Annotated in this window: 55 protein-coding genes (1 of these 55 only partly in view); 26 read left to right on the top strand and 29 right to left on the bottom strand. The window is 68.4% G+C overall.

What is annotated here, in order from left to right; all coding sequences use genetic code 11:
- The 3 genes in view from B9G49_RS00270 to B9G49_RS00260 are tightly spaced (at most 16 nt apart) and all read right to left on the bottom strand, a layout consistent with a single transcriptional unit that may run on beyond the window.
- Positions 1-755, bottom strand: partial view of an FAD-dependent oxidoreductase gene (locus tag B9G49_RS00270; protein WP_086214934.1) — the 5' portion only. 559 nt of this gene lie to the left of the window's left edge; 755 of the gene's 1,314 nt are visible here — the first part of the coding sequence; the start codon lies at positions 753-755; the stop codon falls past the left edge of the window.
- Positions 752-1,750 carry an electron transfer flavoprotein subunit alpha/FixB family protein gene (locus B9G49_RS00265; protein ID WP_086214933.1) on the bottom strand — a complete coding sequence of 333 codons (999 nt, stop codon included), beginning with the start codon at positions 1,748-1,750 and terminating at the stop codon, positions 752-754. The genes B9G49_RS00270 and B9G49_RS00265 overlap by 4 nt, the downstream gene beginning before the upstream one ends.
- 16 nt (positions 1,751-1,766) lie before the next feature.
- Positions 1,767-3,695 carry an FAD-dependent oxidoreductase gene (locus B9G49_RS00260; RefSeq protein ID WP_255376737.1) on the bottom strand — a complete coding sequence of 643 codons (1,929 nt, stop codon included), beginning with the start codon at positions 3,693-3,695 and terminating at the stop codon, positions 1,767-1,769.
- 120 nt (positions 3,696-3,815) lie between these two features.
- Here B9G49_RS00260 and B9G49_RS00255 point away from each other — a divergent pair, with 120 nt between their 5' ends.
- The 7 genes from B9G49_RS00255 to B9G49_RS00225 all read left to right on the top strand — a co-directional run bounded on the left by B9G49_RS00255 (position 3,816) and on the right by B9G49_RS00225 (position 11,312).
- Positions 3,816-5,804, top strand: a complete 1,989-nt coding sequence (locus B9G49_RS00255) for a VWA domain-containing protein (protein ID WP_086214931.1) — start codon at positions 3,816-3,818, stop codon at positions 5,802-5,804.
- On the top strand, positions 5,801-6,940 hold the full coding sequence (locus B9G49_RS00250; RefSeq protein ID WP_198943774.1) for an ATP-binding protein: 1,140 nt from the start codon (positions 5,801-5,803) through the stop codon (positions 6,938-6,940). The genes B9G49_RS00255 and B9G49_RS00250 overlap by 4 nt, the downstream gene beginning before the upstream one ends.
- A 189-nt stretch (positions 6,941-7,129) precedes the next feature.
- Positions 7,130-7,951, top strand: coding sequence for a mycofactocin-coupled SDR family oxidoreductase (locus tag B9G49_RS00245; RefSeq protein ID WP_086214930.1), 822 nt, complete (start codon positions 7,130-7,132; stop codon positions 7,949-7,951).
- 33 nt (positions 7,952-7,984) lie between these two features.
- Entirely contained in the window at positions 7,985-8,806 is an 822-nt protein-coding gene (locus tag B9G49_RS00240) for a mycofactocin-coupled SDR family oxidoreductase (RefSeq protein WP_086214929.1), read from the top strand.
- 8 nt (positions 8,807-8,814) lie between these two features.
- Entirely contained in the window at positions 8,815-9,636 is an 822-nt protein-coding gene (locus B9G49_RS00235) for a mycofactocin-coupled SDR family oxidoreductase (RefSeq protein WP_086215189.1), read from the top strand.
- 2 nt (positions 9,637-9,638) lie between these two features.
- Entirely contained in the window at positions 9,639-10,460 is an 822-nt protein-coding gene (locus B9G49_RS00230) for a mycofactocin-coupled SDR family oxidoreductase (RefSeq protein WP_086214928.1), read from the top strand.
- Between the two features lie 30 nt (positions 10,461-10,490).
- Positions 10,491-11,312, top strand: a complete 822-nt coding sequence (locus B9G49_RS00225; protein ID WP_086214927.1) for a mycofactocin-coupled SDR family oxidoreductase — start codon at positions 10,491-10,493, stop codon at positions 11,310-11,312.
- Positions 11,313-11,354: 42 nt separating this feature from the next.
- Here B9G49_RS00225 and B9G49_RS00220 read toward each other — a convergent pair whose 3' ends face one another.
- On the bottom strand, positions 11,355-11,636 hold the full coding sequence (locus B9G49_RS00220) for a hypothetical protein (RefSeq protein WP_086214926.1): 282 nt from the start codon (positions 11,634-11,636) through the stop codon (positions 11,355-11,357).
- 85 nt (positions 11,637-11,721) lie between these two features.
- On the opposite strand from B9G49_RS00220, the gene B9G49_RS00215 reads away from it, so the two are divergent.
- Together B9G49_RS00215 and B9G49_RS00210 are read left to right on the top strand one after the other, a co-directional pair.
- Positions 11,722-12,540 (top strand): mycofactocin-coupled SDR family oxidoreductase, encoded by an 819-nt coding sequence (locus tag B9G49_RS00215; RefSeq protein ID WP_086214925.1) that lies wholly within the window; start codon positions 11,722-11,724, stop codon positions 12,538-12,540.
- 2 nt (positions 12,541-12,542) lie between these two features.
- The gene (locus B9G49_RS00210; protein ID WP_086214924.1) at positions 12,543-13,364 is read left to right on the top strand and encodes an SDR family oxidoreductase; all 822 of its coding nucleotides are present in this window, start codon (positions 12,543-12,545) and stop codon (positions 13,362-13,364) included.
- Positions 13,365-13,371: 7 nt separating this feature from the next.
- Here B9G49_RS00210 and B9G49_RS00205 read toward each other — a convergent pair whose 3' ends face one another.
- Positions 13,372-15,282, bottom strand: coding sequence for an FAD-dependent oxidoreductase (locus B9G49_RS00205; RefSeq protein ID WP_086214923.1), 1,911 nt, complete (start codon positions 15,280-15,282; stop codon positions 13,372-13,374).
- Between the two features lie 411 nt (positions 15,283-15,693).
- Here B9G49_RS00205 and B9G49_RS00200 point away from each other — a divergent pair, with 411 nt between their 5' ends.
- The gene (locus B9G49_RS00200) at positions 15,694-16,461 is read left to right on the top strand and encodes an IclR family transcriptional regulator (protein WP_158093583.1); all 768 of its coding nucleotides are present in this window, start codon (positions 15,694-15,696) and stop codon (positions 16,459-16,461) included.
- 707 nt (positions 16,462-17,168) lie between these two features.
- On the opposite strand, the gene B9G49_RS00195 is transcribed toward B9G49_RS00200, so the two are convergent.
- The gene (locus B9G49_RS00195; RefSeq protein ID WP_086214921.1) at positions 17,169-18,824 is read right to left on the bottom strand and encodes an acyl-CoA synthetase; all 1,656 of its coding nucleotides are present in this window, start codon (positions 18,822-18,824) and stop codon (positions 17,169-17,171) included.
- Positions 18,825-19,021: 197 nt separating this feature from the next.
- On the opposite strand from B9G49_RS00195, the gene B9G49_RS00190 reads away from it, so the two are divergent.
- Both B9G49_RS00190 and B9G49_RS00185 read left to right on the top strand, forming a co-directional pair.
- Positions 19,022-21,064 carry an SLC13 family permease gene (locus tag B9G49_RS00190; RefSeq protein WP_233125125.1) on the top strand — a complete coding sequence of 681 codons (2,043 nt, stop codon included), beginning with the start codon at positions 19,022-19,024 and terminating at the stop codon, positions 21,062-21,064.
- Between the two features lie 80 nt (positions 21,065-21,144).
- Positions 21,145-21,600: a DUF6653 family protein gene (locus B9G49_RS00185; protein WP_086214919.1), complete on the top strand. Its 456-nt coding sequence runs from the start codon at positions 21,145-21,147 to the stop codon at positions 21,598-21,600.
- 98 nt (positions 21,601-21,698) lie between these two features.
- Here the strand turns inward: B9G49_RS00185 and B9G49_RS00180 are convergent, their stop codons facing one another.
- The 11 genes from B9G49_RS00180 to B9G49_RS00130 form a co-directional block, all read right to left on the bottom strand.
- Positions 21,699-22,139 (bottom strand): hypothetical protein, encoded by a 441-nt coding sequence (locus tag B9G49_RS00180; RefSeq protein ID WP_086214918.1) that lies wholly within the window; start codon positions 22,137-22,139, stop codon positions 21,699-21,701.
- 49 nt (positions 22,140-22,188) lie between these two features.
- Entirely contained in the window at positions 22,189-23,067 is an 879-nt protein-coding gene (locus tag B9G49_RS00175; RefSeq protein ID WP_086214917.1) for an SDR family NAD(P)-dependent oxidoreductase, read from the bottom strand.
- Positions 23,068-23,287: 220 nt separating this feature from the next.
- The gene (locus tag B9G49_RS00170; RefSeq protein ID WP_086214916.1) at positions 23,288-24,679 is read right to left on the bottom strand and encodes a Cdc6/Cdc18 family protein; all 1,392 of its coding nucleotides are present in this window, start codon (positions 24,677-24,679) and stop codon (positions 23,288-23,290) included.
- Positions 24,680-25,316: 637 nt separating this feature from the next.
- Positions 25,317-26,729 carry a sodium-dependent transporter gene (locus tag B9G49_RS00165; RefSeq protein ID WP_086214915.1) on the bottom strand — a complete coding sequence of 471 codons (1,413 nt, stop codon included), beginning with the start codon at positions 26,727-26,729 and terminating at the stop codon, positions 25,317-25,319.
- A gap of 181 nt (positions 26,730-26,910) precedes the next feature.
- Positions 26,911-27,606: a hypothetical protein gene (locus B9G49_RS00160; RefSeq protein ID WP_086214914.1), complete on the bottom strand. Its 696-nt coding sequence runs from the start codon at positions 27,604-27,606 to the stop codon at positions 26,911-26,913.
- A complete protein-coding gene (locus B9G49_RS00155; protein ID WP_086214913.1) occupies positions 27,603-28,277 on the bottom strand; it encodes a helix-turn-helix domain-containing protein in 675 nt (224 codons plus the stop codon). The genes B9G49_RS00160 and B9G49_RS00155 overlap by 4 nt, the downstream gene beginning before the upstream one ends.
- A gap of 87 nt (positions 28,278-28,364) precedes the next feature.
- Positions 28,365-29,945, bottom strand: a complete 1,581-nt coding sequence (locus tag B9G49_RS00150) for a PH domain-containing protein (protein ID WP_086214912.1) — start codon at positions 29,943-29,945, stop codon at positions 28,365-28,367.
- The gene (locus B9G49_RS17275; RefSeq protein WP_086214911.1) at positions 29,942-30,589 is read right to left on the bottom strand and encodes a PH domain-containing protein; all 648 of its coding nucleotides are present in this window, start codon (positions 30,587-30,589) and stop codon (positions 29,942-29,944) included. Before B9G49_RS17275 ends, B9G49_RS00150 begins: the two co-directional genes overlap by 4 nt.
- A gap of 153 nt (positions 30,590-30,742) precedes the next feature.
- On the bottom strand, positions 30,743-31,381 hold the full coding sequence (locus B9G49_RS00140) for a helix-turn-helix domain-containing protein (RefSeq protein ID WP_158093582.1): 639 nt from the start codon (positions 31,379-31,381) through the stop codon (positions 30,743-30,745).
- 231 nt (positions 31,382-31,612) lie between these two features.
- The gene (locus B9G49_RS00135) at positions 31,613-31,942 is read right to left on the bottom strand and encodes a HalOD1 output domain-containing protein (protein WP_198943773.1); all 330 of its coding nucleotides are present in this window, start codon (positions 31,940-31,942) and stop codon (positions 31,613-31,615) included.
- Positions 31,942-32,334 (bottom strand): helix-turn-helix domain-containing protein, encoded by a 393-nt coding sequence (locus tag B9G49_RS00130; RefSeq protein ID WP_086214909.1) that lies wholly within the window; start codon positions 32,332-32,334, stop codon positions 31,942-31,944. The genes B9G49_RS00135 and B9G49_RS00130 overlap by 1 nt, the downstream gene beginning before the upstream one ends.
- A gap of 165 nt (positions 32,335-32,499) precedes the next feature.
- On the opposite strand from B9G49_RS00130, the gene B9G49_RS00125 reads away from it, so the two are divergent.
- A complete protein-coding gene (locus tag B9G49_RS00125) occupies positions 32,500-33,504 on the top strand; it encodes a Cdc6/Cdc18 family protein (protein WP_086214908.1) in 1,005 nt (334 codons plus the stop codon).
- On the opposite strand, the gene B9G49_RS16025 is transcribed toward B9G49_RS00125, so the two are convergent.
- The 6 genes from B9G49_RS16025 to B9G49_RS00095 all read right to left on the bottom strand — a co-directional run bounded on the left by B9G49_RS16025 (position 33,483) and on the right by B9G49_RS00095 (position 37,575).
- Entirely contained in the window at positions 33,483-33,815 is a 333-nt protein-coding gene (locus B9G49_RS16025; RefSeq protein ID WP_143414652.1) for a hypothetical protein, read from the bottom strand. The two genes, B9G49_RS00125 and B9G49_RS16025, sit on opposite strands and share 22 nt — an antisense overlap.
- Before the next feature lie 350 nt (positions 33,816-34,165).
- Positions 34,166-35,446 carry an MFS transporter gene (locus B9G49_RS00115; protein ID WP_198943772.1) on the bottom strand — a complete coding sequence of 427 codons (1,281 nt, stop codon included), beginning with the start codon at positions 35,444-35,446 and terminating at the stop codon, positions 34,166-34,168.
- 370 nt (positions 35,447-35,816) lie between these two features.
- The gene (locus tag B9G49_RS00110) at positions 35,817-36,242 is read right to left on the bottom strand and encodes a hypothetical protein (RefSeq protein WP_086214906.1); all 426 of its coding nucleotides are present in this window, start codon (positions 36,240-36,242) and stop codon (positions 35,817-35,819) included.
- Positions 36,239-36,808, bottom strand: a complete 570-nt coding sequence (locus B9G49_RS00105) for a hypothetical protein (protein ID WP_086214905.1) — start codon at positions 36,806-36,808, stop codon at positions 36,239-36,241. The genes B9G49_RS00110 and B9G49_RS00105 overlap by 4 nt, the downstream gene beginning before the upstream one ends.
- Before the next feature lie 150 nt (positions 36,809-36,958).
- Complete coding sequence (locus B9G49_RS00100; protein WP_086214904.1) at positions 36,959-37,282, bottom strand: rhodanese-like domain-containing protein; 324 nt, start codon at positions 37,280-37,282, stop codon at positions 36,959-36,961.
- Positions 37,282-37,575 carry a sulfurtransferase TusA family protein gene (locus tag B9G49_RS00095; protein WP_086214903.1) on the bottom strand — a complete coding sequence of 98 codons (294 nt, stop codon included), beginning with the start codon at positions 37,573-37,575 and terminating at the stop codon, positions 37,282-37,284. The genes B9G49_RS00100 and B9G49_RS00095 overlap by 1 nt, the downstream gene beginning before the upstream one ends.
- Positions 37,576-38,008: 433 nt before the next feature.
- On the opposite strand from B9G49_RS00095, the gene B9G49_RS00090 reads away from it, so the two are divergent.
- The 8 genes from B9G49_RS00090 (at position 38,009) to B9G49_RS00055 (ending at position 45,866) form a co-directional block, all read left to right on the top strand.
- Positions 38,009-39,028, top strand: a complete 1,020-nt coding sequence (locus B9G49_RS00090; RefSeq protein ID WP_086214902.1) for a PLP-dependent cysteine synthase family protein — start codon at positions 38,009-38,011, stop codon at positions 39,026-39,028.
- Positions 39,029-39,103: 75 nt separating this feature from the next.
- The gene (locus B9G49_RS00085; RefSeq protein WP_086214901.1) at positions 39,104-39,523 is read left to right on the top strand and encodes a desampylase; all 420 of its coding nucleotides are present in this window, start codon (positions 39,104-39,106) and stop codon (positions 39,521-39,523) included.
- 187 nt (positions 39,524-39,710) lie between these two features.
- Positions 39,711-41,096 carry a nucleotide sugar dehydrogenase gene (locus B9G49_RS00080; protein ID WP_086214900.1) on the top strand — a complete coding sequence of 462 codons (1,386 nt, stop codon included), beginning with the start codon at positions 39,711-39,713 and terminating at the stop codon, positions 41,094-41,096.
- Entirely contained in the window at positions 41,096-41,950 is an 855-nt protein-coding gene (locus tag B9G49_RS00075) for a glycosyltransferase family 2 protein (protein WP_086214899.1), read from the top strand. Before B9G49_RS00080 ends, B9G49_RS00075 begins: the two co-directional genes overlap by 1 nt.
- Entirely contained in the window at positions 41,947-43,059 is a 1,113-nt protein-coding gene (locus tag B9G49_RS00070; RefSeq protein WP_143414651.1) for a DUF354 domain-containing protein, read from the top strand. Before B9G49_RS00075 ends, B9G49_RS00070 begins: the two co-directional genes overlap by 4 nt.
- Positions 43,056-44,126: a non-hydrolyzing UDP-N-acetylglucosamine 2-epimerase gene (gene wecB / locus B9G49_RS00065; protein WP_086214898.1), complete on the top strand. Its 1,071-nt coding sequence runs from the start codon at positions 43,056-43,058 to the stop codon at positions 44,124-44,126. Before B9G49_RS00070 ends, wecB begins: the two co-directional genes overlap by 4 nt.
- Positions 44,126-45,046: a glycosyltransferase gene (locus B9G49_RS00060; RefSeq protein ID WP_086214897.1), complete on the top strand. Its 921-nt coding sequence runs from the start codon at positions 44,126-44,128 to the stop codon at positions 45,044-45,046. Before wecB ends, B9G49_RS00060 begins: the two co-directional genes overlap by 1 nt.
- Positions 45,039-45,866: an AAC(3) family N-acetyltransferase gene (locus B9G49_RS00055; protein ID WP_086214896.1), complete on the top strand. Its 828-nt coding sequence runs from the start codon at positions 45,039-45,041 to the stop codon at positions 45,864-45,866. Before B9G49_RS00060 ends, B9G49_RS00055 begins: the two co-directional genes overlap by 8 nt.
- 30 nt (positions 45,867-45,896) lie before the next feature.
- On the opposite strand, the gene B9G49_RS00050 is transcribed toward B9G49_RS00055, so the two are convergent.
- The 3 genes from B9G49_RS00050 to B9G49_RS16020 form a co-directional block, all read right to left on the bottom strand.
- Complete coding sequence (locus B9G49_RS00050; protein WP_086214895.1) at positions 45,897-46,091, bottom strand: hypothetical protein; 195 nt, start codon at positions 46,089-46,091, stop codon at positions 45,897-45,899.
- 79 nt (positions 46,092-46,170) lie between these two features.
- Positions 46,171-46,395: an SIMPL domain-containing protein gene (locus B9G49_RS00045; protein ID WP_233125142.1), complete on the bottom strand. Its 225-nt coding sequence runs from the start codon at positions 46,393-46,395 to the stop codon at positions 46,171-46,173.
- A gap of 26 nt (positions 46,396-46,421) precedes the next feature.
- Positions 46,422-47,675, bottom strand: a complete 1,254-nt coding sequence (locus tag B9G49_RS16020; protein ID WP_143414650.1) for an RNA-guided endonuclease TnpB family protein — start codon at positions 47,673-47,675, stop codon at positions 46,422-46,424.
- 274 nt (positions 47,676-47,949) lie between these two features.
- On the opposite strand from B9G49_RS16020, the gene B9G49_RS16420 reads away from it, so the two are divergent.
- Together B9G49_RS16420 and B9G49_RS00035 are read left to right on the top strand one after the other, a co-directional pair.
- On the top strand, positions 47,950-48,117 hold the full coding sequence (locus tag B9G49_RS16420; RefSeq protein ID WP_158081116.1) for a hypothetical protein: 168 nt from the start codon (positions 47,950-47,952) through the stop codon (positions 48,115-48,117).
- A gap of 13 nt (positions 48,118-48,130) precedes the next feature.
- On the top strand, positions 48,131-48,529 hold the full coding sequence (locus B9G49_RS00035; RefSeq protein ID WP_086214893.1) for a hypothetical protein: 399 nt from the start codon (positions 48,131-48,133) through the stop codon (positions 48,527-48,529).
- Here B9G49_RS00035 and B9G49_RS00030 read toward each other — a convergent pair whose 3' ends face one another.
- On the bottom strand, positions 48,530-49,531 hold the full coding sequence (locus B9G49_RS00030) for a GNAT family N-acetyltransferase (protein WP_086214892.1): 1,002 nt from the start codon (positions 49,529-49,531) through the stop codon (positions 48,530-48,532). It abuts the gene before it with no gap.
- Complete coding sequence (locus B9G49_RS00025) at positions 49,521-51,110, bottom strand: alkaline phosphatase family protein (protein ID WP_086214891.1); 1,590 nt, start codon at positions 51,108-51,110, stop codon at positions 49,521-49,523. Before B9G49_RS00025 ends, B9G49_RS00030 begins: the two co-directional genes overlap by 11 nt.
- 390 nt (positions 51,111-51,500) lie before the next feature.
- Between B9G49_RS00025 and B9G49_RS00020 the strand changes: the two genes are divergently transcribed.
- Together B9G49_RS00020 and B9G49_RS00015 are read left to right on the top strand one after the other, a co-directional pair.
- Positions 51,501-53,801, top strand: a complete 2,301-nt coding sequence (locus B9G49_RS00020; protein ID WP_086214890.1) for a right-handed parallel beta-helix repeat-containing protein — start codon at positions 51,501-51,503, stop codon at positions 53,799-53,801.
- Positions 53,798-54,013: a hypothetical protein gene (locus B9G49_RS00015; RefSeq protein WP_079232323.1), complete on the top strand. Its 216-nt coding sequence runs from the start codon at positions 53,798-53,800 to the stop codon at positions 54,011-54,013. The genes B9G49_RS00020 and B9G49_RS00015 overlap by 4 nt, the downstream gene beginning before the upstream one ends.
- On the opposite strand, the gene B9G49_RS00010 is transcribed toward B9G49_RS00015, so the two are convergent.
- Positions 54,010-54,849 carry a TrmB family transcriptional regulator gene (locus B9G49_RS00010; protein WP_198943771.1) on the bottom strand — a complete coding sequence of 280 codons (840 nt, stop codon included), beginning with the start codon at positions 54,847-54,849 and terminating at the stop codon, positions 54,010-54,012. The genes B9G49_RS00015 and B9G49_RS00010 overlap by 4 nt on opposite strands.
- Positions 54,850-55,361: 512 nt before the next feature.
- On the opposite strand from B9G49_RS00010, the gene B9G49_RS00005 reads away from it, so the two are divergent.
- Positions 55,362-55,658 (top strand): HalOD1 output domain-containing protein, encoded by a 297-nt coding sequence (locus B9G49_RS00005; RefSeq protein WP_158093581.1) that lies wholly within the window; start codon positions 55,362-55,364, stop codon positions 55,656-55,658.
- Positions 55,659-55,800 lie beyond the last annotated feature (142 nt).

Here is a 55,800-nt window from a genome sequence, read left to right as displayed (position 1 = left end):
CCGTACCCCTCGTCACCCAGCCACCGGAGCGTCTCGAGGCCGCCGACCGCGCCGACGGAGATGTACTCCTCGAACGTGTAGATGAAGTAGCCGATCGTCGGCGCGCCCTCGGGGAACCCCGTGTAGATGTACGCGGCGCCCTCGTCGCTGTCGAGGTTGAACCGCTGGTCGATCGTCTCCCGGCCCACGTCGATCACTTTCTTGACCGACAGCGCCATGTCCTCGTTGCGCATCGTGCGCTGGATCCCCGTCTTCCGACCGACGGTCGTGTTCACGCCGTCGGCGCCGATCACGGCGTCGCAGGCGATGTCGCCGTTCTCGCGGTCGGTGTGGACCACCGCGCGGTCGGCCTCCTGTGTCACGTCCTGGACCGTCGTCTCGGAGACGAACGTCACGCCCTGTTCGACCGCGCGGTCGACGAACCACCGGTCGAACTTCCCGAGCATCAGCGTGTAGTTTGGCTCCTCCCGGAGTTCGAGGTCGCGGTAGCCGATGGAGACCTCCGCGTCGCCGTGGAGCAGTTTGATGTTGTGCTCGACGACGTGGCGTTCCAGCGGCGCCTCCTCGGGGAACTCCGGCACGAGGTCGTCCAGGATGCTGCCGTAGAGCACGCCGCCGGTGACGTTTTTCATCCCGGGCTGTTTGGCGCGCTCGACCAGCGCCACCTCGAACCCCTCGTCGGCGAGCTTGAAGGCGGCGGCGACGCCGGCCCGCCCGGCGCCGACGACCACCACGTCGACGGAGACGTCGGTCATTCGGCCACCTCCTCGGCCGCCGCGGACTCGTCGTCCGCTCTCGCCCGCCTGACCGCCTCGGCCAGCACGGGCCCGTACTCGTAGGCGTCGCCGACGATCCCGATGTCGGCGAAGTTGAAGATCCGCGCTTCGGGATCGGAGTTGATCGGGATCAGGTGGTCCGCGTTCACCGAGCGCATGTGGTAGGAGTCGCCCGAGATCGCACAGGGGACGTAGAGCTCCACGTCGATCTCCTTCCCCGTCACGCCGATCTGGCGGTCGTAGGCCACCCAGCCCTCGTCGGAGGGCGGGCGCGACGCCCCCACCGCGGCGCCGAACGCGTCCGCGAGCTCCTCGATCAGGTCGAACCCGTCCGCGCCGCCCAGCCCGAACCCGCCGGCGACGATGCGCCGCGCCTTCGCGAGGTCGGCCTCGGGCACCTCGAACGTCTCGACGTGCCGGATGCGGTCGTCGTCGGGGGCGTCGACCGCGACAGTGCGTTCGGTCGGCTCGCCCTCTGGGGGCTGGTCGGGCGTCCCGAGCGCTTCGGTGTTGAGCGTCACGACGGGGGGCTCCCGCTCGAAATCGAACTCGGCGTACGCGCGACCGCCGTAGGCGGGCCGGCCGGCGCGCAGTTCGCCGTTTCTGACACGCAGCAGGCAGTCGGTGACGCAGGCGCCCCGCCGCTGCCGCGCCGTCGCCGCCGCGAGGTCGGCACCGTCCGCAGTGTCGGGCAGCAGGACGGCCCGTGCGTCGTCGGTCAGTTCCGCGAGCGCCCGTGAGCGGGCACGGATGCCCGCCGCGCCCGCCGTGAACGTCCCGTTCTCGCGTGTCACGTGCAACACCTCGTCGGGCGCCCCCGCCGCTGCTTCCGCCGGCGTGACGAGGCCGTCGAACGCGACGGCGACGACGGTGGGCGGTTCCGCACCGGCGTCGCCGAGCGCCTCGGCGAGTCGGTGGGCTTCGTCCAACAGCGCAGCGTCGTCGGCGTCGGGCACGGCCACGATCTGTGTCATCGGTCACACCTCACAGTCATGCGGATAGCTCCCGGGCGAGCAGCTCGCCGTCGTAGATGGCTTTGTCGATCAGTCGCGGCGCGACGCAGTCGCCGACACGGTGGACCGCGTCGGCCGCGAACCCCTGTTCCTCCAGCGCGTCGGCGAGGCCGGTTCGAGCCTCCCGGCGTTCCGCAACCACGAGCGAGTCGGCAGCGACAGTGTGCACGTCCTCGGAGTAGACGTTGAGCAGCTGGGCAGTGTTGTCCTCGAACCCGATGATGGTGGCGTGGGTCTCGATGTCGACGCCGTGTTCGTACAGCGTCTCGAGGAACGGCGGGACGTTGGTCCCCTCCAGCTGGTCGCCCGGGTGGTAGGAGGTCGTCACGAACGTCACGTCGTGGTCGGCCGCGAGGTACTCCGCGACGCTGACCCCCGCCGCGTGTTTGTTGTTGTCGAAGACGATCACCGAGTCCCCGACGTCGTCGCCCCGGAGCACGTCCCACGAGCGGTGGACGTCCGGCCCCTGCAGGTCCGGCTGGCTCTCGCTGGCGCCGATGGCGACGACCACGTCGTCCCACGCGTCGGCGTCGACGGCCTCGGGGACGACTTCCGTGTTCGTCTCGACGGTCACGTCGCGGTTCCCGAGCTGGTTCTTCAGGTTCCGCACCGCGTCGCCGAACTCCTGTCGGGAGTCGACCTGTGTCGCGATGTTCGACTGGCCGCCGAGCTGGGCCTCCCGCTCGCGGATCGTCACCTGGTGGCCGAGGTCGGCAGCCGTCACCGCGAAGGAGAGCCCCGCGGGCCCACCGCCGACGACGAGCACGTCCCGTGGCGTCGACGCCGGATCGCGGTCCTCGAGATGAGGAATTTTCGTCTCCCGCCCCGACCGTGGCGTCTGGATACAGCCGACGTGGCCGTTGGTGTGGATGCCGCCCAGACAGTTCTGGTTGCAGGCGATGCAGTGGGTGACCTCCTCGTCCTCGCCGCGGCGGACCTTCCGGACCGTGTCGGCGTCGGCGATGAGCTGGCGGCACATGCCGACGAAGTCCGCACGGCCCTCCTCCAGCACGTCGTTGGCCTTCGTGAGGTCGTTGATCCGGCCGGCCGCGATGACCGGGATGTCGACCTCCTCTCGCGCGGCGCCGTAGTACTCCGAGGTGTAGCCCAGCGGCGCGTGCATCGGCGCGTCGGTGATGTACAGCTTCGAGATCGTGGCGATGTCGGAGTCGATGAAGTCCAGGCTCGGGTGGAGCCGGCGGATGACTTCGACCGCGTAGTCGTAGTCGTAGCCGCCCTCCTCCATCTCGTCCAGCGTGAGCCGGATCCCGACCGGGAACTCCTCGCCCACGCGGTCCCGGATCGCCTCGACGACCTCGTTCACGAGGCGGACACGGTTGTCCAGCGAGCCGCCGTACTCGTCGTCGCGGTTGTTGTACTTCGGCGAGAGGAACTGCCGCAGGATCCCGTCGTGGCCCGCCTTGAGCTCGATCCCGTCGAGGTTCCCCCGCTCGACGTGCTCGGCGGTTTTCGCGAAGCCGAGTTTGATCTCCTCGATGTCCTCGCGCTCCATCCGCTTGGGCATCTCGTAGCCGTACTCCGACGGGACCGCCGAGGGTGCCCACGTCTCCCGCATCGCGTGCTCGCCGGTGTCCTCCCCACCGGTGTGCTGGAGCTGGGCGAACACCTTGGTCCCGTGGTCGTGGACGGCGTCGGCGATCATCCGGAGCCGTGGGATCACGTCCGGGTCGTACCCCGAGGCGTACATCGGGTTCGACGCGCTCGGGTGGACGAGCATGCTCGACGGGCCGATAATGAGACCGACGCCGCCGCGAGCCCGCGCCTCGTAGTAGGCGGCGTCGCGCTCGGTCGGCAGGCCGTCCTCCGCGAACCCCGTCTCGTGGGCGAGGAACACCGTTCGATTCGGGATCGTCACTGACCCGATTCGTCTCGGCGTGAAAAGCATGTCTGGCATAGCTTGTGTGTGGTTCTCTCTCAGGTCTTGACAGGGCGAGGATAAAGGTGTACCGCCGATGGTAGGTCCGGAACTTGTTTATAATCATCTATCCCATTGTGAGACACTGACATGGAGGTATCGTACCCGTTCACCGGGATCGTCGACCAGCGAGCGATGAAACGTGCGTTACTGATCAACGCCGTCAACCCGGACGTGAGCGGCGTGCTGCTCCGTGGTGAACGCGGGACCGCCAAGTCGACTGCCGTGCGTGCGCTGGCGGCGGTGCTGCCCGAGATCGCGGTCGTCGCGGACTGTCCCTACGGCTGTCCGCCCGCCGACCCCGATCGGATGTGCAGCGACTGCCAGCAGCGCCACGCGGCCGGCGACGACCTCCCGGTCGAACGACGACGGATGCGGGTGGTGGATCTGCCGCTGAACGCCTCGGAGGACCGCGTCGTCGGCAGTATCGACCTCCAGCGAGCCGTCGAGTCGGGGGAAGCGACGTTCGAGCCCGGGATCCTCGCGGACGCCAACCGCAACGTGCTCTACGTCGACGAGGTGAACCTGCTCGACGACCACATCGTCGACGTGCTGCTCGACGCGGCGGCGATGGGCGAGAACATCGTCGAACGCGAGGGCGTCTCCTTCCGTCACCCGTCGGAGTTCGTTCTCGTCGGCACGATGAACCCCGAGGAGGGTGACCTCCGCCCGCAGCTGCTCGACCGCTTCGACATCGTCGTCGACGTCGGGGCCAGCGACGATCCCGGGGAGCGCGTCGAGATCGCCGAGCGCCGGGAGGCGTTCGACGCCGACCCGGAGGCGTTCCGCGCGGCGTACGCCGACGAGCAGCGAGCGCTCCGCGAGCGCCTCCGGGCGGCCCGCGAGCGCCTCGGAGGGGTCGAGATGGCCGAGGACCGACAGCGTGACGCCTCCTACGAGGCGCTCCGGCAGCGCGCACACGGGATGCGCGCGGACATCGCCGTCTCCCGGATCGCCCGCGCCATCGCCGCACTCGACGGCGAGGACGAAGTGACGGAGTCCAGCGTCGCGGAGGCTCAGTACTTCGCGTTCCCCCACCGCGTGGAAGGGGTCGCCGAGATGACTTTCGGCGAAGCGGCGCTCTCGACCGGCAACGACGGGGACGCCGAGGAGGGCGAGGACGACGACGACGAGTCCGAGGGCGACGACTCGGCCGACCAGCAGGGGGGCGGCATCCCAATCGCCGAGGGCGAGGCGTCCTACACGGTCGACCGGACCGCCATCGACCCGGAGAAGGACCGGACGATGCGGAGCGCGCTCGCGCGACGGACGCCGTCACGGGTCGACGTCCGCAGCGGGCGGTACGTCCGCTCGCGGATCCGGGAGGACGTCGACGACGTGGCGATCGACGCGACGCTGCGTGCGGCCGCACCCCACCAACGACAGCGCGGGCGGGAGGGCGACGAGCTGGTGATCGAACCGCGGGACCTCCGGCAGAAGCTCCGCGAGCGGACTGCGCGTGCGCTGGTGGTGTTCGTCGTCGACGCCAGCGGCAGCGTGATGAGCGGCCGGCAGATGATGGAGACCAAACGCGGCCTGCTCTCGCTGATCGAGGACGCCTACCGCGCCCGAAACCGGGTCGCCGTGGTGGTGTTCCGCGGCGAGGGGGCGTTCACGCTGGTCGAACCCACCCGCAACCACCGGCAGGCCCGCGACGCCGTCTCGGGGCTGACCGTCGGCGGGAACACGCCGCTGGCTCACGGGCTGGTCGAGGCGTACCAACTGGTCCAGCGGGAGCAACGCCGCGACCAGGAGCTCTACCCCCTGGTCGTGGTGCTGTCCGACGGGCAGTCGAACGTCGAGTACCGCGAGGACGGCGACGCCAAGGAGGACACGTTCCGCGCCGCGGCGATGTTCGACGACGACGACATCCCGTCGGTGTTCGTCGACACCGGCCACAAGATCGACACGACGCCGGACGAGATCTGGACCGACCGGAAAGCCCGGCGGATGAAGCGGAAACGCCACGAGCGCAACCGCGAGTTCGCGGCGGCGATGGGGGCGGACTACCTGCCGCTGATCGATCTCCCGCGTGACGTGGACCTCGAGGCGCTCGACTGGGAGGAGGGAACGGCATGACCCGACGCGACGGGGACGAGACCGACGACGATCGACCACAATCGATGACGAACCACGATATCACACACGACACGCCGGGAGCCGAGGAGGAACCGCGAGCCGCCGGGACGTTCCCGTTCACGGCCATCGTCGACCAGACCGAGATGAAGCGCGCGCTCGTGCTCAACGCCATCAACCCCGACGTGGGGGGTGTGCTGATCCGGGGCGAGCGCGGCACCGCCAAATCCACCGCCGTGCGTGCGCTGGCGGAGGTGCTGCCCGACATCGAGGCCGTGGCGGACTGCCCGTACGGCTGCCCGCCCGACGACCACGACCGGATGTGTGACGACTGTCGGGAGCGCCACGACGCCGGCGACGACCTCCCCACGGAGACCCGGCCGATGCGGGTGGTGGATCTGCCGCTGAACGCCTCGGAGGACCGCGTCGTCGGCAGCATCGACCTCGAACGCGCGGTGCAGGCTGGCGAACGACAGTTCGAACCCGGCATTCTCGCGGAAGCCAACCGGAACATCCTCTACGTCGACGAGGTGAACCTGCTCGACGACCACATCGTCGACGTGCTGCTCGACGCGGCAGCGATGGGCGAGAACATCGTCGAACGCGAGGGCGTCTCCTTCCGCCACCCGTCGGAGTTCATCCTCGTCGGGACGATGAACCCCGAGGAGGGCGACCTTCGCCCGCAACTGCTGGACCGGTTCGGCCTCGTCGTCGACGTCGAGGGCGTCACGGAAGTGGACGACCGCGTGGAGATCAGCCGCCGCCGCGCCGCGTTCGAGGCCGACCCCGAGGCGTTCCGTGCGGAGCACGTCGACGAGCAGGCGGCGATTCGGGAGGATATCGCTGCTGCCCAGGCGCGGCTCGACGGGGTGGCGCTCGGCGACGACGTCGCCCGGCTGATCGCCGGCATGAACATCGAACTCGACGTCGACGGCCACCGTGGCGACATCACGCTCCGGCGGGCCGCCCGCACGCTCGCGGCGTTCGAGGGCGACGACGAGGTGACCGCCCGGACCGTCCGCCGCGTCGCCCGGATGGCGCTGGAACACCGCCTCCAGCGCCTCCCGTTCGAGGAGGAGGAACAGGACGTGATGGGTGTCTTCCACGACGTGCGGCGCGAGCTGGGGCTCGAGGACTGAGCCCCGGCCGACGCTGATTTTTTCGCTGTCGCTTTGGTTTCTCAACCACGTAGACATAATTTATTAATTCTGATAGGTCCCCGACCATTGATGAGTTGGAGTACACTTATTGTGGATGATAAAACATGGTAATGTGGGAACACACACCGCGTTAGTACATAACGCAGGGTCGTTCCCGGAGACAGACCCATGCCAGAGTACGACTTCACCGGGCAGGTGGCCTTCGTCACGGGGGCTGCACACGGACAGGGGCGCTCACACGCACAACACTACGCGAGACACGGCGCCGACGTCGTCGCCGTCGATATCGCCCACAACAAGGACACGGTGCCGTACGACCTCGGCACGGCCGACGAACTCGACGAAACGGCAAGCCTCGTCGAGGACGAAGGCCAGCGAGCACTCACTGTCGAAGCCGACGTCTCCGACGAAGCCGAAGTCGAGGCCGCCGTCGACGAGGCGCTCGACGAGTTCGGCCACATCGACATCCTCGCCAACAACGCCGGCATCGAATCGATCGCCGACCTGACGGAGATGGACGAGGCGATGTGGGACGAGCTCGTCGACGTGAACCTCAAAGGGGTATGGCTCTGCTCGAAACACGTCGGGCAGCACTTCATCGACCGCGGCGACGGGGGGAAAATCGTCTCCACCGCGTCGACCGCCGGGCAGGTCGGCATTCCGAGTAACGGCCACTACGTCGCCGCGAAACACGGCGTCATCGGCCTGACGAAGACGCTGGCGCTCGAACTCGCGGAGTACGACGTCAACGCCAACTGCATCGGGCCGACAGCTGTCGACACCCCGATGGTCGCAGGGATGCTCGAGGGGTACGGCGAGGAGTTCATGAACGAGATGGGCGCCGTCGCGGGGCCGATGAGCGTCTTCCCGGACACGGACATGATCGAACCGAGCGACATCAGCGAGGCGTACATGTGGCTCTCCAGCGACGCCGCACGCTACGTCACCGGCATCTACCTGCCGGTCGACGCCGGGTTCCTCGCGAAGTAACGCACGCCAAACAACAATCAACAACCCAACACCATGGTACAGTACGATTTCGACGGTAAGGTCGCGTTCGTCACTGGCGCCGGTCACGGCCAGGGACGGTCGCACGCACAGCACTACGCGAAACACGGCGCCGACGTCGTCGTCACCGACATCTGCGAGAACATCGAGACCAACCCTTACGACCTCAGCACGTCGGACGAGCTCGAAGAGACGGCGAGCATGGTCGAAGACGAGGGGCAGGAGGCGCTCGCCATCCAGATGGACGTCCGTGAGGAGGACGAAGTCGCCGCGGCCGTCGACGAAGCCATCGACGAGTTCGGCCGGATCGACATCCTCGCGAACAACGCCGGCATCTTCAACGCCGCCGACATGACGGAGATGCCCGAACAGCAGTGGGACGAGATGATCGACACGAACCTCAAAGGCGTGTGGCTCTGCAGCAAGCACGTCGGCCAGCACTTCATCGACCGCGGCGACGGCGGCAAGATCGTCTCCACCGCGTCGGCTGCGGGGCTGATCGCGACCCCCTCCGCCGGCCACTACGTCGCGACGAAACACGGCGTGCTCGGCCTGACGAAGACGCTGGCGCTCGAGCTCGCCGAGTACGACGTCAACGTCAACGCCGTCTGTCCCACCGGCGTTCAGACGCCGATGATCGCCGGGTTCACCGAGGCCTACGGCGAGGAGCTGATGGACGAGATGGGGGCGCTCACCGGGCCGTGGAGCGTGTTCGAGGACGTGGACATGATCGAGGCGAAGGACGTGAGCGAGGCGTACATGTGGCTCTCCAGCGACGCCGCACGCTACGTCACCGGGATCGGTCTCCCCGTCGACGCGGGGATGACCGCCAAGTGATCAGAACGATGGTAGAGTACGACTTCAGCGGCAAGGTGGCGTTCGTCACCGGCGCCGCACACGGACAGGGGCGATCGCACGCACAACACTACGCGAAACACGGTGCCGACGTGGTCGTCACCGACGTCGGTCACAACTTGGAGTCGGTCCCCTACGACATGGGGACCACGGAGGAGCTCCACGAGACGGCCAGCATCGTCGAGGACGAGGGACAGGAGGCGCTGGCGCTCGAAGTGGACGTCCGCGAGGAGGAGCAGGTCGCGTCCGCGGTGGACCAGGCGCTCGAGGAGTTCGGCAGGATCGACATCCTCGCGAACAACGCCGGCATCTGGCCGATGGCGGATCTCGTCGAGATGGACGAGGCGCTGTGGGACGTCGTGATCGACACCGTCCTCAAGGGCGTCTGGCTCTGTTCGAAGCACGTCGGCCAGCATTTCGTCGAGCGCGGCGACGGCGGCAAGATCGTCAACACCTCCTCGACGGCCGGCCTCGTCGGCGCGCCCGGCGCCGGCCACTACGTCGCCGGCAAGCACGGCGTTATCGGCCTGACGAAGACGTTGGCACTCGAACTCGCCGAGTACGACGTCAACGTCAACGCCGTCTGCCCGACGGCGCTGGACAGCCCGGGTATGAACAACTACATCGAGACGTACGGCCCGGAGATGCTCGAGGAGATGGGTGAGCTGACCGGCCCGATGAACGTGTTCGAGCCGGGCGAGATGATCGAGGAGCAGGACATCAGCGAGGCGTACATGTGGCTCTCCAGCGACGCCGCACGCTACGTCACTGGGATCGCACTGCCCGTCGACGCGGGCGCGACAGCCAAGTGACCATGGTCGAGTACGACTTCAGCAACAAGGTGGCGTTCGTCACGGGGGCGGCACACGGACAGGGACGCTCCCACGCCCAACACTACGCGAAACACGGCGCCGACGTCGTCGTCACCGACATCAGTCGGAACGTGGAGACCGTCCCCTACGACCTCGGGACCAGCGAAGAACTCGAAGAGACAGCCAGCCTCGTCGAGGACGAGGGGCAGGAAGCCCTCGCCATCGAGATGGACGTTCGCGACGAGAGCGACGTCGAAGCCGCGGTCGAGCGCGCCGTCGATGAGTTCGGCAAGATCGACATCCTCGCCAACAACGCCGGCATCGCGTCGATGGCGGACGCAGTGGAGATGCCCGAACAGCAGTGGGACGAGATGATCGACACGAACCTCAAAGGCGTCTGGCTGGCCTCGAAACACGTCGGCCAGCACTTCGTCGAGCGCGGCGACGGCGGCAAGATCGTCTCGACAGCCTCGACCGCCGGCGCGATCGGGATCCCGGGGCAGGGCCACTACGTGGCCGCGAAACACGGCGTCGTCGGCCTCACGAAGACGCTGGCGCTCGAACTCGCCGAGTACGACGTCAACGTCAACTGTATCGGTCCGACCGGGATCGACACGCCGATGATCACTGGGGTCAACGAGGCCTACGGCGAGGAGGCGCTCGCGGAGGTGACGGAGCTCACCGGGCCGTGGAACGTGTTCGGCGACGGCGGGATGATCGAGTCGAAGGACATCAGCGAGGCGTACATGTGGCTCTCCAGCGACGCCGCCCGCTACGTCACCGGCATCTACCTTCCAGTGGACGCCGGGTTCCTGGCAAAGTAAGCTAACCAACCGACGATAACCACTCACTCAATGGTCGAATACGATTTCGACGGTAAGGTCGCATTCGTCACTGGTGCCGGTCACGGCCAGGGGCGTTCACACGCACAGCAGTACGCGAAACACGGTGCCGACGTCGTCGTCACCGACATCTGCGAGAACGTCGACACCAACCCCTACGACCTCAGCACGCCGGACGAGCTCGAGGAGACGGCGAGTCTCGTCGAGGACGAGGGCCAGGAGGCACTCGCGATCCAGATGGACGTCCGCGAGGAGGACGAGGTCGAAGCGGCTGTCGAGCAAGCAGTCGACCACTTCGGGAAGATCGACGTCCTCGCGAACAACGCCGGCATCTTCAACGCCGCCGACGCGACGGAGATGAGCGAGCAGCAGTGGGACGAGATGATCGACACGAACCTCAAAGGCGTGTGGCTCTGTGCGAAACACGTCGGGCAGCACTTCATCGACCGCGGTGACGGCGGCAAGATCATCTCCACGGCGTCGACGGCCGCGTTCACCGCGTCGCCGGGGAACGGCCACTACGTGGCCGCCAAGCACGGCGTCCGCGGGCTGACGAAGACGCTGGCGCTCGAACTCGCCGAGTACGACGTCAACGTCAACGCCGTCGCACCGACGGGGATGGACACGCCGATGATTTCGGGGTACGTCGAAGCGTACGGCGAGGAGCTCCTCGAGGAGACGATGGCGATGACCGGACCGGCGAACGTGTTCGACGAGGGGGAGATGCTCCAACCCAAGGAGATCAGCGAGGCGTACATGTGGCTCTCCAGCGACGCCGCACGCTACGTCACCGGAACGACGCTGAAAGTCGACGCGGGGATGACCGCGAAGTAGCAGCGACCCGGCGGGGTTGCCTTCGCGAGGCACCCCCGAACCTTACTCACCCCAGTACGACGCCAACCCGACAGCCATTGCCGTCCCAGTTACGAACGCGACCGCGAGCGTGGCCGGTTCGACGGCGTCGCGATACACCCACGCCAGCGACCCCGCGACGAGGACGTTGATGCTCCCCCAAACCGCGTTCGCGACGGCGCTCGACTCCGGCCCCAACGGCGTCATATGCCGTTCCCCTGTGATCCCCTTCACGAAGTGGGGCACCGCGTTCGTCCCGAACAGGCCGACGACCGCGAACACCACGAGCTCGACAGGTGTTGCCATACCCTCGTGTAGAAACGTTTAGTAATAGTTCTGGCGTCGGACCCACCACAAGCTAAATCGTATCGTAGTACTAACACTGCCAACCGTGCCCGAATACGCGTTCGACGGCCAGGTCGCGTTCGTCACCGGCGCCGGCCGCGGCCAGGGTCGCTCCCACGCCCAGCAGTACGCGAAACACGGCGCCGACGTGGTGGTCGTCGACGGACCAAAGGGGGTCGGGACCAGTCAGTACCCGCTCGCCTCCGAGACCCAACTGGACGAGACCGCCAGCCTCGTCGAGGACGAAGGGGGGGACGCGCTCGTCGTGCGTGCCGACGTTCGCCGGGAGTCCGCCGTCGAAGCCGCCGTCGAGGAAGCGATCGACCGGTTCGGCAGGATCGACATCCTCGCGAACAACGCCGGCATCTGGAACGTCGCCGACCTCGTGGCGATGGACGAACAGCGCTGGGACGAGCTCCTCGAGACCGTTCTCAAGGGAACGTGGCTCTGCAGCAAGCACGTCGGGCAGCAGTTCGTCGAGCGTGACGCCGGCGGGAAGATCGTCTCCACGGCGTCCACGGCGGGGCTCGTCGGCGCCAGGGGCTCGGGCCACTACGCCGCCGCCAAACACGGCGTCGTCGGGCTGACGAAGGCGCTCGCGCTGGAACTCGCGGAGCACGGCGTGAACGTCAACGCGGTCGCCCCGACCGGCGTGGCGACGCCGATGATCGACGGCATCCTCGAGACGATGGGCGACGACGCGCTCACGTCGGTGTCGGACGCCAGTGGATCGATGAACGTACTGGACGACCAGCTGATCGAACCCCGGGACGTGAGCGAGGCGTATATGTGGCTCTCCAGCGACGCCGCACGCTACGTTACGGGGATTACACTCCCCGTCGATGCGGGGATGCTCGCGAAGTGATCATGGCTCCCGATAACTCCCCCGTCGTTCTGATCACCGGCTGTTCCTCCGGGATCGGTCGCGCGACTGCCCGACGCTTTCTCGACGCCGGCTGGCGGGTCTGGGCCACCGCTCGGGACCCGACGGACATCACCGACCTCGCCGACGCCGGCTGTCGGACCGCCGCGCTGGACGTGACCGACGGGGCAGAGATCGAGGCGGTCGTCGAGCGCGTCGTCGCCCGCGACGGCCGGATCGACTGTCTGGTGAACAACGCCGGCTACGGGCAGGCTGGCGCCGTCGAGGAGATCCCCGTGGACAAACTGCGCGCGCAGTTCGAGGTCAACGTGTTCGGCCCCGTCCGGCTCGCGCAGGCCGTCCTGCCCCACATGCGCGCGGCTGGCAGCGGGCGGATCGTGAACGTCTCCAGCCTGCTCGGTCGGGTTGCCTACCCCACTCGCGGCGCGTACGCCGGATCGAAACACGCGCTCGAAGCACTGAGCGAGTCGCTCCGGGCGGAGACCGCCGGGATCGGCGTCGACGTCGTGCTGATCGAACCCGGCGCCGTGCGGACGGGGTTCGAGAACCGGCTCCACGAAACCGAGTCCACGCTCGACGAAGTCGCCGAGTACGGTCGTCTTCGGCGGCTCGTGGACCGTGCACAGCGACTCAGTGAACGGCGCGGGATGGCGCCCGAACGGGTCGCCGACGAGATCCACCGCGCCGCGAGCGTCGAGCGGCCGGAGCGCCGCTACGTCGTCGGCTGGGACGCACGGCTCGCGATCCTGGCCGACCGCGTGGTTCCGGCACGCGTGACGGACTGGCTGTACCGCCGTCTCTTCTGACCGAGCGTTACAGCCGCCGCGCGAGTAGTTCCCCGTCGTAGTACGCGCGATCCAGCTTCCGGGGCGAGACGGCGTCGCCCACACGATACACGTCGTCGCGCTGCTCGTCGAGTTCGAGGTAGAGCGACTCGTCGGCCTGCCGCCGGCCGACGACGACCACGGTATCCGGCTCTCGGCTCGCGCCCTCGCCGGTGAGCGTGTTCCGGAGCGTGACCGTCCCGTCCTCGGCGACCGAGTCGACGGTGTGGTTCCCGGTGAACGCGGCGCCCTGTGCCTGGAGCGCCGCGACGAAGCCGGGGAGGTTCGGCTGCTCGGTGCGGAACGCCGGGTAGTGGTCGCTACTGACCATCTCCAGCGACGCCCCCCGACCGAGTATCTCCAGCCCGGTCTGGGCGGTGACGACCCAACGGTTCTCGTCGAACAGTAGCACCTCCTCTCCCACCTCGGCCCCCTCGAGCACGTCGAACGCGTTCACGACCTCGCCGTCGAACCGGTCCCCGGTCTCGGGTCGCGTCGCACCCGTGGCGACGACGACGGCGTCCCACGACGGATCGACATCAGCGGCGTTCACGGGCGACTCAAGTTCGACCGTGACGCCCGCGTCCCGCGCCGCGGCCGCCAGATCCTCGCTCGCCCGTGCGAACGGCGCGAGCGGCCCCTGTGCGGCGAGGCCGAGCTGGCCGCCGAGGCTGTCGCTCGCCTCGCGGAGCGTCACGTCGTGGCCGCGCTCGGCCGCAACCGCGGCGAAGCGCAGCCCCGCCGCCCCACCGCCGACGACGAGGACCTGCTGCGGGAGTGCCGCGTCGTCGAGGGCGGAGAGTGCCGGTAGCTCGGACTCCCGGCCGGTCCGGGGGTTCACGACACACTCGACGTGGCCACCGTGCGCGTGGCCGTACACCGCTTCGAGACACTTCTGGTTACACTGGATACAGCGGTTGGGGCGGTCCCCCGCGTCGGCTTTCGCGAGCGTCTCGGCGTCCGCCAGCAGCTGGCGAGTGAAGCTCACGAACTCGGCGCCCGCGTCGAACAGCGCGTCGGCGTCGTCGACGCTCGTGAACGGTAAGCGTCCGATCACGGGGACGTCGACGGCGTCGGCAGCCGTCGCGATCGGATCACGCAGCTCCGGCGCCTCCGCCGAGATACCGGCGTGTGTCTGGTTGTACGTCGCGTGGCTCCCCACCGTACAGGAGAGGTAGTCGAACCCCTGGAGCGCGTCGAGGATCGCGGGAACGTCGTCGAACCCGTAGCCGCCGTACTCCAACTCCGCCAGCGAGAGGTGGAGCCCGACCGGCCCGTCGATCCGCCCGGCGACCGCGTCGATCGCCTCGTTCACGAACCGTGCCCTCGCGGGCCAGTCGCCGCCGTACTCGTCCTCCCGGGCGTTGTACCGCGGGGAGAGGAACTGCCGGAGGACGGAGAACGGGCCCGCGGCCAGTTCGACGCCGTCGAAGCCGGCCGCATCGAGGTTCGCCGCCGCGTCGCCGAACCCGGATAGCACCTCGTCGATGTCGTCCCGGGTCATCGTTTTGGGCATCTCGTAGGCGGCGTCGGAGGGCGACGCCGAGGGGGCGAGCTGGGGCTGCATCTCCCAGTCGCCGCGGGACTCCGCGCCCGTGTGGGTGAGCTGGCCCACGATCTTCGCGTCGTGGTCGTGGACGGCGTCGACGACGCTCGTCAGCGCCGAAACCGTTCCGTCGTCGTACGCGTCGACGAAGGCTGGACCGCTGGCCGAGGGGTGAACGAGCATCTCGGCGGGACCGACCACCAGCCCGGCACCGCCAGCCGCGCGGGCGCCGAGATGGGCCGCGAGCTCCTCGGTCGGTCTCCCGTCGTCGACGAACCTCGTACGCACGGGCCGGAAGACGGCACGGTTCGGCACCGAAAGAGATCGGACTGTGCCTGAATCGAACAGATCCATGCTAACAGATATCAAGTAACTGTACTTGAAGTTAGCGCAGCCGAGAGCCGGGGACGACCGGCCACCGAGTCGCCGACGAGGGTCATCGGCAAGACGGGGACGGCGCTCTAGGCCAAGCTCGCCCCTGATGGGGCCGGTTCTTTCCACGGTACCGGGAAATCGTTATTCAGAACATAACGAGTATTCAGTAAAGCTAAACAACAGTCGCCGATCCTCCATCGTAATTCGTGAAACATTTTCTCAGTTCGGCCCGCATCGGCACAGGGAGCTTCGCTCGAAAATCCGAAACGTCGGAGGGAGAACCTCACCCGGGTACAGTATGAGTGAGTAATCGTTCAGCGCAATAGAACAGCGGGCTGTCCTAACTGAACACCCAGTCAATTTATGACAACGGCTACCGAGGAACAGCGTATGGACGAGAAACACGGCTCGGAGGTGAGCGCGGTCAGTCGGGCAGTACGGATCGTGGAAGCCGTTCGCGACCTCCAGCCTGCAGGGGTTACCGAGATCGCCGGCTCCACGGAGATACCCAAGAGTTCGGTGTACAACCACCTCGGAACCCTGGAGAACAGGGGGTACGTCATCAAGAACGACGGGGAGTACGAACTGGGGCTACGGCTCCTCCCCCTCGGGGAGGCCGCGAGACAGCGACTCGGCGTCTACCAAGCTGCACGTCCCGAGATCGAGCAGCTCGGCAGCGATACGGGGACCAACACGTACCTGTCCGTCGAGGAACGGGGACGGGCGACAGTGATCTGTCGCCACATGGAGAACGAGATCGATCTCGGCTCCATCGGCACGACAGTGCCGCTGACGACGTCGTCCATGGGCAAGGCGATCCTCGCAGAGCTCCCACGGGAACGGGTCGACGAGATCATCGAACGCCACGGTCTCCCCGAGATGACCGACTCCAGTATCGTCGACCGAGAGGCGCTCGACGAGGAGCTCGAACGGATCCGGGAGCAGGGGTTCGCACTCGACAGAGGGGAGCACGTCAAGCGACTCAGGGCCGTGGGTGCCGCCGTTTTGGGCCCCAACGGTGAGGTACGTGGCGCGGTCAGCGTCGCGGGCCCGGAACGGGAGCTGCGAGGCTCGTTCTTCGAAGAGGAGCTTCCGGATGCGGTGCTTGATGTGACAAACGTTATCGAACTGAAACTGATGGAGGATATTTCGATCTGAAGGGGCCGAACCCCGAAATCGGTTCGAGCCATTCCAGTATTGGCAGCTAGGATAACAACAGTACTTGTGTTAGGAAATTCCGCCACCGAACCGTCGCCGCTCCCGGCTCGCCCACCGCTTCAGGAGCGATAGATCGTATAAACGAGTCGAACAGTTCACGCGACAGCGAGTTCGATGGGCCCGGGTTCGGCGCAGTGGCCGAAAACGGGAACCCCCGTCGAATACATGTCCTTTCTCTCCGAGACGATCTACTACACCTCGGTATTCTGGTATGATAATTAGTTGTCGTGGTGGACTGTTTTTGTTTCGTAGCTACTAACTATACTGTATCTCCTTCCGGGGTTCCACGATATGGTCGAAGCGTTGTCTGAACCGGAGGTTCGACAGTTGAGGCACTCGATCGGCCATATCGACCACCTCCGTGACGTGATCGATTTCGGATAGCCCGAGAATCGGTTCTCGCTTCGAGCTCGTCGGGAGACAACTGACCACGAACGGGCGAGATATCGCAGATACGAGTGTAATTTCCCCTCGATTGCTGGTGGACCGTCGGTCTCGATCTCCCCAACTGGTCAGTTCACCGTCGCCAGTCTGAGAACGACACATACCGAAACCACTGATAACCTCGTACTATGAAAAGTATCGTCCTCTGATGGGATATACGAGCCCCTCGACGAGGATCGACACCGAAAAAGAGTTTCGCCGGCCTACTCCCCGAACCGCTGCTGTTCGCGCTCCCGGAGTTCGATTCGGCGGGTTTTCCCCGACGCCGTCTTCGGCAGTTCGTCGACGTACTCGATCCGGCGGGGGTACTTGTACGGCGCCGTCTCCTCCTTCATGTACGCCTGCAGCGTCTCGGTGAGCGCGTCGTCGCCCTCGTACCCGTCGGCGAGCACGACGTACGCCTTCACCACGTTCCCCCGTTCGTCGTGAGGGGAGGCGACCGCCGCCGCCTCGGCGACGGCCTCGTGGGAGACCAGCGCGTCCTCGACCTCGAACGGGCCGATGCGGTAGCCGGCGGAGAGGATGATGTCGTCGGCGCGCCCCTCGAAGAAGAAGTAGCCGTCCTCGTCCTCGCGGGCCAGGTCGCCGGTGCGGTAGTAGTCGCCGTCGAACGTCTCCTCGTCGAGGTCGGGTTTCTCGTAGTAGCTGTCGAAGATCCCCGGGCAGTCGACCGGCACCGCGATCTCGCCGATCTCACCCTGTTCGACCTCCTCCTCTTCCTGCGTGTCGATGATCGTCGTCCCGAGCCCCGGCGTGGGTTTGCCCATCGAGCCCTCCTTCACGTCGATCCCCGGGTAGTTCGAGACGACCGCGACGGTCTCGGTCTGTCCGTAGCCGTCCCGCGGCGTGATGCCGTAGGCGTCCTGGATCGCCTCGATCGGTTCGCGGTTCAGCGGTTCGCCCGCCGACAGCGCCTCGACGAGATCCAGATCGTACTCCGCGAGGTCGGTCTGGGTGAACATGCGGTACTGGGTCGGCACCGCACAGAGCCGCGTCACCCCCTCCTCGGCCATCACCGAGAGGAACTCGTCGGCGTCGAACTCGCCGTCGTAGATGAGCTGTCGCGCCCCCGTGGTGAGGCCGACGCCGACCGGCGACCAGAACCACTTCGCCCAGCCGGTGCCCGTCGTCGCCCAGAGCAGCTCCTCGTCGAGGTCGACCGACTCGTCCTCGACGCCCGGCGCGTGCTCGTCCTCCGCCGAGATCCCCCACCAGTACGGGCCGTTCACCAGTTCGAACGCCCGGAGCCAGCGGTGACGGTGGAGGACGGGCTTGGGTTTCCCGGTCGTGCCCGAGGTGTAGTTGATGCTCATCGGGTCCTGTGCGCCGATCTCGGGCCCGTCGTGGTCGGTCGCGGCGCCGTCGAGCAGGTCGGCGAAAGACTCCCACCCCGCCGGCGACCCGTCGAGGGCGATGGTCGTCTCGATCGGCGTCTCGTCGAGCACTGGCTCGACCATGTCGACGAGGGACTCGTGGGCGACGATCGTCGTCGCCTCGCAGTCGTTCGCCCGGAACGCGATATCTTTGGGTTTCAGCATCGCCGAACAGGGGACCAGCAGCGCGCCGCGTGCGAGCACCCCGAGTTGGATCGCGAACGCGTCCGGATGGCGAGGGAACAGATGCATCACGCGATCGCCCTCGCCCACGCCCAGATCCGCGAGCGCGTTCGCGAACCGGTTCGTGTCGTCGCGGATATCCGCGTAGGTGCGCTCGGCGCGCGTCCCCTCGTCGTCGAGGAACGTGACCGCGGTACGATCCCCGAACGCGTCGGCGTGCTCCTCGATCACCGACGGGATGGCGTACCCCTCGGGGATGTCCCACTCGAAGGACTCGACGGCGTCCTCGTAGTTGACAGGCATACACACGGAGACTCGCTGCCGAGGAAATAATGATTTTGTTCCGACGTTGACGGCGTACGCAGAACGTCGTCCGGCGGCAGTCGCCCCTCGATCGCCGGGTTCGCGCCGCGAACCGTACTACTATGTGCACGGCACGGGAGCCACACACGATTGTTCCAGTGACGACCCTCCTAACCGACGCCACAGCGCCGGTACCTGTGCTCCTCCAGCAGCTTCCCGTGCAGCTCCCGGTGTCGCTCGACGTACTCGTCGTGCTCGGGGTCGTCGCCGTCGCGCTCGTCCTGTTCGTGCTCCAGCCGGTTTCGATCGACACGACCGCCATCGCCCTGATGGTCGCGCTGATCCTCCTCGGCCCGTGGACCGGCGTCTCCCCCGAGGAGGGTGTCTCGGGGTTCTCGAACCCCGCGACGCTGACCGTGCTGTCGATGTTCATCCTTAGCGAGGGCGTGCGCCAGACCGGCGTCATCCAGATCCTCACCCGGAAGATGGAGGCGTTCGCGGGCGACAGCGAGTCCCGACAGCTGCTCGCGACGGTCGGCCTCGCCGGCCCCTCGGCGGGGTTCGTCAACAACACCCCGATCGTGGCCGTGCTCATCCCGGCCGTCACGAACCTGGCCCGGAAGACGGGCACGTCGCCGTCGAAACTGCTCATCCCGCTCTCCTTCGCCTCGATGCTGGGCGGGACGCTGACCGTCATCGGCACGTCGACGAACCTGCTCGCGAGCGACATCTGGGCGCAGGTCGGCGGCCCGGGCGCGGAACCGTTCTCGCTGTTCGAGTTCACCCAGCTCGGCGTCGTCGTGCTGGCCGTCGGCATCGTCTACCTCCTGACCGTCGGCCGGTATCTCACGCCCGCCCGCATCCCGGCGGAGGGCTCCGCCACCGACCAGTTCGGGATGGCTGACTACCTGACCGACGTCGTCGTCCACGAGGACTCCGACCTCGTCGACTCACGGGTCCACGAGGTCCGGCGCGACGACCTCGATCTCGACGTGTTCCAGATCGTTCGCGACGGCCGCACCATCGTCCGCGGGCTCTCGACCGAGCGGATCCGTGCCGGCGACATCCTCTCGGTCCGGGCGAGCCAGGAGACGCTCGAACAGGTGCTCGAGGACGAACACCTGGTCCTCCTGCCGGAACTGCTCGAGGCCGCGGCCGACGAGGACGAACCGCTGCCCGAGGGGTTCGTCCCGGAACACCACGCGTGGAACCGGTCGCTGGCGACGCTGGACGCCGAAATCGAGCAGGCCGCCGCGGCGGAGGCGTCGGGGGCAGAGAGGGACAGCGAGGTACTGTCGGGCGAAGGAGCCGACGGCGACGAAAGGGACGACGGCGACGGAGATCCGGGAGACGAGGGCGACGACGAGAAGAAGGCGAAACCGGACGAGCCCGAGACCTCGCTCTCGGAGGTCGTGTTGCTCCCCGGGCCGTGGTCGAACCGGCGCGACGGCGTCGCGGGGTTCGAACGCGAGTACGACGCGACGGTGCTCGCCGTCCGTCGAGGGAACGAAGTGATCCGCCAGCGGCTGCGGGACGTCAGCCTCCAAGCCGGGGACGTGTTGCTCGTCCAGACGAGCGAGGACGTGCTCGACCGACTCCGCGCGGACACCAACGTCGCCGTCTCCGGCGACGGGCGCTGGGAGGAGTTCGACAAGCGCCGGATCCCGATCGCGCTGGGGATCGTCGCCGGCGTGGTCGGGCTAGCGGCGCTGGAGTACCTCCCCATCATGGTCAGCGCGCTCACCGGCGTCGTCGCGATGTTGTTCTCCGGAATCCTCCGCCCGGCCGCGTACGACGCCGTCGACTGGGACGTCATCTTCCTGCTGGCGGGCGTCATCCCCCTCGGGATCGCGTTCGAGTCCTCCGGCACGGCGGACCTGCTCGCGACGGGGATCGTCGCCGGCAGCGCGATCCTCCCGCCGATCGCGATGCTCGCGACGTTCTACCTCGGCACCGCGATCATCACGGAGATGGTGAGCAACAACGCCAGCGTCGTGTTGATGCTCCCCATCGCCGTCGAGGCCGCCGGCCAGCTCGGCGCCAACCCCTTCGCGTTCGCCCTCGCGGTGACGTTCGCCGCGAGCACGCCGCTGCTGAGCCCGGTCGGCTACCAGACGAACCTGATGGTGTACGGCCCCGGCGGGTACAAGTTCACCGACTTCGCGCGGGTCGGCGCGCCGCTCCAGCTCATCCTGACCGTCGTGACGACGGTTGGCATCACGTACTTCTGGGGGCTGTAGTGGGGAGAGACGTTCGCCGCCGCGTTCGAACAGCGCTCGGACGGGCAGGCTATTTCGTCCCACGACACTGAGAACGAACCATGGCCGAACCGAACACCGCCGCGGGCCGCCTCGAGTCGACGCTGTGGGAACGCCACGCGAACCCCAAGAGCGGCTGGACCCGCGTGCCGACCGGCGCCGTCATCGTGTATGCGGTGTACCGCCGCGACTGGCGGCTGCTGCTCGCCGCGCTGCTGTGGGCGGTGATCAACCCGTTCCTGTTCGCCCCACCCGAGACCGACGAGGCGTGGATGACCCGCGGCGTGCTCGCCGAGCGCTGGTGGGTCCGCGAGGAGGGCAACGGGACGATCGGGCTCTCCTACCCGAACGTCTGCAACGCGGGAAGCGCGCTGGCGTTCGCCGCCGCCCTGGTGGCCGCGTGGCGTCGACGCCCCGCCGGGGCGGCGCTCGGAACAGTCATCGGCTCGGCGCTGAAGCTCTGGTGGATCGGCGTGCTGGTCCGGCGCTACGACGCGGGCGAGGGAGAGTCGAACTGACCGCCCGACGACGGTGATCGGTCATCTGCTCGACAGTGCGGATCGGTCATCTGCTCGACGGCACGAATCAATCGTCTCGACCACGGAGACCGGAGAACTCAGGCCTCGAACGACGACCCTCGCAGGCGGCCGACACCGACGCTGAGGAGGTAGCCGACGCCGAACGCCGCGCTCCCGAGGAGGATCGACGCCGCGACGTAGACGGCGAGGGTCACCGGATCGAACAGGAACGCCAGTTTACCCGGCAGCGAGTGGCTCGACAGCCCGAGGAACGCCCAGTCGGCGTGAAACCCGAGGTACGCCGCGAACAGCGACGCCCACGCCGGGAGCAGCGCACCGCGCCCGTAGCCGATCCAGCCGGCGGCGATGAGGCCGACGGCGGTGGCGTCGCTCGGCAGAACGATCACGCCCCCCTCCACGGCGAACAGGCCGGTCGCGTAGGCGACGAACGATCCGACGAGGAGGACGGCGGCGCCGAGGAAGTCGAGGTTCCGCTGGAACCGCTCACCGAGGAGGAGATCGCGCGGGGAGGTGGTCATACGGGGCGTTCGACCCGACACAAGAAGTCGTTTGTGCCGTTTCGGGGGACTACTCCACCGGCGGCCAGTCCGACTCGACGTCGACCAGGTCGGCGCTGTGCTGCCAGAGACGCCGTCGCGTCTCCGGATCGGCAGCGGCGTCGGCGGGTGAAACGACGCCGTCGCCGGTGACGTACGCGCCGGTCCGGTCGCCGAACGCCGGATCCGTGACGAGCCGGACCAGGCGGTCCCCGCCTTCACTCGGGTCGGTGCCAACGCCCGGGACGAGTCCGGCGGCTCGAACGAGCAGCCGGGTCGGGAGCGACGCGTCCCGGAACAGCTCCGTCGACGGCACGAACCCGGGGTGGAAGGAGTTCGCGGTGACGTCGTCCGGGAGCCGATCGGCGAGTTCGAGGGTGAACGCGGTCAGCGCGAGTTTCGACCGCGCGTACGCCTGCACGGCGTCGTAGTCGCGTTCGAACTGGAGGTCCTCGAAATCGAGCGTGGCGCGGCGGTGGAGTTCGGAGCTCGTCGTGACGATCCGGGCCGGCGCGGACGACCGCACCAGGTCCAGCAGTTCGTGGGTGAGCAAGTAGGGCGCGAGATGGTTCACCGCGAGCGTGCGTTCGACCCCGTCGTCGGTCTCGACCCTGTCGCTGCTCGAGAGCCCGGCGTTGTGGACGAGCGCGTCGAGTCGGTCGTAGGCGTCGCGAACCTCGGTCGCGAGCGATCGCACGGCCGACTGCGTCGCGAGGTCGGCGCGGTGGAACCGGATCGTCCCCGACAGCGACGACGCTTCGGCCGCGACTGCTTCTCCGCGGGGTCGATCACGACCGACGACCGCGACGGTCCACCCGCGTTCGGCGAGGTCCGTCGCCGCTCGCCGGCCGATCCCGCTCGTGCCGCCGGTCAGGAGGACGACGCGGTCGGTCGCGTTGCTCGTGGACATACGGGTTGGTTCGGCTGGGGGGTGGGTGAAGGTTCGGTCCGTCGGAACCATACCCCCGGGGGTGTCCGCAATTCGCCGCCAGTACACGACTGCGTCCTCGGGACCGCACGTTCGGCCACCGTCACGCCGCAGTTGCAGCTATCCGGTGTTTCGGACGCGAGAGGGGGACGAAACCGGCGAAAATTGCGGACACCCCCGGGGGTGGGTCCCCAGCCGAGGATCACTCGAACGTCTGTTGGTTCGATCCCTGCTCCCGGAGCCAGTTCTGCGTGAGCTCGTCGAAGTCGACCGAGTCGAACCGGGAGACGGCTTCCAGCACCTCGATCGCCGTCGACGGCTCGACCCGGAGTTCGAACGTGTAGGCGTTCCCGCCGACCGAGCCCGAGGCGGACTTCCGGGCGCGGATGATGCTCAGCATGTCGAGTTCGATCAGGTGGTCCCGCATCCGGCGCTGGGCCAGCTGGTCGGCGTCGATGTGGTCGGCGAGGGATTTGTACACGTCGTACACGTCGCGGGTGCGGATCCCCGAGTGGCCGGCGAGTTCGAGCACCGTCACGGCCGCGAGCGCGAGGTGGCCCTGCATCGTGAGCTGCTCCATCCCCTCGACGATCAGTTCGCGCTCGGCCTCGCCCTGGGCCGCGCGGACGTGTTCCTCCTCGACCTGGGACTGCCCCTCGGACTCGGCGATCGCGGCGGCCTTGCGGAGGTACTTGATCGCCTGCCTCGCGCTTCCCTTGTCCTGGGCGGCGTAGGCCGCACACAGCGGGATCACGTCGCCGGAGAGCACCTCGGAGTCGACGCCGACCAGGTCGTACGCGTCGCGATCGACACCGGCGTCGTCGAACGCCGCGTCGAGCGTCCCCTCGCTGCCGTTCAGGTCGATCGAGATCTCGATCTCGTCGCCGTCGTCGTTCTCGTACCGTAGCGACGTCCCCCGGAACGCCTTGCTCGCCCGCCGGGAGAGGATATCCCGGAGATCGTTGGCGTCGTACGGCGCGAAGAAGATGGAGTCGTCGTAGAGACTATCCTTCGCCGCGGGGTCGAGGTTGTCCCGCCACTGCAGGTCGTTGCTGATGCCGATGATCGACGGGTAGACGTCGTCGCCGACGTACTCCTTGTCCCGGGCCCGGGGGAGGGAGTAGAGGATCTTGTCGTCGGTGCCGAGGTTGTCGATCTCGTCGAGCACGATGATGATCGTGCCGCCGACGTCGTTCATCGCCGCCCAGAGCCGGTCCAACACCTTCTGCATCGGGTGGCCGTTGGGGTTCTCGCTTCCCAGTTCCTCACAGAGCCCACAGGCGAGCGTGTAGCTCGACGAGATCCCCTCACACGAGAAGAAGACGGTCGTGAGGTCGAGATCCTGTGACGCCGCGAACGATTCGAGCTCGCTCAACTCGGCTTTGGCGGCGGCGGTTTTCCCCTGCCCGGCCTTCCCGGAGAGGAACGTGTTCTCGGCACCGGCGCCACGGGCCGCGGGCTTCAGCGACCGCCGGAGCTTGAGGATCTCCTCCCGCCGTTCCGGCAGCGTCGTCGGGGTGTGTCCCTCCTTGAGGTAGTCTTCGCCGCCGACCGCGAAGATCTCCGACGTAGTCGAGTACGGAGACGATTCCATTGCCAGTCATCGTGGCTTCCAGTCACATAAACCCCACCGTCCGGAACGTCCTCCCCGTCCGAATAACCCCCCGGTGCGTCCGAGATTCGTTTCGGTATCGGGATACTAACTCCCCACCCGGGGGCCCGGGGTTGTCCGCAATTATCGACGAAGGGAGGGGGAGGGGACCCCCTCCCCCCTCACCGGCGATGGAAACGAACGAACTCCCCGATTACACTCGCATTATCCACGATACAACGCTGTTTTCTCCTTGTTCCGTTTCCTCTCTCGTGCTCTCTACAACGTTTATTATATATTTTACGGTTAGTAGTAGTGTAGTAGTAGTAGGGGGTTCGAAACGCGTGTTCTTCACCATTCTTTCCCCTGTTTATATGTAGAAGGCTCCAACTACCGACGTCGGTCGGTCCGTTCTCTCGAAGAATTGCGGACAACCCCGGGCCCCCGGGTTACTTGGGGGCTTATAAAGCCCGGCGCCGGCTAACCTGATCGCGCTTCCGCGTGTCGGTCATCCCGCCTCTCACCACGTTCCGGGAGTGTTTCTCACCGTGGCCGACACTGACCCCCACCCTCTCTATCGACAGAATTGCGGACGACCCCGGGGGCGGGGGTGAACGATCGATCGCCAACGGCACTCCAGTCAGTCAGTTCCTCGTCCCCGACTGGTAGCGGCGGCGATGCCCAGCCGACACGCGACCGCCACGATCACGGCGCCGACCGCTCGACCGCCGAGGCCAATGGAGACGCCGACTAGCGGCGCGACGCTGCTCGTCAGCGAGAACAGCACGACGGCAGGCAGTACCCAGCCGACCGCCAGCACCCACGGCTCAGCGAGCGGCGCGAAGCGGCCGGCGCCGGTGCGGAACTCCGCGACCGCGTCGGTCGGGAGCACCCACCCGGCGACCGCGAGGAAGGCGAACAGCCCGACCGACAGCAGCAGGTCCGCGAGCGTGCCCGAGACGAACTGGAAGATCGGGCTCGAGAGCGCCAGCCCGCCACCCGTCGCCGCCAGCAGCCCGGAGACTTGCAGCGTCGCCGTCCGGCGCGGGATGTCGTACGTGTCCACGAGCGTGCCGACGGGCGTCTCGAGCAGGCTGATACCGCTGGTCACCGCCGCCAGCAGCACCGTTCCGAAGAACGCTGTCGCCACGAGACGACCGCCCGGGAGTGTGCCGAACGCACCCGCGAGTGCGACGAACAGCGCGCCCGGCCCGCCGCCACCGGGGTCGACGCCCTGCGAGAACAGCAGCGGGATCACGACCAGCCCCGCGAGCACGCCGATGAACGTGTTCGAGATCGCGACCACGAGGGTGTCCCGGGGGAGCGACGTGTCGTCGTCGATGTAGGAGGCGTAGGTCAGCATCGTCCCGGCGCCCAACGAGAGCGTGAACAGTGCCTGCCCGGCCGCGGGGCCGAGAACCGACGGGAGGTTGGCGACGAGATACGCGGCGTCGAAGCGCAGGTAGTACTCGTACCCCGCCGCGGTCCCCGGCTGCGTGGCAGTCCACGCCGCAAGCCCGACCAGCAACACCGCGATCGCGGGCAGCATCACCTTCGAGACGCGCTCGATCCCGCGGCTCACGCCGAGGAAGACGATCGCGGCCACGATCCCGAGGAAGGCGAGGTGGAACGCCACCGCCTCGAGCCCGTACCCCATCGCACCGAAGTACGCCTGGGGCGCCGTGAAGTACGCCCCCGTCGGCGAAGCCAGCGTGTACCGGAGGATCCACCCGCCCACCACCGAGTAGAAGGAGAGGATCACCAGCGTCGTGACGACGTTGAACGCCCCAAGCGCCGTCCCCCACCGGTCGCCGATCAGCGACCGGAGCGCGCCGATCGGCGTCTGCCGACCTCGGCGCCCGAGAACGAACTCCGCGAGCAGTCCCGGGACGCCGACGCCGACGACGATGAGCAGGTAGACGACCAGGAAGGCGCTCCCGCCGTTTTCCGCTGTCAGCCACGGGAACCGCCAGACGTTCCCCAGCCCCGCCGCGCTCCCGACCGAGGCGAGCACGAACCCGAGGCTCGACACCCATTTGTCACGTGTACCCATTCGTGAACGGAGATGTACAACGAACGCCAAAGTCGGTGTCGGTTCCGGCTCGCCGATCACCCGGTAGAACGGTTAATGAACGGACATTCGGCACGATCGGCTCGAAACCGTCGCGTGAAGCCACGGAAGGATTGAGGTATTACGATCAGTATTACTTCTGGTCAACGAGGGTACAACTGATTCAGCTCAGGTAATCAATCTGTGAAGACAGGTACTCCTGAAGAGCGGTGACCGTTTCTTCTGAGACAGCTGAGGCCCCGAAGTCACTCCGGAATCCGTGTTCGAGTTCGTCGCTCTCCAAGATCTCCAGTCCACGCTCAAGTTGCTCCCGTAGCGCATCGTCGTCCCCTCGCCGCAGGTGGGGTGTGACGGCGTCGAGGTCGATTTCTTCTGCGACTGCTAGGACGTCACGAAGGTCTGTTTCACGGCCGCTGTGGAGCTTTGCCGCCACGAGGACGGCTCCATCGATCACCCTGGCCGTCGTCGTTACTGTGCCCCCGCTCACCTCCTGCTGGTGGCTATGGTCGTACAGGTAGTCGAACGACCACTGTGCCTCCGTCTGGCGGCAGCCGAGTCCATTCACGAGGAGATCGAAGCCGATCGGCTGCTGTGGCGTGAGCCGTTTTTCGTACTCGATCACCTCAGTGTCGTAGAACCACTCCTTGGCGTGGCTGTCCGTTTCCTCGAAGTCCCGACGTTCGAGGAATTCGCCGAACTCGACCTTGGAGTCTGATGCGACAACGATATCGAGGTCCGTAGAGAAACGTGCGTTGAACGCTGAAACAGCGTACCCGCCGACGAGAACGTACTCGTGACCCTCTTGGGTGAGCTCCTCGAGCAGTTCGATGAGCGCGTCACTTCGGTTGGTGAAGCTCATGGCTGTGCCCGTTCCGTCTCTCGATATGTGACACCGAGGTCGAGGTCCTCGTACATCCGGTCGAGCATCGCCAGCCCCGACTGGAACTGGGCGTAGTTCTCGCGCATGTATTCGATCGTCTCGTCTCTCGGGATCACCGGGTACCCCTCGACGTGCTCGATGTCGAGTGAGGGGCGTGGCTCGAGGACGATCTGTAGCGGTCCGTCCAGTTCGTCTCGGGACTGTCGCTCGACTGCGGTAGGGAGGTCGAACGACTCGAAAAACTCCACCCAGGCGTCGACGTCCTGCTCACGGACGGTCAGGAACAGCGGATAGTCGTCCGGATTCCGGCCGACCTGATAGCCGCCTTGGGTCCATACGTAGACGGCGTCGATCCGCGTGAACGCGAACGGCCAGTCACCGAACTGTGGGATGACGTAGGTCTCCTCGATTGAGGGTGGACTGACGCCGGCGCTGGCAGCGACGAGCTCGCGGGCTGTGTCGCGTACGCGCTCGTCGACGACAGTGAGGCCGTCGTCATAGGTGACGTAGCCTGCGTCTTCGAGTCGATTGACGGCCTGTCTCACCGTCTCGTACGGCGTGTGGAGGTGTTGGGCGACACGGCGGATGGAGTCACCACTCTCGATGGCGAGGATGGTCTGTGCCGCCGTTTCGTCGAGCACCTCGTACATCTGGTGGTTACCAATAATCCGGTAATAGTTAAAAGTCTTATTAGAGTTCTTGGTAACCCTGACCCTGGACAGCGGAACGGCGGCGAACTACCCGTTCTCGTCCGGGGTGGTCGTTCCCGACGACTCCGTTGCGGTCGACGTGCCACGACCCTCCGCCGCCGCCCGTCGCCGCCGCCGCAACGAGTCGTACAGCGCCCCCGCGACCTGCTCGCGGAGGTGTTCGACGGTCTCGGTGCTCACGTCGACGGCCGCGGCGTCGTTGCCGACGAGGCTGCGCGAGCCCGCGGTGTCGATCGTCACCGTCCCGAGGCGTCGTCGCCGCTGGAACACCGTTTCGGTGCTCAGCACCGTCTGAACCCGGTAGTAGGGGACGACCTTCAGCTGTCGCACCCAGAACCCGTTCCGGGTCACGACGTGGTCGTCGCCGACGTAGTAGCCACGCGCCTTCCACTTCAGGTGGGCGGCGAGGGGGACGAGCACCAGCGCCGCCAGCGGCGCCCACCAGTAGAACGAGACGTCGAGCACCGTCTGCACCCCGTAGAGCAGGCCGGTCAGGAGGAGGACGACGCCGGCGTAGCGGACCGCGTAGCGCTCACGCGCTCGCTTGGGCGGGCGCTCGAACGACATCTCCCCCGCCGGCTCGATCGAGTTCGCGAGTTCGAGCACGCGCGAACGCTCCGCGATCGGGACCGCCGACTGGGAGGTGTTCTCCCCCGTTTCACCGCCGCTCCCGCCGGCGGTCTCGATCTCCAGCGAGGCGTAGCCCAGCGCCCGCGCGAGCACGTTCTCCTCGATCGTGAGCGACTGCACCTTCGAGAGCGGGATCGTCCCGCTGTACCGCTGGAGCAGGCCGCGCTCGTAGCGCAGCTCCTCGTCGCCGCGACGCAGCGTGAACCCGTAGTAGAGGGTAGCGTTGATCACGCCGTAGGCGAGCCCGAGGAGGACGATCCCCGCGAGCGTCGCGATCGGGCCGAGCAGCCCGGTCAGGCCGGCGTCGAACCCGAAGAACCACTCGGCGTCGACGATCGCCCCGATCGCGGGCATGAACACGGAGCCGACGACGAACAGGATCGAGATCAGCTGGGCGTCGGCCGACACCAGCGCGAGCACCCCCAGCTCGCGGTCGGTGATCTCGAACACCGTCTCGAACCGCTCGGCTGCCTCGGCCGGTTCGTCGTCGTCGCCGGCGCGGCTCAGCCGACTGATCTCCGCCTGGAGTCGGTTCGCGCGCTCCTCGCCCACGAACTGGAGCTGGGCCTCGCTCCCGCTCGCGCCGGCGGTCTCCAGCCGGAGCTCGGCGATCCCCAGCACGCGCTGGACGACGTTCTGGCTGATGTCGACGTTCTGGATCCGACGCAGCGGGATCTCCCGTTCGCGTCTGGCGAACACCCCCGAACGGATGTCGAACGTGTCGGCCGTGAGCTCGTACTCGAAGCGGCGGTAGTAGGCGACCCCGTAGGCCACGACGGTGATCGCGATCACGGCGGCGAGCGCGACCGCGAGCCCGGCGCCCAGGAACCCCCTGATCGCGCCGAACGCCGGGATGCCGACGAACAGCGCGACGACCACGAGGCCGATCCCGTTCTCCACGATCCGGTACGGGACCGACAGCGGGTGGAGGCGGAACGCACGCCCCGTGAGCGGCTCCTCGCTCCCCCCGTCAGTCATACTGCGTCTTCCTCCTCGGACTCGGTGGTGAGCCGTTCCAGCCGCTCCTGGAGCGTCGACGCGCGCTCGGGCGTCAGTCCCGGAATCGTCACGTCCGCGCCCCGCGAGCCGGCGGTGTACACCACCAGCGTCGACAGGCCGAGCACGCGCTCGAGCGGGCTCCGCGTCGTGTCGATATGCTGGACGCGGACGTAGGGGACGACCGTCCGCACGCGGGTGAACACCCCGCGGCTCAGGAACAGCGAATCAGCGCGGACGACGTACTCCCACGACCGGTACAGCAGGACGGCCCGAACGACGCCGACCAGCACGAGCAGCGCGGCCACCGCGCCGCCCACCTGGACGGCGGTCTCGACGCCGGCCGGGAGCAGCGCGGTCTGCTCCCCGACGACGTAGGCGATTCCGCCGAGGACGGCGCCGGCGACGAGCGCGCCGATCGTCGAGCCGACGATCCACAGCAGGCGGACCGTCGACGCCAGCTCGCGGGGGGTGCCGACGACCGACTCGTCGATTCCTGCCTCGGCGGCGACGGAGGGCTGGTCGTCCGCGTCCGAATCGCCGTCGTCGGCCGTCGACGGGCCCGACTCCTCCCCGGGCGCTGACGGGCTGTCGTCCGTCGCGACGTCGTCTGGGGGATCGTTCATACCGGTTACGTGGCACAACGACGGCTTAACCGTACCGCCCGGCGGACGGGGGTCTCCCGCCGTGTCGGTACGGCGACTCCATCGACGGCCGTGCAGCGGATCGTCACCGGATCGTGCACAAAAAACGCTGACCGCGGGCGCCCGTGTCTCCGTCTACCCGTCTTCGGGGGTGTCCCCGAAGCGGCGTGCCGCTTCGGCACTCAGCGAGACGTGGACGGTTTTCCCCGCTCTCTCGCGCTCGAACACGCCGGCGTCGGTCAGCCGGTCGACGTGGTACGAGGCGGTGCTGGGTGCGAGGTCGGTCCTCGCTGCCAGCCCAGTCACGGACACCGGTTCGGCCGTCCGGACCGCGTCCACGATCGCGGCGGGCGCCGTCAGCGCGGCGGCGAGTTCGGGGTCGTCCTCGAACCCGGCCGGGTAGAGCCGCGCGCGGCCGTCCACACTGTGTCGGTCGACCAGATCCTCACGTTCGAGGACCCGGACGTGGTACCGGGCGGTCGAGACGGGGACGCCGACGTCCCGAGCGATCGCCGTCACCGACTGGCCGGGTACGTTGGTGACCGTGTCGTGCAGTTCCTGTCTGGTTGGGTGCTCCAACGGGTCCGACTCGTCGTACCGACTGTAGCCCGCTGCTACCGCCCAGATCGGCTCCACGGACGGCGGCTCCACTGCGGCCGCGATCTGCGTGACGACCCGAGGCACCGTGGTTTCCGTCAGGACGCTGTCCTCGATCGTCGCGCCGGGGTCGGTCAGATCGCCGACGTGCTGACCGATCTCATCGACACTACGCACGGACTGATCGCCCCCGACACCGGCAGCGACGCCGGCGTGGGCGACCATACTGACCGTCAGTACGATAGCCGCGAATCGTGTGAGGTGAGCCATGGTGTTGATCCCGGACTCGGTCTCGACACGGTACGCACCCGGCAGCGCTTCGACGTCGGCGGAGTTAACCGTACCCGCAAGTCGGCGACTCGTTGGTTACCGAGTAGGGACCAGCTGACTGGGATGGCGGAACGGGCGCTACTCGCGTGGCCGGAGTTCGAGCCGCCCGCCCGGTCGAGCGTGGACGTCGTACCCCTCGTACTCGAAGCGGACGTTCAGCCCGATCCCGTCGCCGGCGGTGTCCACCAGCGTATCCAGCGTCTCCGGCTCGACGCTGTCGTGCAGCGGCGGGAGCTGTTCGGGATCGACGTCCTCGACTGCCGCCACCGCGACCACGACGAGGAGGCTCACTCTCACCGCGGCAGCGTTCGGCGTGACCACGATCCGGTTCGTTCCTCCGTCCCTGTCCACGTCGACGAGCGTGTCGATATCGGGCATCGGCGTCAGCGGGGACCGTCCTGACTGCATCAGCTCGTCGGGCGCCCGCCGTCCGCGTGGGCGGCGACCGCGCGTCGGGACTCACTCTCCACGAGCGCGACCACGCTGTCGATCGCGGTGACGGCCTGCCAGGCGGCGCTACCGCCCGTCACGCCCACGCTCGGGTCGACACGCCCACAGTCCGGATCGTAGGTGAGCAGGCCGGCGGCTTCGAGCTTCGGGAGGTGGACGTGATGGAGCGTCAGTTCACGCGCGGCCACCCCGTCGGCGTCCCCGTCCGGATCGCCGACGGTCTCCGCGAGGCGTTCTATCGTCGCCCCCTCCGGGTTCGCCGCGAGCTGGCGGAGCACGGTTCGGCGAACCGGGTGGGCGAGCACGCGAACCAGCCCGTCCAGTTCGCCGTCCATCGGTGTTTCACACATCGACTCGACCGACGATACCTGCGAGAAAAAGCGTTCTGACGGTTCTATCGAAACGTCCCCTCGCCGGTCCGGACTCACCGGACGGCGTCCGGGGCCGTCCGACCGGAACCGACCGGAACGTCGTGGGGTCCACTTATCACCGCAGGCCGAAACAGTGCCGGGTAGATGCTGCGAGACGGGACGGTCTTCGAGGACGAACATCTCCCCCGCGAGATCGTCGGCCGAAACAGTCAGATGAACGAGGTGACCGACGCGCTCGCGCCCGTCGAGGACGGCGCCCGGGCGGAGAACTGCTTCCTGTTCGGCCCCAGCGGCGCCGGCAAGACCACCGTCGCCCGCGCGGCGGTCCGGGAGCTCCGGCGTGCGGTGCATGGCGTCCCGACGGCCTACATCAACTGCTGGAAGGATTACACCCGGAGCGGCGTGCTCGAACGCGCCGCGAAGGATCTCGCCGGCGCCGCCGTGCCGAAGAACGTCGCCGCCCGCGAGCTGATCGACACGCTCCAGAACGGGATCGATGCGCCGAGCGTGATCGTTCTCGACGAGGTCGACCAGCTTCAGGACCCCGGGACGCTGTACGACCTCCACTCCGTCCCGGGGTTGGCGTGGATCTGCATCGCCAACCGCGAGGTCGACCTGCTCGCCCGCCTCGACGAGCGCGTCCACTCCCGGGTCTCCGTGGGCTACCGCGTCCAGTTCGACCGCTACACCGTCGACACGACTGCCGAGATCCTCGACCGCCGGGCGGCGGAGGGGCTGGAGCCCGGCGCCGTCGACCGCCCGACGCTCGATCGGATCGCCGAACTCGTCGACGGCGACGCCCGGCAGGCGATCACGGCGCTCAGGGTCGCCGCGCGCAAAGCCGAGCGCGAGGGGCTGTCGACGATCCCGCCCCGGCTCGTCGACGACGCCGTGCTCGACGCCGAGGCCGCGGTGCGACAGAAGACGATCTCGAAGCTCAACGACCACCAGCGCGTGCTGTACGAGTGTATCGAGGAGTCGGGCCCGCTGATCCAGAAGGAGCTGTACGAGCAGTACGAGCAGGAGCACCCGGACCCCATCACGCTCCGGGGGCTGCGGAAGACCCACCTGCCCAAGCTGGAACACTACAACCTGATCGAGACCGAACGCGGCGGCGACGGCAAGACCTACCGGCTCGCGTCGGGGTAGCGGTCGGTCCGCGACCGGGACGACCCGCGCCGGTCCGGCTCTCCTGTTCCGCCGTCCGGATACTGCCCGACTGCGAGGACGTGGGAGGCGAGGACGACGCCCGCGGCCAGCCACAGCACCGCGTCGACGTCGAGGAACCCGCCCCGCCAGCCGACGTAGACGAACAGCCAGAGCAGCCCGCTCGCCGTGAGCGGCGCCCTGCCGCGACTGGTGAGCACGCCGAGGAGCCACGCCAGCCCGCGCGAGGGGTCGAGCCCGCCGAACCCGTGGGGGTCGTGTGCCGCCGCGGAGTCGCCTCTCGCCCGCCGCATCGCGTCCTCGTACCGATACCGACCGGTCGATCGCACATCTCGAACGGCGGCGGTCGCCGATCCGGACCGCCGCCGCCGAGGCGAGATCGACGCCCGTCGAACTCGGCGCCGTGGCTCGCCGCGGCCCGTCCGCCGTCGGTCCTCTCGCTCGTCAGTTTTCGTCGACGAATCGTGCTCCATACCCCTACTCCGTCCCCCGACGCCATGAGGGCTCGTCGGCCCGTTCCGTTCGGTTCGATTCACCGGAAACTGCCCGACTGCGAAGGGGAAGATCTGTTCCGTCCCTCGTTCCGAGCGAAAAATCAACGTCCGTCGGCAAAGGGACGACGGACGGTCGCGACAGCCGACTCCTACCGCTCGTCGACCACCGCCACGTCGAAATCCGCCGGCTCCGCGCTCGCGACGGTCGGGAGCCCGCGCAGTCGCGGGCGGGCGAGCACGTACGTGGCGGTGAACCCGAACCCGGCGGCAGCGAGCGCCATCGTCGTCCCGTGACCGATCGCGTCGCCGACGGCGCCGCCGAGCAGCGAGCCCAGCGGGAGCGTCGCCCCCGAGGCGGTGCCTTTGATCGCGGACACCCGTCCCAGTCGGTCAGCCGGGAACAGCCGCTGGTTCAGCGTCGACGTGAGCACGCCGCTGACGCCGATCGGCACCCACGCGAGCCCGAACAGCCCGACCGTGAGCGCCGTCGACGGGGCGAACACCGACGCGAGCCACGCGCAGGCGCCCAGCCCGTTCCCGACGATCAGGAACGCGCCGTAGCGAACGCCCTCGAAACGCGGGCCGACGACCGAGCCGATCAGCCGCCCCGTCCCGAGCGCGCCGAGCAGGAGGCCGTAGGCCGCGGGTCCGCCGACGGCGTCGCCGAACGCCGGCAGCACCGCGAGCGTCACACCGGTCGTGAAGTTCGCGACCGCCGTCGTCAGTACGAGTTCGACGAACGCCGTGCCACGGAGGATCTCGATCCCCTCGCGCATGTCGTCGGCGTAGGACCGCAGCGCCGCGCGAACCGAGGCGCCGGCGTCGTCGGGCGCGACCTCCGGGACGCCCATCCGGGCGAACAGCAGTGCCGCGAGCGCGAACGTGACCGCGTCCCCGAGGAACAGCGCCGTCGGGCCGAACAGGGCGATCAGCCCGCCGCCGACGGCGTCGAACAGCATGTCCAGCCCGAGCGTCACCGTCGCGAGCGCGGCGTTGGCCTGTGGCAGCCGGTCGTCCGCGACGAGCCGGGGGACCAGCGTCGCCTCGATCGGCCCCATCACCAGCGTCGCGAGCATCAGGATCGGCACGACCCCGAGCAGGAGGTCGACGCCGAGCCGTCCCGCCACCGCCGCGAGCGGGAAGACGAGCACGACGACGCCTTGGACGATTTGCGAGCCGACGAGCAGGGGCTTGATTGGGAAGCGGTCGACGACTGGGCCGACGACGGCCTGCAGCAGCCAGGGAAGCAGCAGGATCGCGTTCGCGACGCCGACGAGCGTCGTCGAACCGCTGAGTTCGAACACGAGCCACAGCACCGCGACGGTGTAGAGGCTGTCACCGGCGTTCGTGACGAACTGGCCGGCGACGAACCGCCGGAAGTCGCGGTTGGCCCGGAGCGGGTGGTCCCGTCCGATGGCGGGCAGGATCACCGCCGATCACCCGCTGTTCGATCGCGCGGCAGGTCTGGGTCACGTCTCGGCGGACGCGAGCGATGCGACTGATCGTCTGCGAGCGATACGGCGTCGTGTGAGCCCCGATGCAGGGGCTCGGCGAGTTTCGACATCTGGCGTGTTCGATCGAGGAACTGCGGCTACCGCGCCGGTAGCGAAGCGAACCCGAGTGCTGCGGCTATCGGGCCCGCCGCGCGGCCGGCGGCGCGGTCGGATCGAACACCGGACGAATCGAGAGCCGGCGGAACATCGACGCCTCGCCCGGCTCGTCGGTGGCGCAGCTAAAAGGTGTACCGGTCCGGACGGATCGATCGAGTAGCGGTGGCTACGGCTGGGTGGTGGAAACGTGTCACTGCCAGAAGTCGCGCTGCCGGGTCTCGACCTCCCGCAGCACGGCTGCGAGCACGTCACGCCAGTCGTCGGGGTGTGCGTCGTCGTCCCCGGGCGTCGGCGCGTCCGGTCCCGGATGGACGTGATCCCGCTCGTTGTGGCTCGAGGGGTGTCTGTCCCAGCGGTGGTCGAACTCGCCGTCGGGGTGGTCCTCGTGGTAGTGGATGGAGAAATCGCCGTTCTCGTACCAGCTGATCTCCAGTCGCGCCGCCTCGACGCTCGCCGGGTAGTAGCGCGGGTCGTAGACGCAGACGACCCGTTCGGGCGCGTACGACGGCTCTCGGTCGACGCTGACGAACCGATCGCCGGCGGCCAGCCGCTCGTGGACGGCGTCGAGGCGGTCCGCGTCGAGCGGCGCCGCCTCGCGGTCGTCCCCGCCGCTCATACCGCGGCTCGTCGGTCCGACACGTCGTCGCGGTCCGGCGAGAGCGCCCGCTCGAGCAGCCGGACGTGTCGACGGGCAGTCCGCCACTCCGAGAGCTCCGCCCAGACCGCCGAGACGGAACGGTCCGATCCGGTCGTCCGCTCCGAGATCGACACCTCGTCGGGCGAGTCGACCCCGTACTCGTCGACGAACGCGTCGACACGCTCGGTCTCGCTCTCGAGGAACGTGAGCAGTTCCTCCGTCGTGTACTCCTCCCGGAGCCGCTGGACACGCCGCCAGTTCAGGTACGACTGGTTCCGCTCGTAGGTCGCCGGCGACTCCGTGACCCGGGTCACGATCCCCATCCGCTCGAACCACTCCAGATACTCCCGTGCGGCGTCGACGCCGTGACCCGCGCGGTCGGCGACCTCACTGACCGTCGCCGGCGCCGAGAGCCCGAGGACGGCATTCAGGAAGTCCTCGCGCGTCCGACCGCCGCGGACCAGCTCCGCGGGGTCGGAGAGCGCGTCGAAATCCGGCGGCTCCGCACGCTCGTCGGCCCGACGCTCCGGACGCGGTTCTTTCATGCGAACGGGTTGGGGCTGACGTGATATATCTCCTTCGACGGGTATATTCCGTAAACACTCCCGTTCGACGGTCGACCCCCACAGATCCGTCCGAGCAGCCTCGCTATGCGTGATGGGGCTGTCGGCCGTGAAAAGTCGATCCCGGCCGCGCTACTCGTCGCCAGTTTCGAGTTCGTACTCCCAGTCCTGGTAGCCGCCCGCCATGCTCCGGACCTCGTCGTCCTCGCCGACACCTTCGAAGGAGCCGATGAGTCGGGCGGCCTGCACCGACGACTGGCCGATGGGGCAGGCGACGATCACGTCGTCGCCCCACTCCACCTCGTCGACGCGGGACGGGAGTTCCGACATCGGGATGTTGATCGCGCCGGGGATGTGGCCCGCCTCGAACTCGGCGGGCGGGCGGATGTCGACCACTTGTACGCCGTCCTCGTCGAGCTTCGCCTTGACCTCGTCGGGAGTGATCTCGTCGACCATTACGCTTTCCGGCGGAAGATGCGGTACAGTCCGCCGCCGCTGTGCCAGACCTGTGCCTCGCCCTCGACGGATTTGGGCACGTTCTCGGTGCTCGAGACGTGGCCGGTCTCCTGGACGAGCAGGTCGTCCGACTCGAGGCGCTGGATCGCCTTCTTGGCCTCGATCTGCGGGTAGGGGCACACCTCGCCGATCATGTCCTGGACCGCTGCCGCCCCCTCGAGCAGCAACTCCGCGGTCTCGTCGTCGGGCTCCTCGGGGAAGACGACGACATCCTCCCAGTCTGCGTGACTCATGGTCGGGGGTTGGCCGCTTGCGGGTATAGCGGTTTCGTCGCCACACTCCTCCCCTCTCTATCCGACGCCCCAGGCGTAGGCTCCGAAGCCGCGCGACGGAGCGCGCGGCAGGTCGCTCGCCGTGAGTCGGTACTCACACGATCACGGCATGAGCTCCGTGGCTGCGTTAACGAGAACTGCCGTTCTCGTTCGCCAACCAGAACGCTTCGCGTTCTGGTGACGACACAGAGGTCGCAGCAGGTCGGTCGCCGTAAGTCGGTACTCACACGATCACGGCATGGGCTCCGTGGCTGCGTTAACGAGAACTGCCGTTCTCGTTCGCCAACCAGAACGCTTCGCGTTCTGGTGACGACACAGAGGTCGCAGCAGGTCGCTCGCCGTGATCGGCATCCATTGCGTCAGAGCCTTCACACCCCCATGGCCTACCCCGGGTATGTCCGATTCCACGATCGAGGAGTCCACCATCGGCGGAACCCCGCTGGTGGAACTCGCCGTCGACGTGCCCGCGGCCGTCTACGGCAAAGCCGAGTGGTTCAACCTCTACGCCGCGGCGTACGGCGGCGGCTCGGTGAAGTCCCGGATCGCCCGCGAGATGCTCGACGGCGCCGAGGCACGCGGCGACTTCGACGGCGACCGCACCGTCATCGAACCGTCCAGCGGCAACACCGGCAGCGAAATCGCTCGGGTCGCGACCGCGCGGGGGTACGACGTGGAGATCGTCGTCCCCGACAACGCCAGCGGCGGGAAACTCGACGCGATCCGCGACGCCGGCGCGGAGATCCACTTCGTCGAGGCCGACCTGGGGTACGACGCGGTGATCGAGCGCTGCGAAGAGCTGATCGCCGAACAGCCCGAGCGATACTACCGACCGAACCAGTACGAGAACCCCGACAACCCCGGCGCCCACGAGCGGACGACCGCGCCGGAGATCTACGAGGCGACCGACGGCGAGGTGACCCACTTCGTCGCCGGCGTCGGCACCGGCGGTACCGTCACCGGCACCGGCCGCGGGCTCCACGACCGCGGCGACGTGAAGGTGGTCGGCTTCGAGCCGGCGAACTCCCAGCACGCGATTGACGGGCTGAAGTACCTGCGTTCGGGCGATCACTACCACCCCGGGACGTACGACGAGTCGGTGCTCGACGAGAAGCTGTACGTCGACACCGAGGCCGCCTACGAGCGCGCCCGCGAGCTCCGGGATCGGTTTCAGGACCGCGAAATCCCGATCCGGGACACGGGCCAGCACGACGAGGCGACCGTGCGCGACCACCTGCGCGTCGACGGCCAGTTCGTCGTCGGCACCTCCAGCGGCGCGGGCGTGCAGGCGGTCCACCAGCTCCACGAGGAGGACGGGCTCGACGCCGACAGTGTGGTCGTGATCCCGCTCTGTGACCGCGGGGACAAGTACGCCGACATCCCGCTTTGGGAGGACTATCTGGACGGGGACAGCTAACGGAGGACTCGGAGAACTGCTTCTATCGGCCGCCGGCGACGCCGGGGTTTTCTCCCTACCCATCGAACGGGGGCCATGATCGAATTCGCGCGCGAGGCGTACGACGACGTCGTCCACGCGGGGTACGACGGCGCGCCGGAGGAGGCCTGCGGCGTGCTCGCCGGCGAGTACGGGGAGGACGAAAGCACCGTCCTCGAAGCTCACCCGACCGAGAACGCCGCGGACACGCCCGAAATCCGGTACTCCATCGACCCGGAGGAACAGCTAGCGGTCATCGAGGCGATCGAGGACGCGGGGCTGGATATCGTCGGGTTCTACCACACCCACCCTGCCGGCCCGACCCAGCCCAGCGAGACCGACGCCGACCGGGCGGCGTGGCCGGGCTACTCCTACGCGATCTGTGCGTTCGACGGCTACCCGTATCTAGGGTCGTGGCGCTGGCAGGGCGACGACGGGGGGTTCGAGCAGGAGATCGTTCGCGTCGTCGATCGCTGAACGGGAGCCACCGGCCGATCGAGGCTCGGGGCGTCAGTCCGCGGTCGTCCTCCCGTGAGATGGCACTGGACGCGACAGTCCCGCCCCGATCGGAACGACCGAGTCGAGCGGTAGCCGTCGCCTTCTCCCCGGCGTCGTGGGGTTACGAACTGACTAGTAAACACCCCGGACACCGAGCGTCGCCGTGATGGCTGAACCGAACCCGGACGTACCCGCGCCGGCGGCGGCCACGCGTCCACGGCGGGCCGTCGTCGTCGGGGTCGGGACCGTCGGTCTCCACCGCGGGCTCTCGCTCGACGACGCGGGGCTCGAAGTCACCGCCTACGACGTCGACCAGTCGGTCGTCGACGCCTACCGCCAGGGGATCGACGCAACGGGCAGCGTCGGCGACGACCGGATCGCCGGGAGCGACTGCACGTTCACCGCGGACCCCGGCTGTATCGAGAACGCCGACGTGGTGTTCGTCGCGGTCCCGACACGGTACGACGACGAGGGGGCGACGCTCCCGACGGTCCGCGCAGCAGCGGGAACCGTCGGCGACCGACTCACGCCGGGGACGATCGTCGTGCTGGAGTCGACCGTCCCGCCGGGCGGGATGACGGCGGTGTTCACCCCGGCGCTCGACGCGGCCGCCGACCCCGACGCCGGCGAGGGGTTCGACGTGGCCTACTCGCCGGTCAGGCTCTCGCCGGGCGAGCAGCACACCCGGACGAAGCTCGTCGCGGCCGAGCGGGCACCGGTCGCGCGGGCGGTAGCGCGGCTGTTCGAGCGGACGTACGACTCGGTCCACGTCGTCGCGGACCCCGCGACCGCGGCGGCCGCGAAATGTGTCGAGAACGTCTACCGCGACGTGAACGTCGCGCTCGTGAACGAGCTCGCCGCGGGGCTCGACGCGTTGGATCTCGACGCCGACCGCGTGCTCGACGCCGCGGCGACGAAGTGGAACGTCCCCCGCTTCCGCCCCGGACTCGTCGGCGGCACCTGCCTCCCGGAGGACCCGAAGCTGTTCGCCGACAGCGTGGCCGCGGCGGGCGGCTCGACGCCGCTGATCCACACCGCCCGCGGGATCAACGACGCGGTCCCCGCACGCGTCGCGGACCGGACCGTCGACGCGCTCGCGACACGGCAGTGCGGACGTGAACCCGACCAACGCCGGGGTGACGCCCCCGAGATGGCCGCCGACGGCTCTGGCGGCACGGCCGCGACCAGCGCCCCACCGCCGGACCCGCCGACGGTCCTGCTGCTCGGGCTGGCGTACAAGCCCGACGTGGCCGACCTCTCGGGGAGCGAGGCCGCGGCCGTCGCGTCCGAGCTTGACGTGCTCGGGGTCGACGTCGTGGGCTACGACCCGCTGGTCGACGCCGAGCGCGCGGCGGAGGCGTTCCCGTTCCCGATCCGGACGGAGCGGCCGTTCGCGGACGTCGACGGCGTGGCCGTGCTGGTCGGACACAGCGCGTTCGAGACGTTGACGCTCTCCGACGTGGCCGCCGGGGAGGAGCCTCCGGCGGTCGTCGACGTCCCCGGCGTGTTCGATCCCGAACCGGACACCGACGTCGTTTACCGACGCCACTGATGTACCGGAACAACGCGGTCGCCGTCGTCGTGCCCGCCCACGACGAGGCCCAGTTCGTCGGCGACGTCGTCGCCGGGATGCCGGGGTTCGTCGACCGCGTCTACGTCGTCGACGACGCGTCGAGCGACGGCACCCGCGCTGCCGCGTTGGCTCCCGTGTCGACGATCGACCGGGACGACGAGTTCGACCCGTCACAGCACCCGCGCCTCGCACCCCGCGTCGCGGACGCCACCCGCCGGGGCCGCGTGGTCGTGCTCCGGCACGGCGAGAACCGCGGGCCGGGCGGCGCCGTCGCGACCGGCTACCTCGCGGCGCTGGCGGGCGACGCGGAGCTCGTCGCCACGATCGACGGCGACGGGCAGATGGACACCGCAGCGCTGCCTCGCTTTCTCGACCCACTGGTCGAGGGCGACGCCGACTACGCCACCGGCACGCGGCTCCGGGAGGGCGCCCACGCCCGCGAGATGCCCGCCTTCAGACTGTTCGGCAACCACCTGCTGACGCTGCTCTGCCGACTCTCGTCGGGGTACCGGACGCTAACCGACCCCGTGAACGGCTACACTGCCGTCACCCGCGGCGCGCTGGCGGCGATCGACCCCGAGTCGAGCTACGAGGGGTACGGCTACGGGACGGAGATCCTCGCGCGACTCCACGCCGACGGTCGTCGGGTCGTCGACGTGCCCCACGCGAGCCGGTACGGCGACGAGGAGAGCGGGATCGACTACCGGCGATACGCCACGCGGGTCTCCGTGCTGCTGCTCCGGACGTTCGCGTGGCGGCTCTCACGGGAGTGGCTGGGCGTCGGCGGGAGCCAGCACACAGGGACACCGAGCGACCCGGGGTGGGAGCTGTGAGGGTCCTGTTCGACGTGACCCACCCGGCGCTCGTCCACCTGTTCGCCCCCGCAGCGACGGCGCTCGACGGCCGGGGCCACGACGTCAGCGTCGCCGCGCGGGAGAAGGACGTCACGACCGAGCTGCTCGCCGCCGCCGACCTCCCGTACGTCGTCGCGTCCCGCGCGGGCTCGGGGCCGCTCTCGCGGGTCGGGGAGCTGATCGAGCGGACACGCGGTCTGACCGAGATCGCCCGCGAGGTTCGCCCGGACGTGGTCGTCAGTCAGGTCGACCCCGCGGCGGTCCACGCCGCCCGCCGCGTCGGCGCCCGTGCGGTGGTGTTCGACGACAGCGAGCACGAGCGCGTCGCCGCCGCGCTCACCCACCGGTTCGCGGACGTCGTCTGCACGCCGGCGGGGTTCGACCGCGACGTGCCGAACCAGCGGCGCTACGACGGGTTCCACGAACTCGCCGCCCTCCACCCCGATCGGTTCGTGCCCGCCCCCGACGCGCTCCGGGACCACGGTGTCGCTCCCGAGGAACCCTACGCTATCGTCCGGTTCGTCTCCTGGAGCGCCCACCACGACCTCGGGCGCGGCGGCTTCTCGCCCGCGGGCAAGCGGCGGCTGATCGACCGACTGACCGACCACGGTTCGGTGTACGTCACCAGCGAGGCGCCGTTGCCCGACGACTTGGCCGAGTACGCCGCGCCCGTCCCGCCCGAAGCGATGCACGACCTGCTCGCGTTCGCGGACTGCTACGTCGGCGACTCACAGACGATGGCAACCGAGGCCGCCGTGCTCGGCACGCCGGCGGTCCGGACCAACGCGTTCGTCGGCGACGGCGACATGAGCAACTTCCGGGAGCTGGAGCAGGAGTACGGACTGTTGCGATCCTTCGCCGAGGAGGCGGACGCCGTCGACTGCGCCGTCCAGTTCCTGCGGTCGCCGCCCACCGAGACGATGGAACGCCGGCGCCAGCGCCTGCTCGACGCGAAAATCGACGTGACCGCGTTCCTCATCGACGTGATCGAGGAGCAGGCCGCGGCGGCGGGCGTCGACACTGGGGAGAAAAGCGAGCCGGCGACGGATCCCGCCGACGGCGATCGCCAGGCGGAGGTGGGGCGATGAACGTCTGCTCGGTGGTCGGCGTCCGGCCGGAGTTCGTGATGGCGGCGCCGGTGATCGACGAGCTCGCCGCGGCCGGTCACGACCCGACGCTCGTCCACACCGGCCAGCACCACGACGACGCGCTCTCGGCGGCCTTCTTCGACGAGCTCTCCCTCCCCCAGCCGGACCACCACCTCGGCGTCGGGTCGGCCCCCCGCGGGGAGCAGATCGCCCGCGCCGTCGAGCGACTCGTGCCGCTGTTGGCTGCCCGCGACCCGGACGCGACGCTCGTCTACGGCGACACCACGTCGACGCTGGCGGGCGCGATCGCGGCCGTCGCCACCGACACGCCGCTGGCTCACGTCGAGGCGGGGCTGCGCAGCGCGGACTGGCGGATGCCCGAGGAGCGGGCCCGCGTCGTCGTCGACCACCTCGCGGACCTGCGCCTCGCGCCCACGAGCGACGCCCTCGCCGCGCTCGACGCGGAGGGGGTAACGGGGGGCGTCCGGGACGTCGGGGACGTCCGGGCGGACGCGGTCGCGGCGGTCCGCAGCAGCGACCCCGGCGGGCTCCCGGCGCCGACGTCGCCGTACGTGCTCGCGACGGTCCACCGCGCGGCGACGACCGACGACGCGGCGGCGCTCCGGGGCGTGCTGACGGGGCTGGCCCGCGTGGCGGCGCCGGTCGTGCTGCCGATCCACCCGCGGACCGCCGACCGACTGCGGGCGTTCGACGACGCGGACTGGGCGGCCGAGCAGGTCCGGCTGATCGACCCTGTCGGCTACGCCGAGTTCCTCACGCTGCTCGCCGACGCCGCCGCGGTCGCAACGGATTCGGGCGGCGTCCAGCGCGAGGCGGCGTATCTCGGCACCCCGTGTGTGACGCTGCGCGACCAAACCGAGTGGCGCGAGACGGTGCGTGACGGGCGGAACGTGCTCGCCGGAACCGAGCCCGACGAGATCACGGCGGCGGTCGAGGAGGCCGTCGCCGAGCCGTCGCGCGAACCGGACGTCCCCACGGGCGCGGCGGCGGCGATCGTGGCGGCGATCGAGGAGTGGCGCGGCGTCGAGGTGCCGGAGGTCAGCTGATGCGCGTGCTGCAGCTGGTCCCCAGCGCCGACTCCACCGCCTACCGGGGACAGGTGCGCGCGCTCCGGGCCCACGGCGTCGACTGCGCGACGCTCGCGGTGCCCGGCGACCACGTCCCGGGCGAGCGGTCACGCTCCCCCCGGGACTACCTCCGCCACCTCGCGAGCACGTTCCGTGTCCGCGGGGCGTTCGACGTGGTGCACGCGAACCAGGGGGTCGTCGCGCCGACGGCGCTCGCACTTGCGGGGCTCCCGACGGTCGTCTCGCTGTGGGGGAGCGACCTCTACGGCGCGCTCGGCCCGGTGAGCCGCATCTGCGCCCGACTGGCCGACGGGGTCGTCGTGATGTCGACGGCGATGGCCGCGGAACTGGGGACGGACTGCCGGGTGATCCCTCACGGCGTCGACACCGAACGATTTCGGCCCGGAACCCCGCAGACAGCGCGAGCGGAACTGGGCTGGGACGACGGCCACCACGTCCTCTTCCCGTACGCTCGCGAGCGAACGGTGAAGAACTACCCGCGGGCCGAGCGGATCGTCGACGCCACCGCGGATCGGCTGAGTGCGGACGTGTCGCTCCACGCGGTCACGGGCGTCCCCCACGAGCGGATGCCGACGTACTTCGTCGCCGCCGACGCGCTGCTGCTGCCCTCGGATCACGAAGGGTCGCCCAACGCGGTGAAGGAGGCGCTGGCCTGTAACCTCCCGGTGGTCGCGACGCCGGTCGGCGACGTGCCCGAACGCCTCGACGGCGTTACCCCATCCGAGACGGCCGCGACCGACACGGGCCTCGCGGCCGCGCTCGCGGACGTGCTCGCCCGTGGCGAGCGCTCGAACGGCCGCGAGCAGGTTCGGGCGCTGACCCGGGACCGCACCGCCCGCGAACTGGCCGCGGTGTACCGCGAGGTGCTGGATGGGTAGACTCGGCGCGTACGCCCACGCCGCCCGGTCACTGATCCGGGATCCCTGGCGCGGGCGGGCGACGGTCGAGCGGACGCGCCCCGACGAACTCCGCGAGGCGCTCGCCTCGTTCGACGCCGAAGAGGGAACCTCTTCGGGCAGTCAGACGCAGTCTGACGATGCCGACACCGTTGTCGTCTACGCGGGGCTCTCCGACGTGGCGGCCGCGTTCGGCGGCGACCCCTACGAGCGCCTGCGGGACGCGCTGTTCGAGGCGTTCGACGCGGTGCTCACGCCCGGCTTCACGTTCTCCTTCCGGGAGTCCGGGTTCGTGGATCTCGACCGCGCGCCGCCGGAGGTGGGGGCGTTCGGCCGGCGCTTCCTCGCGGACGCCACGTTCCGCACCGCCGATCCGGTGTTCTCGCTGCTCGGCGCGGGGGCGTTCGCGTTCGAGACCGACGGGGCCGACTGTAGCTACGTGCCCGGCGGCTACTGGGAGGAACTTCACGAAAAGGACGTCTGCTACCTGAACGTCGGCACCGACCGCTTCCGCTGCTCGGCGTTCCACGTCGCGGAGATGCGCCACGAGGTTCCCTACGTCTCGCGGACGGCGCTCCGGGGGGAGATCCGCCGGAACGGCGACGTCCACGACGTCTCTCACGCGATCCCGACCGACGACCACTGGCGTCGGTTCGCCCGGCGGAAGGTGCAGCGTGATCTCGACGACGCGCTGCTCGATCGCTCCGTGGGCGGCGTCCGGATCCAGGGCTGTCGGGCGAGCGCCGTCGACGCGTTGCTTGACGACCGCCTCGCCGCTGATCCGTACTACCTCGTGACCTGACTCCCCTCGTCGAGCCTCGACCCGGGGCCGCTACGGCGGGAGGTGGTCCCACTCCCAGACCATGCAGTACAGCAGCGACAGCGCCGCGACCGTCCCGCTCGCGACGAGGAGATACCAGCCCCAGGGGGCGATCAGAAGCAGAGGCAGGCTCACGAGGAGGCCGAGCACGCCGACGGCCATGCCGACGACGCCGAGACACTCTTTCGGGCTGGGGACGTCGACCATGGCTCCGATCGTGGCGGATCGATGAAAAGTATAGGTTCGCTACGGAGCGCACCGCCGTTCAGCGTCTGCGAACTGTACCCTACTCGGCGTGGTACGTCACGGTGACGGTCGCCTCGACGGTCACCGGGCCGGGGCGGAGCTCGGTGCTCGCGTCGGCGGACTCCAGCGCCCGGCCGGCGAAGACGGGCGCCGAGCCCACTTCGACCTGGTCGACGCCGGTGACGGTCAGCCCCGCCGCGTCGGCGGCAGCGTCGGCGTCGGCCCGCGCGTCCGCGACCGCGTTCCCGACCGCCTCGGCGCGCAGATCCGCGCGGGTGTCGGCTGAGAGCGTCAGCGACCCACCGCTGAAGCGGTGGGCTTATCGGTGGACTCCCGTTCGAACTCTAAACTGGAGTGGACGTTGGATACGTCGCTCACGTTCAACGTCCCCGACTTCAGGGCAAGCTGACCGTTGCCCAACCCAGAGGGGCGTTTGCCCTCCGGTAAAGCTATCAATCTGAGACCGACGTTCTTCGCCGCGTTGTAGTCGCCGTCAACCTCGTACCCACACTCGTTGCATGCGAACCAGCCGTCCGAGTCACGGTTCGTGCTGGATTGATGGCCGCATTTCGAGCAGGTCTGCGAGGAGAAGGCCGGGTTGACCGACTCGACGCAAATCCCGTACTCGGCGGCCTTGTACGCGATTTGCTCTTGGAGTTCGCGGAACGCCCAGTTGTGCATCTGCCGTTTCAGGCGGTCGTCGTGGGCGTCCATCCGTTCCCGGATGTGGGTCAAGTCTTCAACGGCAATGTACGAACAATTGTGCCGTAGGGCTTCCTCCACGATTCCGCGAGAAATGTTGTGCAGGCGGTTCAGGACGAAGCGGTTTTCACGCCCCGACAGTCGCTCTAACGCCTGCCGAGCGGAGCGTGTGCCTTTGTCCTGAAGGCTTCGCCGTACGCGGAAGTAGTGGTTCTGCCCCCACAGCAGTTCCCCGCCATCAAAGAACCGTCCTGTGCTGGTCACGGCGACGTTCTTCAAGTTCAGATCCACGCCGAGCACGCGATCACCATCACGCTCTTCGACTTCCTTCTGGACGACGACGTGGAGGTAGAAGGCGTCCTCGTCGGGCCGGTAATGGAGTGTCCCCATTCGTTTCTCGTAGTCGTCGTCTTCCAGGTACGACCGCTGGTACTCCCCGAGCACGAAATCAGCTTCAACGCGCCCGGTGACGGTCGAGAGCGTGGCGTACTCGTCCTTTATCGTCAACGTCCGTTTGTCGTAGACTGCGGAAGGTTCATCGAACGATGGGAGTGGACGACTGTTGCCGTTCTCCCACTCGGCGACCGTGCTCTTCATCGCTTCGACTGCTTTCGAGTACGCCCGGACCACGAGGTTCGCGGGCAGGTCGGTCTCGTCCCGTAGGTCGTGGTACACCTTATCGTGGATCGTGGACTTGTTGAGTATCAGGTCGCCGTTCTCGTCTCGACCGTGGTCGACGGTGTAGTCGGCGGCCGTGTTGAACTGCTGGATGGTCTGATGGAGGTCGTCGCGCCGTTCATTGGGCACCTCGAGTTTGACGGGGACGGTTCGTTTGACCTCCATCGTATCCTCACATTTATACTGCTATTTTATATATTCTGTGGCAGCGTCGGGAAGTCAGCTCTGCCATCGTCGGTGGAGTGCTACACTGGGCGCACGCGCTTCCTCCCACCCCTAAAGGGGTGGGCTTCCGCGCTGCTCCGCTGTGAGAACGCGAGGCAGTCGCTCACGGTGTCCGGCCGACAGACGCGTAGCCTCGGCTTACCCGGCCGTTGACGATGATCCCGGCCGATAATGGGCGTATAACGAAACCCGTGAGGAGTACTGGGGGAGACGTATGCCCCAGTGTCGAAACTGCGACGGCCACGTGACGAGCCGGTTCGCCCGCGTGTTCGGCGACAACGGCGACGAGGTGTACCGCTGCCCCGACTGCTCGGCCAACCCCGAACGCTACGACGGCGGGCCGGACGCCGACCGGAGCGCGATCGCCGGAGGGTGGCGATGAGCCGCCGGGGCCCGTGAGCCCCGACAGCCGCGAGCGCTTCGCCCAACTCGACGGCGAGGCGTTCGCCCGACTCGTGGCGCGGACGTGGCGGGCGTACGGCCGGGCGATCGAGTCAGATCTGCCCGACGGTGTCGGCGACCCGTCGGCACCGATCGACGGCGGGCGAGTGCTGACGGCACGGGCGGCCGACCGGCGGATCGTCCTCACGCATCCCGGGGGGGAGCAGCTCGCCGCGACAGCGCTGCTGGCGGTGCTCGCCGAGGTGGAGTCACCGGAGGAACTGCGTGTCGTCTCCGCGGCGGGGTTCGAGCCCGGCGCGCTGAGCGTCGGCGACGCCTACGGGGTCGATCTCGTCGGTCCGGGGGCGCTCGCGCGGCTCCGGGATCACCAGCCCGACCGGGCGGCGCCGTGATCAGCCGCGGAGCGAGCCGTACAGCTTCGTGAGCGTCGTCATCGTCCGGCTCCCTTCTTCCAGCGCGTAGTACGGCACCAGCTCCGGCGCGAACTTGGCTTTGAACCGGGCGATCCGGGGGTTGTTCGCGCCGGCGAGGTCGTAGCTCTCCACCCCGCGCTCCTTCGCCTCGGTGATGTAGTTCCAGTCCAACAGGTCGTTGACGGGCAGGTCGACCGACGGTTTCGCGCCGCCGATCCAGCAGATCCCCCGCCCGCCGAACTCCACGTTCACGAACCCGCCCGTGAACGAGCCGTCGATCCGGCAGACGTAGGGGCGGATAACCCCCTCGGGTAGCGACTCGTACAGGTCCCGCACCAGGTCGCTCCCGAGTTCGAACGACTCGCCCTGTTCGGCGTGGCGTTCGCGTACCTGCTCGACGATCCGATCGAGGTCGTCGGCGTCGCCCTCCCCGATCTCGTAGCCGACGTCGTACTCGTCGGTGACGTTCTTCCGGGCGTCGGTGCTGAACGCCGACAGCAGCTCGTCGGGCTCGCGGTCGATGTCCACGACGTACGTGTACCGCAGCGTGGCGTCGTACTCCTGCCAGAGGAACGGCCGCACGTCGTCGTACCCCGGCGTGGTCCTGATCGAGGTGTAGGCGGGGTCGTGTTCGGCCTCGAGCCACTCCAGACAGGCGTCGACGAACCGGCGGTTGCGCTTCTCCGCCCGCCGGCGCTTCAGCGGCTGCCGGTCGAGCATCCGGGGGCCGAGATAGGGGAGCTTCACGTTCGGCGGCGGCGACACCGCCACGGTCACGGGCCCCTTCCGGGTCGTGAACACCGGGAACACGCCCACCGGCTCCTCGCCCTTGTAGCCGACGAGGCGGTGGCACGTCGCGCCGGTGTGACGCTCCAGCACGGAAAGCGCGGCGGCGTGGTGGAACCCCGTCGCTCGGGGGGTGTCGGTCAGTAGCTCGTTCCATCGCTCCGCGTCGTCGGTGGTGGTGACCTCAATACTCATCGTCGTCGATGTAGCCGAGCTGTGAGAGCCGGCGGGTGACTGCGTCTTCGTCGTCGGTGCTGTTCGGGGCGGTGTCGAACGGCGGGTAGGCGTCCGTGGGCTCCGCTTCCACCGGCGGGAGCGTCTCGCCGTCCATCCGGGTCGAGGGGGAGACGCCGAGCGAGGAGAGCACCGTCGGCGCCACGTCGAACAGGTGGGCCCCGTCCAGCCCCGCCGCAGTGTCGACGCCCTCGCCGGCGAGCGCGACGATCCCGGTCGGTTTGTGGTTCCACTCCGCGGGCGGGTCGCCGAACGGCTCGCCGCGCAGCGACGCCGAGAGCAGTCGGTCGAACCCGGCGGGGACGGTGACGATGTCGACAGCCTCGTCGACGTACGGCCCCTCGAAGTACTCCTCGGCGGGGGCGACGTCCGCGAACACGGGGTCGCCCTCGGGCGTTCGCGCGGCCTCGAGCGCGGTGATCAGGTCGTCCCGAACGGAGGGGTACTCCGCGGGCGCGACGACGCCGTCGGGGTCCCGGCCCGCCTTGTTGATCCGGACGCCGAGCTCGGTCCGCGAGCGCATGTACGCCGCGGAGTCGGGGAAATCGACGCGTTCGGTCCCGGCTCGGACCGTGTCCGTGGAGACGTGCCGGAGCACGAACTCCTTCAGCCCCAGTCGCTCGAGCACGCTGCCGAGGCGCTGGCTGCTGAGGCCGAGGCTGGACGCCAGCGCGACCAGCCGTTCGCTCGCCGACGGCGTCGCCGTCTCGCTGTCTTTGATCGCGGTCCAGGAGGGCATCCCGCCCTCGCCGGTCGTCGTCCGGAGGTACTCCTGCTCGGCGAGGTACTCGTTGACTCGGAACTCGGCGCCGTCGTACGGGCCGATCCCGTGGTCGCTGGCGACGATCACGCGGTCGGGGTCGCAGGCGTCGAGCGTCTCGGCGATCTGCTCGTCGACGGCCTCGAACACCGCGCGGACGGCCTCGTCGTCCTCCGGGCGCTCGTGGAACACGGTGTCGGTCTGCTGGAACTGGAGGAAGCCGAACTCGGGGTCGTGCTCGTCGGCGAGGAGGCGGAACGCCTCTCCCCGGCTCCGGGTCAGCCGTTCGTACCACTCGATCTGCTCGTCGCCGTCGATTCCCTCGGGGGCGTACACGCGGTACTCGCCCAGCTCCTCCCGGAGCCGGTCGAACAGCCCCTCGGGGTGGCAAGTGGGCTCCTCCGGGCTCACGTACCCCGGGACGAGCGCGCCGTCGAACGATCGTGGTGGGCCGGTGACGGGGACGTTCACGACGACGCTCGTGCGCCCGTGGCGGTCCAGCAGCTCCCAGAGCGCGTGCTCCCGGACGTGGCTGCGGTTCACCAGCCCCCAGTCGTAGCCGTCGAACGCGAGGAAGTCGAACGCGCCGTGTTTGCCGGGGTTAACACCGGTGTACAGCGACGGCCACGCGCTCGGTGTCCACGGTGGGATCTGCGATTCGAGGGGGCCGACGACCCCGCGGTCGAACAGCGACGACAGCGTGGGGAGCCGGTCGGCGTCGAACAGCGGATCGAGGACCTCCCGGCAGACCCCGTCGAGCCCGACCAGGAGCGTCCGCATTCCGCCCGGATCTCGGTCTGTCACGGAGGCGTGTACCCATCCCCCGGAAATTGTTATGGAGAGGGTGACGGGTCGTCGCCGGGGCGCCGTGGACGTACGACGCCCTTACCAAGACCGTACCGTCGTTCGTCGCGGTCGTACGCCGTTCCTACCGGTCGGACCGTCCCGTCGCCCAGTTCGGCGCGCTCGTTGGGACGATCCTACCGGTCGTTGCCGCGCGCCGCTCGAACGGTAAGGGTCGCATACCGGTTTCGGTCGAGAGCGTGTCGGGATCGGGTCGTGATCTGGTTGACAGTCGGTCGTCATCAGTCCACAAGTAGGGGTGTTTTACCGCTGCTTGGCCCCCACATCGTCAGAATCTACTTTCCGGTAATGCTGTTCTACCCGTCCATGGCACACGGCCATGGCGAGGACGATCCGGAACAGGACGGGACTACCAACGGCGTCGACGAGGGGGCGGCGCCGACCGACGGCCACGGTCGGCGGTCGGTGATGAAGGCGCTGGGAGCGACCGTCGCGCTGGGGAGCGTCGGCGTGCTCTCCGGCACCGCGTCTGCGGCGCCCGTGGACCTCTCGGGCGGCGACGTGACGATCCCTGCCGGCGAGTACGAGTGGGACGGCTCCGGGCTCGAGAACAGCAGCGGCGAAGCGATCGTGGGCGGGGGGAGCGCCGGCGACGTGGTGCTCAACCTCGAGTCCGGGACGATGGACGGCTCGATCGGCGGGCGCCTCGAGAACGTCGTCGTCCGGGGATCGAACCCCGAGGCGAAATCCGGGATCAACGTCGTCCCCGGCGCGACCGTCGACGGGTTCGTCTGGCCCGAGGGCGGGCAGCAGAGCGAGGACCGCGCGCTGTACACGCCCGACGGCGGGAACGATCGGCTGACGATCCGCAACTCCGCGTGGGCGTGGTGTGTCAACAACGGCGCCTACGTCGACAAGCCGCCGGTGACGATGGAGAACTGCGCGGCGGTGAACAACAACATCGCCAACATCCGCGTCGGGCACCGCGACGGAACCGACCAGAGCGAGACGACCTACATCCGCAACAGCCTGGTCGCGGTCACCGACGATATCCTGAACGACGACACGAACAGCCCCAACTCGCGGGGGATCAGGCTCCGCAGCCCCGCGAACCTGGTCATCGAGAACTGCTGGTTCATCTACCTCGACGTGAGCGGCACCGCCGACCTGATCGAGCTCCACGACGAGGCCGCCGGCTCGACGGTGGAGATCCGGAACTGTTCGTTCTACAACGACTCCAGTGGCGACCTGGTCCGGGACAAGTCCGGCGGGTCGATGGACGTGACCATCGAGAACTGTACGGTCGCCGGCTCCGGCAGCCGGACCATCGAGCCCGACTACGACGGCTCGGGCGTCACCGAGGAGACGGGGGTATCGTTCCCGCTGCCCTCGGCGGTCACGGGCTACGCCGCGGCCGACGAGATCGCCGGCGTCGGCGAGGGGATCGGCCCGTGGGACGGCTCCGCGACCCCGCCCGCCGACGACGAGGAGGAACTGGCGCACACGCTCGTGCTCCACGCGACCGAGGAGAACGACGGCACGGTCGAGGCCACGTTCACGGTCGACGGCCCCGTCGAGTACGCCCCCGAGGCCGAACCCGACACCGACGAGATCAGCGAGAACGGCGACGGGACGACCACCGTGACGAGCGTGCTCTCGCCCGACGAGCTCGACTCGTTCCGGTTCGACAACAGCGTCGTCGACTACGGCGTCCCCGAGGACGCGACCGTGGACGTGTCGCTCGACGGGACGACCACGACGTTCGCCGAGCTGGTCGGCGAGGGGAGCGACGACGGGTCGGACGACAGTGACGACGGGTCGGAAGACAGCGACGATCAGTCGGACGACAGCGACGCGGGCAGCGAGCAGGTGGTCGAAGTGATCGCCCGACAGTCCGGTGACCTGAACTACGAGTTCACCGTCGACGGCACCGCTGAGCTGCACGAAACCTCCGCACAGGTCACAGCGGGCCACGGCGACACCGTCACCGAGAACGGCGACGGCACGGTGACCGTCTCCGGCTTCACCGGCAACGACGGCTACGGCGACGCCTACCTCGTGCAGGGGACCATCCTGTCGTTCTCGGCCTCGCCCGCCGACTACGCGTTCGACGTGCTGGTCGACGGCGAGGCGGTCGACCCGTCCAGCTTCGGCGAGGACGACGCTGCCGACGACCCAGACGACGGGAGCAGTGACGACGGCAGTGACACCGACAACGGCGACGACGGCAACGATTCGGACGACAGTGACGACAGCAGCGGTTCGGACGACAGCAACGATTCGGACGACAGCGACGACTCGAACGGTAGCGACGACAGCAACGATTCGGACGACAGCGACGACTCGAACGATAGCGACGACAGCAACGATTCGGACGACAGCGACGACCCGGCCGCGGGTCGTCCGAACCTCATCACCGTCGACGGCGACGGGGATGACGTGACGACGTACACGTTCACGGTGTCGGGCTCGGTCGTCCGCGACGAGGCAGCCAGCCAGCCGACCGAGGACGGCACCGGCTGGGACCGCGTCGAGGACATCGCCCAGGACGGCAAAGTCATCGGGCTGGTCGGCAGCGGCCTCGACGCCTACCGGTTCGCCGGCAGCGTGACCTCCATCACCGTCGACGGCGACGCGACGGTCGAAATCCAACGGGACGTCCAATGAAGGGTGAGTACGCGGCCGACTGGCGGGACGCCCCCGACGACCCCGACCCCGCTGACCTCGGCTACGAGGCGGTCGAACTCGACATGATCGGCACCACCACCGACGGCTCCCACCGCGTGCTGGTGCTGCCGACCGACGAGGAGATGCTGGCCGACGACGCGTTCCTGATCGCCGACGAGGGGTCGATCAGGGATCTGCCGGCGATGATCTAGTCCCGATCGGCAAGCTGCCCGATCGGATCGTCCTCCGAGAGCAGGCCGGTCGCCATCAGCCGGCGGACGATGGCGACCAGCCCGTTGTCGAACCCGCGGCCGAAGACGGCCTGCTCCTGTTCGTGGCCCGACTCGCCGTTCCGGGTGAACGAGCTCACGAGGATCGCCTGCCGGTCGACGAGCAGCAGCCGACTGATCTCGGTGGTGTCGCCGGGCACCGACGACTGTTGGAGCCACTCCAGCCCGGAGACGAACACCTCCACGTTCGAAAGCGCCGTCTCGATCGTCGCCCGGAGCGACTCGGAGGCGGCGCCGACGATCACCGTCACGCCCCGGTCCTTCGCGTCCTGCAACGCCGCCGCGAGTCGGTCAGTGAAGGTGTCCTCGTGGCCGATCACTAGCACGACCTCCTCGGACGCGCCCTCGATCAGCTGCTGGGTCCGGCTGGTGATCCCCTGCTCGCCGCTCAGCGACCACACCTCGTGAGTCACCTCCTCGCCGGTCACCCCATCGGGAGGTTCGAGCCCTCTGAGCGCGCTCCGGAGCGACGACACACGGTCGGCGTACTCGGTCCGGAGCGTGTTGACGGCCTCGTCGACGGAGACCGCCCGGAACACCTGCGGGCTACTGTGCTGGGTCTCGACTAACCCCTTCGACTCCAGCACCCGGACCGCGTCGTACACCCGCGTACGCGGCACCTCGGACATCTCGCTGATGTCCTTCGCCGTGCCGTTCTCCCGGCGTGCGAGCGCGACGAACGATCTGGCTTCGTACTCCTTGAGCCCCAGTTCCTGCAGCAGTTCGATCGCATCCTGTCGGTTCGTTCTGTCGTTCATGGTCCAACCTCCCCCGCTTACTCGGTGGTTGGTCCCGTGGCGGGTTCAGTCCGTCGCCGCCTCGAGACCATTGTCACTCTACCGGTAACAACACCACCCGTATAACTCCCTGTCATATGGGGATAGATGCTCCGGAGTGGAAGGTGTCACTCGTTTAATCACAGCAAACGTTTCGGTGTGCTGGCAGGACGTGGCCAGACGTGTCATCACTGGACGCTCGTCCGCTCCACCGATCGGGACGACACATAGACTGAGGGACACGATCCACTGTTCGGCGACTCCTCCCGGAGCCACGCGACGGGACCGTGATCCGGAGGACCGGCACCACCAACGGGCTGGTGATCGGCGTCGAGGTACTGTTCACGTGGCAGTTCGAAAGTGACAGATGAGATGGTAGTCACTCACATCCTCACGACAAACATTTATTTCCGTGGGATGTAGTGGCACGCCGTGCATGATGTACTGCGGTCTCCTATCACAAGGTTCCAGTCTCTCGAGCCAAATATTCAATCATGAGTAAGGACAGCGAGGAACCGTCCCCGGACTCCTCCCCGTCGCTTGACGACCGGCGGACGGTCGAATACCAGTGGTCGGGCGAAACCACGCCGAGCATCGCCGTCGTCGAAGCCGTCGCCGCCGCCACCGACCGGGACCCGCGAAAGATGCCCCCCATCCAGCGCGCCGTCGATACGGACGCGCTCGACGCCCTGCTCACGGCGGGGAAGGGCAGCTCCCTCCGAGTCAGTTTCGAGTACCTCGACGCGACGGTGACGGTCCATCCGGACGGCACGATCGACGTGGCTATCTGACCGGCCCGATCCTGGTGAAAGCCGGCGCCGTGAGCCAACGCTGACCGGAGAAGACGAGTTGGGCCGTCGCGGCCGTGCCGGCCGGGGGGAGCAGCCGTCGGCCGCGGGCCCGTGGATCCGGAATGCAGGTGGGGTGAGGGGG

Source organism: Halorubrum sp. SD683, assembly GCF_002135045.1.
In the GTDB taxonomy this organism is placed as follows: Archaea; Halobacteriota; Halobacteria; order Halobacteriales; family Haloferacaceae; genus Halorubrum; species Halorubrum ezzemoulense.
This window is presented reverse-complemented; position numbering and strand designations above follow the sequence as displayed.

Excerpts from the sequence above, each read along its gene's own strand:
- B9G49_RS00225 (WP_086214927.1), top strand. The coding sequence starts at position 10,491 with ATGGTCGAATACGATTTCGACGGTAAGGTCGCATTCGTCACTGGTGCC.
- B9G49_RS00060 (WP_086214897.1), top strand. The coding sequence starts at position 44,126 with ATGCGCGTGCTGCAGCTGGTCCCCAGCGCCGACTCCACCGCCTACCGG.
- B9G49_RS00160 (WP_086214914.1), bottom strand. The coding sequence starts at position 27,606 with ATGAGCTTCACCAACCGAAGTGACGCGCTCATCGAACTGCTCGAGGAG.
- B9G49_RS16420 (WP_158081116.1), top strand. The coding sequence starts at position 47,950 with ATGCCCCAGTGTCGAAACTGCGACGGCCACGTGACGAGCCGGTTCGCC.
- B9G49_RS00155 (WP_086214913.1), bottom strand. The coding sequence starts at position 28,277 with ATGTACGAGGTGCTCGACGAAACGGCGGCACAGACCATCCTCGCCATC.
- B9G49_RS00135 (WP_198943773.1), bottom strand. The coding sequence starts at position 31,942 with ATGCAGTCAGGACGGTCCCCGCTGACGCCGATGCCCGATATCGACACG.
- B9G49_RS00075 (WP_086214899.1), top strand. The coding sequence starts at position 41,096 with ATGTACCGGAACAACGCGGTCGCCGTCGTCGTGCCCGCCCACGACGAG.
- B9G49_RS00240 (WP_086214929.1), top strand. The coding sequence starts at position 7,985 with ATGGTACAGTACGATTTCGACGGTAAGGTCGCGTTCGTCACTGGCGCC.
- B9G49_RS00095 (WP_086214903.1), bottom strand. The coding sequence starts at position 37,575 with ATGAGTCACGCAGACTGGGAGGATGTCGTCGTCTTCCCCGAGGAGCCC.
- B9G49_RS00080 (WP_086214900.1), top strand. The coding sequence starts at position 39,711 with ATGGCTGAACCGAACCCGGACGTACCCGCGCCGGCGGCGGCCACGCGT.
- B9G49_RS00015 (WP_079232323.1), top strand. The coding sequence starts at position 53,798 with ATGAAGGGTGAGTACGCGGCCGACTGGCGGGACGCCCCCGACGACCCC.
- B9G49_RS00265 (WP_086214933.1), bottom strand. The coding sequence starts at position 1,750 with ATGACACAGATCGTGGCCGTGCCCGACGCCGACGACGCTGCGCTGTTG.
- B9G49_RS00200 (WP_158093583.1), top strand. The coding sequence starts at position 15,694 with ATGGACGAGAAACACGGCTCGGAGGTGAGCGCGGTCAGTCGGGCAGTA.
- B9G49_RS00250 (WP_198943774.1), top strand. The coding sequence starts at position 5,801 with ATGACCCGACGCGACGGGGACGAGACCGACGACGATCGACCACAATCG.
- B9G49_RS00175 (WP_086214917.1), bottom strand. The coding sequence starts at position 23,067 with ATGTCCACGAGCAACGCGACCGACCGCGTCGTCCTCCTGACCGGCGGC.
- B9G49_RS00245 (WP_086214930.1), top strand. The coding sequence starts at position 7,130 with ATGCCAGAGTACGACTTCACCGGGCAGGTGGCCTTCGTCACGGGGGCT.
- B9G49_RS00020 (WP_086214890.1), top strand. The coding sequence starts at position 51,501 with ATGGCACACGGCCATGGCGAGGACGATCCGGAACAGGACGGGACTACC.
- B9G49_RS16020 (WP_143414650.1), bottom strand. The coding sequence starts at position 47,675 with ATGGAGGTCAAACGAACCGTCCCCGTCAAACTCGAGGTGCCCAATGAA.
- B9G49_RS00105 (WP_086214905.1), bottom strand. The coding sequence starts at position 36,808 with ATGAAAGAACCGCGTCCGGAGCGTCGGGCCGACGAGCGTGCGGAGCCG.
- B9G49_RS00085 (WP_086214901.1), top strand. The coding sequence starts at position 39,104 with ATGATCGAATTCGCGCGCGAGGCGTACGACGACGTCGTCCACGCGGGG.
- B9G49_RS00005 (WP_158093581.1), top strand. The coding sequence starts at position 55,362 with ATGAGTAAGGACAGCGAGGAACCGTCCCCGGACTCCTCCCCGTCGCTT.
- B9G49_RS00055 (WP_086214896.1), top strand. The coding sequence starts at position 45,039 with ATGGGTAGACTCGGCGCGTACGCCCACGCCGCCCGGTCACTGATCCGG.
- B9G49_RS00220 (WP_086214926.1), bottom strand. The coding sequence starts at position 11,636 with ATGGCAACACCTGTCGAGCTCGTGGTGTTCGCGGTCGTCGGCCTGTTC.
- B9G49_RS00185 (WP_086214919.1), top strand. The coding sequence starts at position 21,145 with ATGGCCGAACCGAACACCGCCGCGGGCCGCCTCGAGTCGACGCTGTGG.
- B9G49_RS00025 (WP_086214891.1), bottom strand. The coding sequence starts at position 51,110 with ATGCGGACGCTCCTGGTCGGGCTCGACGGGGTCTGCCGGGAGGTCCTC.
- B9G49_RS00195 (WP_086214921.1), bottom strand. The coding sequence starts at position 18,824 with ATGCCTGTCAACTACGAGGACGCCGTCGAGTCCTTCGAGTGGGACATC.
- B9G49_RS16025 (WP_143414652.1), bottom strand. The coding sequence starts at position 33,815 with ATGCGGCGGGCGAGAGGCGACTCCGCGGCGGCACACGACCCCCACGGG.
- B9G49_RS00050 (WP_086214895.1), bottom strand. The coding sequence starts at position 46,091 with ATGGTCGACGTCCCCAGCCCGAAAGAGTGTCTCGGCGTCGTCGGCATG.
- B9G49_RS00010 (WP_198943771.1), bottom strand. The coding sequence starts at position 54,849 with ATGAACGACAGAACGAACCGACAGGATGCGATCGAACTGCTGCAGGAA.
- wecB (WP_086214898.1), top strand. The coding sequence starts at position 43,056 with ATGAACGTCTGCTCGGTGGTCGGCGTCCGGCCGGAGTTCGTGATGGCG.
- B9G49_RS00125 (WP_086214908.1), top strand. The coding sequence starts at position 32,500 with ATGCTGCGAGACGGGACGGTCTTCGAGGACGAACATCTCCCCCGCGAG.
- B9G49_RS00260 (WP_255376737.1), bottom strand. The coding sequence starts at position 3,695 with ATGCTTTTCACGCCGAGACGAATCGGGTCAGTGACGATCCCGAATCGA.
- B9G49_RS00210 (WP_086214924.1), top strand. The coding sequence starts at position 12,543 with ATGGCTCCCGATAACTCCCCCGTCGTTCTGATCACCGGCTGTTCCTCC.
- B9G49_RS00030 (WP_086214892.1), bottom strand. The coding sequence starts at position 49,531 with ATGAGTATTGAGGTCACCACCACCGACGACGCGGAGCGATGGAACGAG.
- B9G49_RS00165 (WP_086214915.1), bottom strand. The coding sequence starts at position 26,729 with ATGGGTACACGTGACAAATGGGTGTCGAGCCTCGGGTTCGTGCTCGCC.
- B9G49_RS00150 (WP_086214912.1), bottom strand. The coding sequence starts at position 29,945 with ATGACTGACGGGGGGAGCGAGGAGCCGCTCACGGGGCGTGCGTTCCGC.
- B9G49_RS00110 (WP_086214906.1), bottom strand. The coding sequence starts at position 36,242 with ATGAGCGGCGGGGACGACCGCGAGGCGGCGCCGCTCGACGCGGACCGC.
- B9G49_RS00130 (WP_086214909.1), bottom strand. The coding sequence starts at position 32,334 with ATGTGTGAAACACCGATGGACGGCGAACTGGACGGGCTGGTTCGCGTG.
- B9G49_RS00180 (WP_086214918.1), bottom strand. The coding sequence starts at position 22,139 with ATGACCACCTCCCCGCGCGATCTCCTCCTCGGTGAGCGGTTCCAGCGG.
- B9G49_RS00205 (WP_086214923.1), bottom strand. The coding sequence starts at position 15,282 with ATGGATCTGTTCGATTCAGGCACAGTCCGATCTCTTTCGGTGCCGAAC.
- B9G49_RS00255 (WP_086214931.1), top strand. The coding sequence starts at position 3,816 with ATGGAGGTATCGTACCCGTTCACCGGGATCGTCGACCAGCGAGCGATG.
- B9G49_RS00170 (WP_086214916.1), bottom strand. The coding sequence starts at position 24,679 with ATGGAATCGTCTCCGTACTCGACTACGTCGGAGATCTTCGCGGTCGGC.
- B9G49_RS00100 (WP_086214904.1), bottom strand. The coding sequence starts at position 37,282 with ATGGTCGACGAGATCACTCCCGACGAGGTCAAGGCGAAGCTCGACGAG.
- B9G49_RS00235 (WP_086215189.1), top strand. The coding sequence starts at position 8,815 with ATGGTAGAGTACGACTTCAGCGGCAAGGTGGCGTTCGTCACCGGCGCC.
- B9G49_RS00230 (WP_086214928.1), top strand. The coding sequence starts at position 9,639 with ATGGTCGAGTACGACTTCAGCAACAAGGTGGCGTTCGTCACGGGGGCG.
- B9G49_RS00090 (WP_086214902.1), top strand. The coding sequence starts at position 38,009 with ATGTCCGATTCCACGATCGAGGAGTCCACCATCGGCGGAACCCCGCTG.
- B9G49_RS17275 (WP_086214911.1), bottom strand. The coding sequence starts at position 30,589 with ATGAACGATCCCCCAGACGACGTCGCGACGGACGACAGCCCGTCAGCG.